This is a genomic window from Porphyromonas uenonis DSM 23387 = JCM 13868 (assembly GCF_000482365.1).
Lineage (GTDB): Bacteria > Bacteroidota > Bacteroidia > Bacteroidales > Porphyromonadaceae > Porphyromonas > Porphyromonas uenonis.
This window is the reverse complement of record NZ_KI535309.1, coordinates 159,945-217,615: the sequence shown is the minus strand read 5'-3', so window position 1 is coordinate 217,615 and position 57,671 is coordinate 159,945. Positions and strand designations below refer to the sequence as shown.

General features: G+C 51.8%; 39 protein-coding genes (1 of these 39 only partly in view). 17 read left to right on the top strand and 22 right to left on the bottom strand.

The window, feature by feature from the left end; genetic code table 11:
* On the bottom strand, positions 1 to 1,785 hold the 5' portion of the coding sequence (gene metG / locus L215_RS0108500; protein ID WP_027451644.1) for a methionine--tRNA ligase. It extends 267 nt beyond the left edge of the window; only the first 1,785 of its 2,052 coding nucleotides appear in the window; the start codon lies at positions 1,783 to 1,785; the stop codon falls past the left edge of the window.
* Positions 1,786 to 2,487: 702 nt separating this feature from the next.
* Here metG and greA point away from each other — a divergent pair.
* The 6 genes from greA (at position 2,488) to L215_RS0108470 (ending at position 7,045) form a co-directional block, all read left to right on the top strand.
* Positions 2,488 to 2,958 carry a transcription elongation factor GreA gene (gene greA / locus L215_RS0108495; protein WP_025883872.1) on the top strand — a complete coding sequence of 157 codons (471 nt, stop codon included), beginning with the start codon at positions 2,488 to 2,490 and terminating at the stop codon, positions 2,956 to 2,958.
* 47 nt (positions 2,959 to 3,005) lie between these two features.
* Positions 3,006 to 3,398 carry an HIT family protein gene (locus L215_RS0108490; protein ID WP_025883873.1) on the top strand — a complete coding sequence of 131 codons (393 nt, stop codon included), beginning with the start codon at positions 3,006 to 3,008 and terminating at the stop codon, positions 3,396 to 3,398.
* Positions 3,399 to 3,417: 19 nt separating this feature from the next.
* Positions 3,418 to 4,440, top strand: a complete 1,023-nt coding sequence (locus L215_RS0108485; protein ID WP_025883874.1) for a PhoH family protein — start codon at positions 3,418 to 3,420, stop codon at positions 4,438 to 4,440.
* 83 nt (positions 4,441 to 4,523) lie between these two features.
* Positions 4,524 to 5,468 carry a phosphoribosylaminoimidazolesuccinocarboxamide synthase gene (locus L215_RS0108480; protein WP_025883875.1) on the top strand — a complete coding sequence of 315 codons (945 nt, stop codon included), beginning with the start codon at positions 4,524 to 4,526 and terminating at the stop codon, positions 5,466 to 5,468.
* 87 nt (positions 5,469 to 5,555) lie between these two features.
* Positions 5,556 to 6,272 (top strand): bifunctional demethylmenaquinone methyltransferase/2-methoxy-6-polyprenyl-1,4-benzoquinol methylase UbiE, encoded by a 717-nt coding sequence (gene ubiE / locus L215_RS0108475; RefSeq protein WP_025883877.1) that lies wholly within the window; start codon positions 5,556 to 5,558, stop codon positions 6,270 to 6,272.
* Between the two features lie 20 nt (positions 6,273 to 6,292).
* On the top strand, positions 6,293 to 7,045 hold the full coding sequence (locus L215_RS0108470; protein WP_244869682.1) for a shikimate dehydrogenase family protein: 753 nt from the start codon (positions 6,293 to 6,295) through the stop codon (positions 7,043 to 7,045).
* 3 nt (positions 7,046 to 7,048) lie between these two features.
* Here L215_RS0108470 and L215_RS0108465 read toward each other — a convergent pair whose 3' ends face one another.
* The 7 genes from L215_RS0108465 to rsmH all read right to left on the bottom strand — a co-directional run bounded on the left by L215_RS0108465 (position 7,049) and on the right by rsmH (position 16,632).
* Positions 7,049 to 8,458, bottom strand: a complete 1,410-nt coding sequence (locus L215_RS0108465; protein ID WP_027451642.1) for an FtsW/RodA/SpoVE family cell cycle protein — start codon at positions 8,456 to 8,458, stop codon at positions 7,049 to 7,051.
* A 15-nt stretch (positions 8,459 to 8,473) separates the two neighbouring features.
* Positions 8,474 to 9,859 (bottom strand): UDP-N-acetylmuramoyl-L-alanine--D-glutamate ligase, encoded by a 1,386-nt coding sequence (murD, locus tag L215_RS0108460; protein WP_025883878.1) that lies wholly within the window; start codon positions 9,857 to 9,859, stop codon positions 8,474 to 8,476.
* Positions 9,860 to 9,887: 28 nt separating this feature from the next.
* Entirely contained in the window at positions 9,888 to 11,147 is a 1,260-nt protein-coding gene (gene mraY, locus L215_RS0108455; RefSeq protein WP_025883879.1) for a phospho-N-acetylmuramoyl-pentapeptide-transferase, read from the bottom strand.
* A gap of 64 nt (positions 11,148 to 11,211) precedes the next feature.
* Positions 11,212 to 12,711: a UDP-N-acetylmuramoyl-L-alanyl-D-glutamate--2,6-diaminopimelate ligase gene (locus L215_RS0108450; protein ID WP_025883880.1), complete on the bottom strand. Its 1,500-nt coding sequence runs from the start codon at positions 12,709 to 12,711 to the stop codon at positions 11,212 to 11,214.
* Positions 12,712 to 12,735: 24 nt separating this feature from the next.
* Positions 12,736 to 14,976, bottom strand: a complete 2,241-nt coding sequence (locus L215_RS0108445) for a penicillin-binding protein (RefSeq protein ID WP_027451640.1) — start codon at positions 14,974 to 14,976, stop codon at positions 12,736 to 12,738.
* 30 nt (positions 14,977 to 15,006) lie between these two features.
* A complete protein-coding gene (locus L215_RS0108440; protein ID WP_025883882.1) occupies positions 15,007 to 15,687 on the bottom strand; it encodes an FtsL-like putative cell division protein in 681 nt (226 codons plus the stop codon).
* Positions 15,688 to 15,699: 12 nt separating this feature from the next.
* Positions 15,700 to 16,632: a 16S rRNA (cytosine(1402)-N(4))-methyltransferase RsmH gene (gene rsmH, locus L215_RS0108435; protein WP_025883883.1), complete on the bottom strand. Its 933-nt coding sequence runs from the start codon at positions 16,630 to 16,632 to the stop codon at positions 15,700 to 15,702.
* Between the two features lie 1,013 nt (positions 16,633 to 17,645).
* Between rsmH and L215_RS0108430 the strand changes: the two genes are divergently transcribed.
* A complete protein-coding gene (locus L215_RS0108430; protein ID WP_027451639.1) occupies positions 17,646 to 20,729 on the top strand; it encodes a SusC/RagA family TonB-linked outer membrane protein in 3,084 nt (1,027 codons plus the stop codon).
* A 36-nt stretch (positions 20,730 to 20,765) separates the two neighbouring features.
* Positions 20,766 to 22,430 (top strand): RagB/SusD family nutrient uptake outer membrane protein, encoded by a 1,665-nt coding sequence (locus L215_RS0108425; protein WP_025883884.1) that lies wholly within the window; start codon positions 20,766 to 20,768, stop codon positions 22,428 to 22,430.
* 532 nt (positions 22,431 to 22,962) lie between these two features.
* Here L215_RS0108425 and L215_RS10375 read toward each other — a convergent pair.
* Positions 22,963 to 23,952: a TonB-dependent receptor domain-containing protein gene (locus tag L215_RS10375; protein ID WP_238296567.1), complete on the bottom strand. Its 990-nt coding sequence runs from the start codon at positions 23,950 to 23,952 to the stop codon at positions 22,963 to 22,965.
* A complete protein-coding gene (locus L215_RS09525) occupies positions 23,897 to 25,654 on the bottom strand; it encodes a TonB-dependent receptor (RefSeq protein WP_244869681.1) in 1,758 nt (585 codons plus the stop codon). The genes L215_RS10375 and L215_RS09525 overlap by 56 nt, the downstream gene beginning before the upstream one ends.
* 502 nt (positions 25,655 to 26,156) lie before the next feature.
* Here L215_RS09525 and L215_RS0108415 point away from each other — a divergent pair.
* Positions 26,157 to 28,022: an oxaloacetate decarboxylase gene (locus tag L215_RS0108415; RefSeq protein ID WP_027451638.1), complete on the top strand. Its 1,866-nt coding sequence runs from the start codon at positions 26,157 to 26,159 to the stop codon at positions 28,020 to 28,022.
* Positions 28,023 to 28,345: 323 nt separating this feature from the next.
* Here the strand turns inward: L215_RS0108415 and L215_RS0108410 are convergent, their stop codons facing one another.
* From L215_RS0108410 to L215_RS0108385, 6 genes are all read right to left on the bottom strand, one after another.
* Positions 28,346 to 28,879 carry an NUDIX domain-containing protein gene (locus L215_RS0108410; protein ID WP_025883612.1) on the bottom strand — a complete coding sequence of 178 codons (534 nt, stop codon included), beginning with the start codon at positions 28,877 to 28,879 and terminating at the stop codon, positions 28,346 to 28,348.
* Entirely contained in the window at positions 28,876 to 29,850 is a 975-nt protein-coding gene (locus tag L215_RS0108405) for an ROK family protein (protein ID WP_025883614.1), read from the bottom strand. Before L215_RS0108405 ends, L215_RS0108410 begins: the two co-directional genes overlap by 4 nt.
* Positions 29,851 to 29,969: 119 nt before the next feature.
* Complete coding sequence (locus tag L215_RS0108400) at positions 29,970 to 31,625, bottom strand: dipeptidase (protein ID WP_036871937.1); 1,656 nt, start codon at positions 31,623 to 31,625, stop codon at positions 29,970 to 29,972.
* A 409-nt stretch (positions 31,626 to 32,034) separates the two neighbouring features.
* Positions 32,035 to 32,352: a thioredoxin gene (gene trxA, locus L215_RS0108395; protein WP_025883617.1), complete on the bottom strand. Its 318-nt coding sequence runs from the start codon at positions 32,350 to 32,352 to the stop codon at positions 32,035 to 32,037.
* Positions 32,353 to 32,408: 56 nt separating this feature from the next.
* Positions 32,409 to 36,227 carry a DNA polymerase III subunit alpha gene (dnaE, locus tag L215_RS0108390; RefSeq protein WP_044111939.1) on the bottom strand — a complete coding sequence of 1,273 codons (3,819 nt, stop codon included), beginning with the start codon at positions 36,225 to 36,227 and terminating at the stop codon, positions 32,409 to 32,411.
* A gap of 341 nt (positions 36,228 to 36,568) precedes the next feature.
* Positions 36,569 to 38,014 (bottom strand): trigger factor, encoded by a 1,446-nt coding sequence (locus tag L215_RS0108385; RefSeq protein WP_025883618.1) that lies wholly within the window; start codon positions 38,012 to 38,014, stop codon positions 36,569 to 36,571.
* 203 nt (positions 38,015 to 38,217) lie between these two features.
* On the opposite strand from L215_RS0108385, the gene L215_RS0108380 reads away from it, so the two are divergent.
* Positions 38,218 to 41,103, top strand: coding sequence for a T9SS type A sorting domain-containing protein (locus L215_RS0108380; protein ID WP_051541058.1), 2,886 nt, complete (start codon positions 38,218 to 38,220; stop codon positions 41,101 to 41,103).
* Between the two features lie 229 nt (positions 41,104 to 41,332).
* Here L215_RS0108380 and fsa read toward each other — a convergent pair whose 3' ends face one another.
* The 4 genes from fsa to L215_RS0108360 are packed head-to-tail and all read right to left on the bottom strand — an operon-like array spanning position 41,333 to position 45,990.
* Positions 41,333 to 41,998 carry a fructose-6-phosphate aldolase gene (gene fsa / locus L215_RS0108375; protein WP_025883621.1) on the bottom strand — a complete coding sequence of 222 codons (666 nt, stop codon included), beginning with the start codon at positions 41,996 to 41,998 and terminating at the stop codon, positions 41,333 to 41,335.
* Positions 41,999 to 42,028: 30 nt separating this feature from the next.
* Positions 42,029 to 42,592 (bottom strand): gamma carbonic anhydrase family protein, encoded by a 564-nt coding sequence (locus tag L215_RS0108370; protein ID WP_025883622.1) that lies wholly within the window; start codon positions 42,590 to 42,592, stop codon positions 42,029 to 42,031.
* 5 nt (positions 42,593 to 42,597) lie between these two features.
* On the bottom strand, positions 42,598 to 44,388 hold the full coding sequence (locus tag L215_RS0108365) for an aminopeptidase P family protein (RefSeq protein ID WP_025883623.1): 1,791 nt from the start codon (positions 44,386 to 44,388) through the stop codon (positions 42,598 to 42,600).
* Between the two features lie 39 nt (positions 44,389 to 44,427).
* The gene (locus L215_RS0108360; protein WP_027451635.1) at positions 44,428 to 45,990 is read right to left on the bottom strand and encodes a DUF4301 family protein; all 1,563 of its coding nucleotides are present in this window, start codon (positions 45,988 to 45,990) and stop codon (positions 44,428 to 44,430) included.
* Between the two features lie 627 nt (positions 45,991 to 46,617).
* On the opposite strand from L215_RS0108360, the gene L215_RS0108355 reads away from it, so the two are divergent.
* From L215_RS0108355 to L215_RS0108330, 6 genes are all read left to right on the top strand, one after another.
* The gene (locus L215_RS0108355; RefSeq protein ID WP_027451634.1) at positions 46,618 to 47,847 is read left to right on the top strand and encodes a site-specific integrase; all 1,230 of its coding nucleotides are present in this window, start codon (positions 46,618 to 46,620) and stop codon (positions 47,845 to 47,847) included.
* A gap of 5 nt (positions 47,848 to 47,852) precedes the next feature.
* Complete coding sequence (locus L215_RS0108350; protein WP_027451633.1) at positions 47,853 to 49,031, top strand: site-specific integrase; 1,179 nt, start codon at positions 47,853 to 47,855, stop codon at positions 49,029 to 49,031.
* Positions 49,032 to 49,175: 144 nt separating this feature from the next.
* A complete protein-coding gene (locus L215_RS0108345; RefSeq protein WP_025883626.1) occupies positions 49,176 to 49,790 on the top strand; it encodes a TetR/AcrR family transcriptional regulator in 615 nt (204 codons plus the stop codon).
* The gene (locus L215_RS0108340) at positions 49,787 to 50,923 is read left to right on the top strand and encodes a beta-ketoacyl-ACP synthase III (protein WP_025883628.1); all 1,137 of its coding nucleotides are present in this window, start codon (positions 49,787 to 49,789) and stop codon (positions 50,921 to 50,923) included. Before L215_RS0108345 ends, L215_RS0108340 begins: the two co-directional genes overlap by 4 nt.
* A gap of 219 nt (positions 50,924 to 51,142) precedes the next feature.
* Entirely contained in the window at positions 51,143 to 54,292 is a 3,150-nt protein-coding gene (locus tag L215_RS0108335; RefSeq protein WP_025883629.1) for a C1 family peptidase, read from the top strand.
* A gap of 21 nt (positions 54,293 to 54,313) precedes the next feature.
* Entirely contained in the window at positions 54,314 to 55,360 is a 1,047-nt protein-coding gene (locus tag L215_RS0108330) for a hypothetical protein (protein ID WP_025883630.1), read from the top strand.
* Positions 55,361 to 55,869: 509 nt separating this feature from the next.
* On the opposite strand, the gene L215_RS0108325 is transcribed toward L215_RS0108330, so the two are convergent.
* On the bottom strand, positions 55,870 to 56,169 hold the full coding sequence (locus L215_RS0108325; RefSeq protein WP_025883632.1) for a helix-turn-helix domain-containing protein: 300 nt from the start codon (positions 56,167 to 56,169) through the stop codon (positions 55,870 to 55,872).
* 5 nt (positions 56,170 to 56,174) lie between these two features.
* Entirely contained in the window at positions 56,175 to 56,453 is a 279-nt protein-coding gene (locus L215_RS0108320) for a helix-turn-helix domain-containing protein (RefSeq protein WP_025883633.1), read from the bottom strand.
* A gap of 442 nt (positions 56,454 to 56,895) precedes the next feature.
* Here L215_RS0108320 and L215_RS0108310 point away from each other — a divergent pair.
* Positions 56,896 to 57,671 (top strand): VapE domain-containing protein (locus L215_RS0108310; protein ID WP_027451631.1); only part of this gene is annotated, 776 nt, incomplete at its 3' end.

Sequence of the window (57,671 nt, the reverse complement as noted above, 5' to 3'; positions counted from 1 at the left end):
GCAAGCTAGGATACGGCCTGCACGCATATCGCTCTTAGTAAATGTGTCAAACGGCACATCCTCCAGCAGAGCCTCGGGGTGACGGTTTTGCTCCTCGTTGAGCTTCTTGATCGCAGCGAGCTTGTCCAGTTGCACCTGGATCACATCGTCCTCAATCTTCTCAAAGAGCAGCTCGGGTGTACCCAGCTGATGCCCCTCGGGGAGTAGATCTGTAGCACCAAAGCGGGAGAAAGCAAAGCCTTCCTCCCCAACCTGTAGCATAGCGAGGAGTCGACGTGTGGAGAAAGGTGTGAAAGGCGCAAAAGCAATCGACAGATTGCCCACCAGCTGCAAAGCTAAGTGCAGGATCGTAGCGACACGGTCGGGGTCGCTCTTGATCACCTTCCAGGGTTCCGTGTCGGCGAGGTACTTATTGCCGATGCGGGCCAGCTGCATAGCAGTCTTGAGCGCCTCTCTAAAGTGGAAGTGCTCCAGCTGATCGTCCAGCTCTGCTGGTATGGCTGCCACCTCTCGGAGCATCTCCTCGTCGATCTCTGTGAGATGACCCAGCGGAGGTACCTTGCCGTCGAAGTATTTGTGCGTCAGCACCAAGGCGCGGTTCACAAAGTTGCCGTAGATAGCGACCAACTCATTATTATTACGCGCTTGGTAGTCACGCCATGTGAAGTCATTGTCCTTGGTCTCAGGCGCATTGGCTGTCAAGACATAGCGTAGCACGTCCTCCTTGCCAGGCATCTCGTCGAGGTACTCGTGGAGCCAGATAGCCCAGTTGCGACTGGTCGAGATCTTGTCACCCTCGAGGTTGAGGAACTCGTTCGCAGGTACATTGTCTGGCAGGTTAAAGGAACCCTCCGCCTTTAGCATGGCGGGGAAGATGATACAGTGGAAGACGATATTGTCCTTGCCGATGAAGTGGATCAGACGGGTCTCGGGGTCGCACCACCAGGTGCGCCAGCTGTCGGGGAGTAGCTCCTTCGTATTGGATATGTAGCCTATAGGTGCGTCAAACCATACGTAGAGCACCTTGCCCTCAGCCCCTTGGAGCGGTACGGGGATACCCCAGTCTAGGTCACGCGTCACGGCACGTGGCTGTAGTCCTAGGTCCAGCCAGCTCTTGCACTGCCCGTAGACGTTGGGCTTCCACTCCTTGTGTCCCTCGAGGATCCACTCGCGGAGGAAGCTCTCGTAGTCGCCCAGTGGAAGGTACCAGTGCTTCGTCTCGCGTAGCTCAGGCTTAGCTCCTGAGATAGCGCTATGAGGATCGATCAGATCGGTCGCTGAGAGCGATGTACCACACGCCTCGCATTGGTCGCCATAGGCGCGCTCGTTGTGGCAATGTGGACAGGTCCCCGTGATATAGCGGTCTGCGAGAAACTGCTTAGCCTCGGGGTCGTAGTACTGCTCCGAGGTCTGCTCGATCAGCTTGCCCGACTCGTAGAGCTTGGTAAAGAATGCGCTCGCCGTCTTCTCGTGCGTCTCGGAGGTGGTGCGCGAATAGATGTCGAAGTCGATGCCTAGGCGAGCGAACGACTCCTTAATCAAGGCGTGGTAGCGATCTACCACCTCTTGGGGGGAGACGCCCTCGGCTTTTGCCTTGATAGCGATAGGTACTCCGTGCTCATCGCTACCGCCGATGAAGAGGACCTCGTCGCCCTTCATACGCTTGTAGCGAACGTATATGTCGGCAGGAACGTAGACTCCTGCTAAGTGTCCGATATGTACAGGCCCATTAGCATAAGGTAGGGCCGTAGTGACTAAAGTGCGTTTGAATTGTTGCGTACTCATAAAGTTCTTATGATGATTAACGGCTTACTGCCGATGTCTACCGCAAAGGTAGCAAAAATGAGACTGTTACGAAGGTATCATCGTATCTGAATCTGCGCTGACGCATGATAAAAATGAGCTCGTTTCAATTCCTACCTAGAAATTGCCCAAATTCCTCCGTAGATATTTTTGATTTGCTACCTAGGAAATGGCAAATTCTTCGGACTTATTTTTTGATTCCTCCGAAGTTTCATTTGATTCCTCCGAAGAATTTTTTATTTCCTAGGTAGGGATTGGGGAAATTTCTAGGTAGCTATTTGGCAAATTCCTAGGTAGGAAATGAAATCGTCGGAGATGTCTGAGAGATCACAGCTTCTCAAATCGAATAATTCGATGGGACGAGTCACCACCCGTGCACCCCTCCAGCAGCCACTTGTGAGTGTTACATAGTCTATGCTTGCGTGGAAGGCGCATGGGGTGGAAAACATTTTTTTAGTACCTTTGCACTCAGTAAGAGAGGTGTGCAGACGGCGTAGCACACTCAATATATGACGAGGCTTCTCTGATGTGGCTCTTCTAGACGATAGGGGGTGCTGTGTGGGAGTAAGTCCTCATTTGTTTTGTATCTATGAGGTGCCTTCGCCAGCCGATAGATGGCTAGCGGGGTGTGGTTCATAGGATATGCACTAGACTGAATTAGACACCATTATCACCTAATCATCTATGGGATATTACTATATGACCCAAGAGGGATACGATGCCCTCAACAATACGATCAAGCAGCTGGAGGCTGAGGAGCGGCCCAAGGTCACACAGCAGATTGCTGAGGCGCGTGACAAGGGAGATCTATCTGAGAATGCTGAGTACGATGCTGCCAAGGAGGCGCAAGCTCACCTCGAGGACAAGATCGCTATGCTCAAGGCACAGCTGAGCAACGCCCGTGTGCTGGAGCCCTCGCAGATTAAGACCGATGAGGTGCAGATACTGAACCATGTGCGCCTGCTCAATAAGAAGAAGGGCGAGGAGAAGAGCTACTACATCGTCTCGGATGCTGAGGCAAACTTTAAGGAGAACAAGATCTCGGTCAATACCCCCATTGCCAAGGGACTCCTCGGCAAGAAGGTGGGCGATGTGGCGGAGATACAGGTGCCTGCGGGTAAGCTGGTCTTTGAGATCCTAGAGATCACTCGATAGGGTGACACTCTTCTTGAACAGTTCCTCCCAAAAACAACGAACGCTCTATGGCTTCAATCTTTAGTCGCATCATAGCAGGTGAGATCCCCTCCTACCGCATTGCGGAGGACGAGGAGCACTACGCCTTTCTAGATATCAATCCTTATCAGCTGGGGCATACACTGGTGGTCCCGAAGCGTGAGGTCGATTACTATTACGACCTAACGGACGAGGAGCTGGCTCGGCTGATGGCTTTTGCCAAGCGGGTGGCCCGCGCTATACAGGAGACGACACACTGCCGCAAGGTGGCTACGCTGGTCCTAGGACTAGAGGTGCCACACGCTCATGTCCACCTGATACCGATCAATAGTGAGGGTGACGTGGCTCACGGACCGCTTGCTACGAAGCCTACCGACGAGGAGATGGCTCGCATCGCCTCCGAGATAGCAGCTCATATATAATAAGGAGTAGCGAAGCCTAGTGACTGAGAGACTATATATCCTAGAGGAGATAGATCCAGCGGTGCTCTACGGCCCTAACCGTGAGTACCTGCTATTGCTGCGCAACCTCTATCCTAAGCTGCGGATTGTGGCTCATGATCGAATCATCAAGATACTGGGTGATACGACCGATATACAGCTCTTGACAGCGCTCCTCGATAAGCTGGTACAGCATGTCCTGCGGTACAATCTCCTGACGGAGCAGACCATACGCAAGCTGGCTACGGGAGAGGAGCTCCCTGAGGTCAAGGTGGCTCCGAATCATCTGCTCTATGGAGCGAGGGGGCGTAGCATAGGCTACCGAGGCGCTCACCAGCGTGAGATGGTGGAGGCCATAGCGGATCACGATATGCTCTTTGCGATCGGACCAGCTGGTACGGGCAAGACCTACATAGCGATAGCACTGGCGGTCAAAGCACTTAAGGAGAAGCAGGTACGACGTATCATACTCTCGCGTCCCGCTGTCGAGGCGGGCGAGAAGTTGGGCTTCCTACCCGGTGAGCTGAAGGACAAGCTCGACCCTTACCTCCAGCCGCTCTACGATGCGCTCGAGGAGATGATCCCGACGCAGCGCCTGCGCACCTATATGGAGAGTGACGTGATACAGATTGCTCCGCTAGCATACATGCGTGGTCGTACGCTCAACGATGCCGTCGTCATACTTGACGAGGCGCAGAATACGACCCATCATCAGATGAAGATGTTTCTCACTCGTCTCGGACGCAATAGTAAGATGATCATCACGGGCGACCTCTCGCAGGTCGACTTGCCGCGGGGTGTCACCTCGGGCTTGCGCATTGCTGAGCGGATCCTGGGCGATGTGGAGCAGATACCTTTCGTATACTTTGATGCGCAGGACATCGTGCGTCACCCGATCGTGCAGCTTGTCGTAGACGCTTACGATCGCAATGAGCATCAAGCACTGCAGGGCGGACGACCCGCACAAGAGACTCACCAAGATCAAGATATAGACCTAGATAAGGATCAAGGTAAAGACTCATAGACTCATAGAAACACGCTCTCTCTCGGCTAAGGCGGGAGGAGGGCAATCCCCTTTTTAGCAAATCAATTATTGATCATAATACAATGAATCAAGCTCTAACACACACCGACCTATCTCTCCCAGGTATCCAGTCTGTCTTTCATGGCAAGGTGAGAGATGTATACTTCCTTGAGGGCGATCTGATCGCAATGGTCGCTACGGATAGGATCTCAGCCTTTGATGTGGTACTCCCTGAGGGTATTCCCTACAAGGGTCAGGTGCTCAACCAAATAGCTGCTGAGCAGCTCGACGCTACGGCGCATCTCGTGCCCAACTGGAAGATAGCGACTCCCGATCCGATGGTTACGGTGGGACATCGCTGCGAGCCTTTTAAGGTAGAGATGATCGTTCGCGGCTACATAGCTGGTAGCGCATGGCGTGCTTACCAGGCTGGCGAGCGTACGATCTGTGGCATACAACTACCCGAGGGTCTGAAGGAGAATGAGCGCCTTCCACACCCGATCATCACGCCTACGACTAAGGCTGACGAGGGTCACGACGAGAACATCAGCCGTGAGGAGATCATCGCCTCTGGCCTGATCTCCGAGGAGGACTACAAGGTCATCGAGCAGTACACGCAGACGCTCTTTGAGGAGGGGACGCGCATCGCTCGTGAGCGGGGGCTGATCCTCGTGGATACGAAGTATGAGTTTGGCAAGAAAGATGGCAAGGTGATCCTGATCGACGAGATCCACACGCCTGACTCCTCTCGCTACTTCTACCTAGAGGGCTACGAGGAGCGCCAAGCTAAGGGTGAGCCTCAGCGACAGCTCTCGAAGGAGTTCGTTCGTCAGTGGCTCATCGAGCAGGGCTTCCAGGGTAAGGCTGGACAGAAGATGCCGACCATCACGCCTGAGTATGCAGCCTCTGTGAGCGAGCGCTACATAGAGCTCTACGAGCACATCACGGGCAAGACCTTCGTCAAGGAGCAAACCCAAGATGTGGCTAAGCGTATTGAGAACAATCTGCTAGCTTTCCTCAAGAAGTAGGAGGCTCCATAACTATATAAATGAACCAGCGACTGAGAGGGCTGTGTACAACCTCCCTAGTCGCTGGTTCTAATCTCTCTATTTACTATGCCTTCACCTCTCGATAGTAAGTCTCGCTACGTGCGACAGATGTTTGACCGCATAGCTGGACGCTATGACTCGATGAATCGCCTCATGACGGGCGGTATGGATCTGACCTGGCGCTGGCAGGTCATAGAGCATCTGGCGAACTATGCGCCTCGTCGTGTGGCTGACCTGGCCTGCGGTACGGGTGATATGATCCTGATGCTCTCTCGCTACTTGCCGTCGGTGCGTGAGATCGTCGGTGTGGACCTCTCGGAGGGTATGCTGGCGGTGGCTGCCGAACGTATCCAGAGGACTGTCCACTCGGCGCCCGTGGTGACGCTCTCTGCGGAGAACTGTCAGGAGCTCTCTCTAGCTTCGCACTCGGTCGATGCGGTGACCTGCACTCTGGGGATTCGCAACTTTTCGGATCCACTACAAGGCTTGCGAGAGATGCACCGCATTTTACGCCCAGGGGGGAGGCTCGCTATCCTGGAGCTAAGCGAACCTCGTGGGGGGCTACTGCTCCGGGGCTATAATATCTATGCTAAGCACTTGATCCCGTGGATCGGACAGTTGTGCGCTCACGATCGCTCTGCCTACAGCTACCTCCCAGCATCTATCAAGGCGATGCCACAGCGAGAGGCAATGACGGCGCTGATCTGTAGGGCAGGCTTTAGAGAGGTACAGTACAAAGAGATGCCTCTAGGGATCTGCGTCTTATATACCGCAGAAGCCTAAAGAGATAAATGAATAAGAGTATGCAACGCATTTACGCACTGATAGGTAAGCCCGTAGGGCATTCGCTCTCGGCAGACTACTTCAACGACCTTTTTGACTCCCAGGGGATCGATGCTCGCTATATACTACAGGAGCTGGATGATCTCTCGGCGCTGAGACCCTGGCTGGAGTCTAACCCCGCCATCGTGGGACTGAATGTGACGAGCCCCTACAAGGTGGAGGTGTGCAACTATCTAGATGAGATAGACACTGAGGCAAAGTATGTGGGAGCTGTCAATACGATCGTCGTGGACCACGCGGGCGGTCGGATGCGTCTCTTCGGCTACAACACGGATGTGCAGGGTGTCGTGGAGACTCTCCAGCCACTACTCACGCCCGAGCAGCAGCATGCCCTCGTCTTCGGAACGGGTGGCGCCGCGCAGGCGGTGGCACAGGCGCTCAAGCGTCTCGGTCGTGACTGTACGCTGGTCAGTAGAGATCCGCAAGCTCCACATATCCTATCCTATAGCGCGCTGACGCCCGAGCTGATAGCGGACAAGTGGATCATCATCAATGCGACCCCTGTCGGCATGGGGCCTCTCATTATGGAGCGCCCGCAGATCCCCTACGAGGCGATCACGCCACAGCATCTCTGCATGGATCTGATCTACAATCCCGAGGAGACGCGCTTCCTCAAGTCTTGTCGTGAGCAGGGTGCGACGACGATCAATGGGCTGAAGATGCTCCTCGTGCAGGCTCGCTACGCCTGGCACATTTGGAACCGTCAGGCGTAGAGACTACGCCATATCATCTGCCTCGTCGGAGGAGGTGAGTCGGGGGCTCTCTGCAACTGTAGAGGTCGTCTCCGTAACAGATTCGGGAGCTGTCACCTCTGCTTGCTCTTCTTTTTCTAGTGCACGCTTGTGCTCATCTTCGCGGATATGTCTTGTGATCGCTATGCAGGTTCCGATAGCCATCGAGGTAGCAAGGAGCGAAGAACCACCACGACTGATGAGTGGTAACGTCTGACCCGTATTAGGCGAGATACCCGTGACGACGCACATATGTATGATCGCCTGCGTGGTGTACATGATGCCGACACCAAGTAGGAAGATGCGCTGCCAGTCACGTTGCGAGCGGGTCGCCCAGCGAGAGAGCTTGAAGAAGAGCAGGATGTAGAGTAGTGGCACCCAGATCATACCGATGAAGCCTGTCTCCTCGATGATGATCGCATAGATAAAGTCGGAGTAAGCCTCGGGGAGGATGTCTCGCTCTACACTATTGCCAGGGAAGACGCCCGTACCATTGCTCCGTGCGATGGCGATGCGTGCATGCTGCTCCTGAAAGTTGTCCTCGTCAATGACAAACTTACTGGAGTCTGACTTAGCGGTGAAGTCTTCGATACGACCTTTCCAGCGTGCCGTACTACTGTTTTGCTTGATAATACTGTCGGGGAGTAACACGAGACAGGCTAGGAGTAGCGTGATGATCCCCAGCCCTATGCCACCGATCATGAGCAAGCTCTTGGAGAGTCCCGTCTGTACGAGTCCGATGCCGAGGATGAAGGCGACGAGGATGAGTCCCATGGAGAGACTCTCCTTGGCAACGAAGAGCAGCCCGATAGCGGTGATCCCACAAAAGATGTAGAAGCGCCGATTGAGACTGCCCAGCTGACGTATAGAGAGGACAGTGGAAGCGAGACAGATGACGCCAACTTTGTAGAACTCTGAGAATTGGAGTCCGAAGAGCGTACGCTTAGCCTCATTGGTCTCCGTACCTATGAAAGGGGTCGCAATGACGGCTAAGAGCATCAGAACGAAGAATGCCATCCCACCTAAGCGTATCCAAGAGTTGCTCAGCCGTGAGCAAAACCACGCTGCAAAGATTGACAGGATAATGTGCTTGAGGTGACCCGTGAAGGGAGCGTACAGACTCTCCCCACGGTAGGCGAGTGTGCTGGTAGCACTGTAGATGAAGAGTAGCGACGTGGCCAAGAACGCAAAGTAGAGAAACCACAACGAGCGGTCACCTGTGATGCGTGGCTTGCGTGGTGTCGGCTCTTCCTGGGAAGCTTCTTCCTGCGGGTGCTCTTCAGTTGGTCCTCCGCTCTCGTTATCAATCGGTGCTGTCTCCTCATGGGGAGAGAGGTCGAAGATGTTCGAGGGGGTGGTCTCTTGGCTCGTATTGTATTCGTCTTGTGGTATCATAGTGTGTCGGATAGGCTAGAGCGAACGGTCGGTATCTGGCTGTTGCTGAGCGATGGCGAGTACCTCCGCTCTGAACTGATCGCCACGATCCTCATAGCAGGTGAAGAGGTCAAAGCTAGCGCAGGCTGGCGACAGCAACACGGTGTCTCCCGCCTGGGCCATCTGGCGTGCGGCGGCGATAGCGTCACGCATTGAGGTAACCTCCTCGTGGCGTGGTATGACGCTGTCAAAGCTACGGTGGAGCTTGGCCGAGTCAGTTGTCATATAGATTAGTCCGACCACCTTTTCCTTGACTAGATCCATCAGATCGTTGTAGTCATTGCCCTTGTCGGTACCTCCTAGTATGAGAATCGTCGGCTTGCGCATACTCTCTAGTGCGTACCAAGTACTGTTGATGTTGGTCGCCTTGGAGTCGTTGATATAGTCTACGCCATCGATGCTGGCGATATACTCTAGGCGGTGGGGCACATTGGTAAAGGTCTCTAGGGAGGCTCGTATGACCTCAGGCTTGACGCCTAAGGCCTGCGCAGCGCAACCGACGGCTAGGGCGTTCTGCACGTTGTGCTTGCCCGATAGAGCTAGAGCATTCTCTGGCATCTCAACGACTGGCTCCTGGAGGGCAAAGCGTATCTTCCCATCGTGACTAGAAGCCACGACTGCTTCGTCTGAAGAGCCTTCGGTGGAGAAGAAGATCCGTCGTCCTGCTCCCATGCCTGGCTCCTTGAGTAGGCGCTGTGTCCAGTCGTCTTCGATCCACGAGATGAAGTAGTCGGTGGGCTGTTGGTTTTGTGTGATGCGCATCTTGGCCCGTGCGTATAGCTCCATCTTATGATCGTAGCGATCTAGATGGTCGGGCGTGATGTTGAGCAGGATCGCTATGTGCGCTCTGAACTGGTACATATGATCCAGCTGGAAGCTACTCAGCTCGATCACATAGTAAGCGTGCGGAGCGAGCGCCACCTGACGAGCTAGACTGGTACCCACATTGCCCGCCATGGAGACATCTAGTCCCGCATTGTGGAGCGTGTGGTAGAGCCAGTTGGTCGTAGTGGTCTTGCCGTTGCTCCCTGTGATGGCGATCATCATACTATCGCCAGCGTAGCGGTAGGCGAACTCGATCTCACTGATGATAGGTGTCTGCTGCTCTGCGAGCTGTCGTATGAGCGGTGCACTATCTGGGATGCCTGGGCTCTTGATCACCTCTTTGGCTGATAAGATACGATCGAAGGTGTGTCCACCCTCCTCGTAGGGGATGCTGTACTGCTCCAGCTCCGCTTTGTATTGTGGCTTGATCTGTCCCGAGTCGGAGACAAAGACGGGGAGCCCTTGCTTTTGAGCTAGGATGGCAGCTCCGACACCACTTTCTCCAGCTCCTAGGATGATATATTCGTTGCGTTGCATATCTGTGAGATCGTTGTAAGTCTATAAATTATCGCATCTTAAGCGTGATGACTGTTAGGACAGCCAGCAGGATAGCTATGAGCCAAAAGCGAACGGTGATCTTAGCCTCTCGGATAGGTGCGAGGGGCCGCTGGATCAAAGCATCGATACCGCTATTGCCCGCTTTCTGAAAGTGGTGGTGCAGTGGCGTCATCTTGAAGATCCGTCGGCCTGTCCCTGTGCGTCGCTTGGTAATCTTGAAGTATGCTTGCTGCATCAGCGAGGATAGACCCTCGATGATAAAGAGGAAGCAGAGGATCGGTAGGAGGAGCTCCTTGCGAATGAGGACGGCCATCACGGCGATGATGCTACCGATGGCGAGGCTGCCCGTGTCGCCCATGAAGACCTGCGCAGGATAAGCGTTGTACCAGAGGAAGCCAAAGGTCGCTCCCACGAAGGCTGCCCCAAAGATCACCAGCTCCTCAGCGCCTGGGATAAACATGATACTAAAGTACTGCGCCAGAGCTATGTGTGAGGATACATAGGCGAGCACCGCCAGGGCGACACCCGCGGGGGCGGCTGTTCCTGCAGCTAGTCCGTCTAGACCATCCGTCAGGTTGACACAGTTAGAGATAAAGGTGACAATCAGGATGATGATGATCGAGAAGACGATCCAGCCGACCAGTTCGCGATTTGGTGTAGAGGCTGGAATTAGCGAGAGGTAGTCGAAGTTGTTGTTCTTGACAAAGGGAATGGTCGTCTGGGTATTCTTAGCCTCTTGACTGGAGAAGGTAACCTGCTCGATGCGACCATTGTGGGTTACCTCTTGATTCTCCCGAATGATAATGTCTGGGCTCAAGTAGAAGGTGAGCGCCACGACAACGCCTAGGAGCACCTGTCCGATGATTTTGTAGCGCCCGTGGAGCCCCGCCTTGTTTTTCTTAAAGACCTTGATGTAATCATCGATAAAGCCCAAGGCGCCCATCGTAAGGGTTGTGAAGATCATCAGCTGTATGTAGACATTGTTGAGACGAGCGATGAGAAGCGTCGGGACGATGATCGCTATAATGATGATGATACCGCCCATCGTTGGGGTGCCTTTCTTCATCGCCTCGCCCTCTAGTCCTAGCGTGCGAACCACCTCGCCTATCTGCATACGATGCAGCCAGTGGATGATGCGCCGACCGATGATCGTGCTGATGATCAAAGCTAGGATAAAGCTGATCCCTGCTCGGAAGGTCACATACTGAGCTAGTCGCCAGCCAGGGACGTCGTGCGCCTGTAGCCAATCGTAGAGGTGATAAAGCATAGTGTGATGGGTAAGTTGATAAAGATTATAGGGAAAGAACTAAGTGAGAGACAAAGTGCGTTATCTAGGCAAGCTTCTCTTTTGCAAAGATCTCTTGCGCCACCTCCTTGTCGTCAAAGTGGTGCTTGACACCTTGGATCTCTTGATAGGTCTCATGTCCCTTGCCAGCGATGACCACTAGGTCGCCCCGCTGTGCAGCTGTGCAAGCGTCTGTGATCGCTTGGCGACGAGAGACGTTGGTGTAGACTTGTCCGCGCTCCGTCTGAGGAATGCCCTCGAGCATTTGATCAATGATTGTCTGCGGATCCTCGGAGCGTGGATTGTCTGAGGTGAGATAGAGGCGGTCGCACATGTTATAGGCGATGCTCCCCATCTCAGGACGCTTGCCCATGTCACGATCACCGCCTGCGCCGACCACGACGTAGACCTGTGAAGCGTTGAGCTCGGAGACAGTCTTCAGTAGATTCTCTAGAGCGTCAGGCGTGTGCGCATAGTCCACCACCACGTGGTAACCTCTCGGCGAGGCGAGTAGGTCAAAGCGACCGTTCACATGCTCCAGACTAGAGATGCCACGCAGGATCAAGCTCTTGTCCAGATCGGGTAGGAGGAGACGAGCCACACCGTAGACGGCCGTCACGTTGTAAGCGTTGTAGCTCCCGACGAGCTTGATCTCTACCTCCTCGTTGTCCAGCAGTAGGGTAGAGCCATCCACATACTGTCCTAAGAGCTGAGCCATATAGTCCGCCTGGCTACGTAGCGCATAGGTGTGTAGGTGGGCAGCGCAGTTTTGCACCATCACGCTGCCGTTGCGGTCGTCCGCATTGACTAGGGCGTAGGCATTTGGGGAGAGATTGTCAAAGAGCAACTTCTTTGCCGCAATGTAAGCCTGCATCGTGCCGTGGTAGTCCAGGTGGTCACGCGTTAGGTTGGTAAAGAGAGCGAGCGCAAAGGGCAAGCCGTAGACCCGCTGCTGTACCAAAGCGTGCGAAGAAACCTCCATAAAGAGGTAGCGACACCCCGCATCCACCATATCTCTCATCACTCGGTGCAGCTCGAGAGCGTCAGGCGTCGTGTGGGTAGCGGGATACTCCTCGTCGCCAATGCGTATGCAGACCGTACTAAAGAGCGCAGCCCGCATGCCGAGCCAGCTCCACAGCTGATAGCAAAGCGTGGCTGTAGTCGTCTTGCCATTCGTTCCGGTGACTCCTACGATCGTGAGCTCTCGCTCGGGACGGTCGTAGTAGACAGAGGCTAGGACCGCTATCGCCTTCGCTGTGTCGGTCACCGTGAGCCACACCACCTCGTCGGAGAGGCTCTCAGGTCGTGGGTGCTCGGTGACGATAATACGACAGCCCGCTGCGAGCGCCTTCGGGATGTAGTCCGCTCCGTCTACATGTACACCACGTAGCGCTACGAAGATACACCCCTCGGCGGCACGACGTGAGTCCTGCTCGATAGAGGTTACTTGACAAAGCTCCGTAGAGACGGCTTCTGTGTGTGCTTGGCTTAGTAGATGCTCCTTGGTGAGTGCTACTATATAATTATTGAGTGGTTTGAGATTCATATCTATCTTAGAGAGGATTCCGCTTTACTGTCTATGATTGTTGCCTAGATGGAGGATCACCTTCTGCCCTGGGTGGATCGGTGTGCCGACAGGGATGCTCTGCGCTATGACTCGACCGTAGCCGACCAGTTGCACCTCCAGCCCCTGCAAGCTAATCTGATAGATCGCTTCACTGGGCGCTAGTCCCACGAGACGAGGCATCACCCCTTTGGCGTAGCGAGCCAGAGGATGTAGCTCTAGTCCCTCACGTCCGTACTGAGGTATGACCAGTTGGTCAGAGGCTACCTTACCACCCCCTTCGGGTCGCACCTCGGGGATCTTGTAAGTCTTGACAAAGCTCTCGACACGCTTCTTCTCCCCACCAGCTATATCTAAGTTTCTCAATCGCTCGCTAGCCGGGTATGGTGTGATCGTGTCTAGGAGAATAGGGTTCGAGAGCGTGTAGATCTCCTCAGCGATACGCTTCACCCCGCTACCAGCCACGATACCCCCGGAGGCACGACCTACGCCGTGAGGATTGACCACAAAGATGAAGCAACTATACTTAGGATGATCTGAGGGGAAGTATCCGCAAAACGAAGTCATATAGGTCAAACTGCCAGTACGATAACCACCGCTACCATGGTTGCTCATCAGAGCCGTACCCGTCTTGCCACTGATGGAGATCAGATTAGAGCGTACTGGTCCTTTAGCAGTGCCTCGTATGACTACATTGTCCAGCATAGAGCGTATTGAGTCCAGCGTAGCAGGCTTGCAGATATTCTCGTGCAGCACTTGTGGCTGAAACTCTTGGATCACCTTACCCTCCGCATCCTCTACACGATCCACCAGATAGGGGCGCATGATACGCCCGCCGTTGGCGACACCGTTGTAGAAGTTGAGCGTATTGATCGCAGGCACCGATATACCATATCCACGGCTGATGCTAGGGATCGTCGAGTTACCGTAGCTCTTGTCCCCAGGTCGTATGATCGTTGGGGTGGCGACCCCCTCGAGCCCTACGTCTAGACGCTCCAGCATGCCGTAGTTACTCAAATGCTGATAAATCCTGTCGGGGTGCTCCACATACCCTTTGATCGCAATCTTTGCCATGACAACATTGCTCGAGTACCACAGTCCCTGCGCTACCGAGATACGTCCATAGCCTCCACGATTGGCATTGTGATCGCGGATGTTGTAGCCTCCATATTTGAAGACACCGTTGCCCGTGTCGATCGTGTCGTTAGGTGTGCAGACCCCATCATCTAGGGCAGCCATCATAAAGGGCGTCTTCATCGTAGAGCCAGGCTCGTTGAGCGCACTGACGGCGTAATTGACCCCTTCGTAGTAGCTCTCGCCACCCTTCGTAAGGTTGGCCAGTGCCAAGATACGCCCCGTCTCGACCTCCATCAGGATAGCTCCTCCGTAGTCCGCCTCAAACTGAGTCATCTGCTCATAGAGCGCACGATGCACGATCTGCTGCAGATTCATATCCAGGGTCGTGTACACATTGTAGCCAGCACGAGGCGGTTGTAGGGTATTCTGTCGTGTAGACCCCGCCAAGTACTGTCTCACAGCCAGACCTGGCTCGCCCCGTAGTAAGGTGTCAAAGCTTTGCTCCAGACCATATTCGCCCTGCGTCAGGTCGCCCTTGACCTCCTTGTAGACGCTCCCGATAGTACGTCTCGCCAGCTCACCATAAGGTCTGTCTCGTAGTGCACGCTCCTCGTGGGTTAACCCATTCCTAAGCGGACCACGGCGACGTACCAAGCGCCCCTTGCGCTCCACCGTCATCATCAGTGGGTAGGACTGCTTAAGTCGCTGATACTCCACGTGGCTCACCTCGTACGGGTATATAGATACGTAGCGATAGCCCGGCTGCTTATGCTGCGCCTTACGGTATCCCTCACGTAGTCGTTTACGTAACGCCTGATAGGTCGCCTGCTCTCCCTTGTTCCAGAGGCTCATCTGGTAGGCCAGCGAGTCTAGCTGTTTGTAGAGCGAGTCTGGCTCCGTCTGCTGAATAGCCTCTGCGCCGAAGTCTAGGTAGAGCTTGTACGCAGGCTTGCTAATAGCTACGATGTGCCCATCAGACGAAATGATATTGCCTCGTAGTGGCGAGATCGTTACCGTATCAGGCTGGTGAAAGCCCTGAGCGATCTTGCGCCATGTAGGACCATCCACGAAGATGATGCCCATCACCTTGATAAAGATCCATAGAGTCATCAAGATGGCTAGAAAGCCTAAGGCACGATAGCGAGCTATGATAGGACTATGCTTCGACATAGAGGAGTGGTGCGTTAAAGAGGCGAGAGATTATTTCTTAGTGTCACGATAGAGAATGATTGTCTGCTGCGAGGGTGCCTCAAGGTCTGACCCCATCGCTTGGAGCTGCTGCTCGAAGTTGCCCCCGATACTACGACGTGTTAGCTCGCTGACACTCTCCATATGTTTGTAGGTCAAGTCTTTGACCTGTGTCTCTAGCTTATCTATCTGGCGACGCTTGGCGATGACCTGATAGTTGCTCGTGACATGGATCAGTCCCATCAGGAGGATAGCGATAAAGGCGGGTATATACTTCCTAAAGGAAGGCTGCTCCAGCATATCTCCGCCTAGCCAGTACCACAGACCACGCGAAGAGCTTTTACGGGTAGACTCGTTAGACTCTTCGTCAGACTCTTCTGCCATCTCTTCCTCCTCTAGCTCTTCGGAGGGCTCCAGCTCTCCTGCAGCGTCCTGCTCATCGGGAGCCTCTAGCTCCGCTAGGGGAGCGGGCTCAGCTGTCACCTTATCGTCTGCAGGATCCATTGCAGCAGGAGCTGTGTCGCTCGGGGCATCCGCCTCGATAACTTCTGGCGAGTCCTCCTCGTCTAGGAGATCTCCCAGCAAAGGTCTCGACAGAGGCTCAGTCGCTGGCTCGTCAGTAGCCACGGATGTTGGCTTCTGTAGCTCCTCCTCTAGGTTGTTGTCAAAGTATGATTCGTCGATCTTAACCATAGCTCATCCCGCTCAAATATCTTCACGAAGCTCTGCCACACGTAGCTTAGCGCTACGAGCTCGATTATTGTCTGCTATCTCATCCGCAGAGGGTGTGATAGCTTTTTTTGTGATCACACGCAGGGGGGCTGGCTTTGACATGGGCATCCCAGCCAAAGCCTCATTCGGCTGTTCGAAGCTCCCCAGACGGAAGAATTCCTTGACCATACGATCCTCCAGCGAGTGATAAGAGATGATCGCTATGCGCCCCCCAGGCTTCAGGAGACGCACCGAGTCGCTCAGCAGTTGACGCAGAGCACCCAGCTCGTCATTCACCTCGATGCGCAGCGCCTGGAAGATACGGCTCAGCTTATTGCGTAGCTGAGGCCCTCCCTTAGGTAGGACAGGCGCCAGTACCTCCACGAGCGAGGCGATCGTCGGGTAACCCACGGCACGATGCGATACCAGTAGCGCAGCGATGCGACGAGCATCATGCAGCTCACCATAATAATATAGTATATCCGCCAGCTGCTCCTCGCTATAGCTCAGCAGTAGGTCACGAGCTGTAACGCCCGATCGGCTATTCATACGCATATCAGGCATCGCCTCCTCATAGCGAAAGCTAAAGCCCCGCTCCTCACTGTCGAAGTGGTGAGACGAAACTCCTAGGTCCGCCAAGATCCCATCCACCTCTCCTGTGAGCCCCCAGTAGTCGAGCCACTGCCCCAGGTAGCGAAAGTTCGTCGCCACAAAGTGGTAACGACTATCCTGAGGCGCATTAGCCATCGCATCGGGATCTTGATCAAGACCGATACAGCGGCCCTCGGGAGAGAGTCGCTCGAGGAGCGCACGCGAGTGCCCCCCGCCACCCATCGTGACATCTACATAGAGACCCGAGGGCGTCGTGACCAGCAAGTCAAGAGAATCCTCACAGAGGACAGGCGTATGATAGAGGTTAGTGGACAAAGGAGGTAAAGAGTGATAAACGTTTGACAGAGAGTTCAGTGCGCTTCCGACGAAAGCAGTCTGATCGCCATGCTCACAGAGTTACTGCAAAGGTAATCAAATTAGAGATTAGAAGTTAGGGCTGACGCATTATATATAGTTATTGCTGTCCAGTGAAAGCTTTTTGAGGGGGGCATCGAGTAGATCGTTCTGCAGAAATGAGCTAACTATCAGTACCACTTGGGTGAAACTAAAGTTCCATACGGGGTGAAACTGGAGTTTCCTAGGCATGAAACTAAAGTTTCCTAGGTATGAAACTAAAGTTTCCTAGGTATGAAACTAGAGTTTCCTAGGTAAGAAACTGGAGTTTCCTAGGTAAGAAACTAGAGTTTCCTACGAAGAAAACTGTAGATTGGTCGAAGTCGAGTAGTCGGACAGCAATAGTATATATAATGAACTCATCCAAGTCTCGCTTGTCGCTAACGTGTAGCTCCTAACGGAGCAATTATAATGCGTCAGTCCTGGATTAGAAGTTAGAGATTAGAAGTTAGAGGTCAGAGATTAGAGTTTAGGGGTAGCACCTAGGGACATGAGAGTCACTAGTGCCACTGGCATTTTTACTCACTAGCTTTGTGGCGATCTTCCCTTGCCTCGGTAGAGCTGCCTGAAGTCGTCTTGATTACACCAGCTTGTCTGCTCTATCCCTAGTAAATAACGAGATTAATGCAAACTGTAACGAGCGACTGAATCATATGCAGCGACGGGTCGTACGGGGCATGGTGGAGAGGGGTGTGATTTGCTTTCCCCGCATTTTTGTACTACCTTTGTTTCCGAAAGGTTAAGGTAGGATCCCTTCCACCGTACTAAAAGGGCTTGTATAGGGTGGTGCCTGTACAAACTATAGTGTGGGAAGAGACTCTATCGCTTGTTCTTAGGTTATGTCGGATACACACTGCCCAGTCGCTAGCGTGACGTGGCGTGTGACTATGACTATTCAAACTATCAATGTATAACTAACGCTAAAGAAGAGTTTTATGAAAAGATTGGCTCTATTCTTTCTGATGCTAACGGCCAGCATAGGATGGGCTGTAGCGCAGAATAGGACCATCACAGGTACTGTCACCTCGGGAGAGGGTAAGGAGCCAGTGATGTTTGCGAACGTGGTTGTCGAGGGCAACACCTCTATCGGTACCACGACAGACGTAGATGGTAAGTTTACACTTAGTGTACCTGCCTCTGCTAAGAAGCTGACCTTCTCCTACGTAGGTCTTAAGACAGTTACCCTACCTATCACTAAGGTGATGAATGTCGTCATGACGGCCGACTCACAGGTCCTAGACCAGGTGGTTGTCGTAGGTTACGGTTCAGGACAGAAGCTCAGCACGATCTCAGGATCTATGGCTCGCGTCTCTGGTGAGCAGATCGCTGAGAAGCCTGTAGCCAACGTGATGGACGCACTCCAGGGTAAAGTCGCTGGTATGAGTGTCTTGACCACCTCTGGTGATCCTAATGCTGTAGCTGACGTTCAGATTCACGGTACTGGATCTCTAACTGCTGGTAATGCTCCCCTCTACATCGTAGATGGTATGCAGACCGACCTTAACACCGTCATGGCTATGAACTCTAACGATATCGAGAGTATGAACGTCCTCATGGATGCTTCCTCTACCTCTATCTATGGTGCTCGTGCTGCTAACGGTGTCGTCGTCATCACGACCAAGAAGGGTAAGCGCTCTGAGGAGGGACTCGGACATATCACCGTCAATGCACAGTACGGTATCTCTGAGTTTGCAAACTATAAGCCTTACGAAGACTTCATGAGTGGCGATGAGCTACTAGAGCATCAGGCTAAGTATGAGTATCTCAAGCCTTACGACTTCACTGGTAAGTACACAAAGAATGACCTAATCAAGAAGCTCACAGAGAAGTCTCAGTATAAGCTCCCGAACAAGGCTTGGGGCTTTAACGCTCCTGCAGATATAGAGTTCTATGAGCCTGCAGACTACAACTTTGATTGGCTCCGCTTCTTCATGGGCAAGAAGGCGCCTACGTATCAGGCTGACCTCTCTATGAGTGGTGGTAGCAACCGTACGCAGTACTACATCTCTATGGGTACACTCTCTCAGGAGGGTATCACACGTGGTCGCAACGGCTTCAAGCGTTACAACGGTCGTGTCAGCGTAGACTCTCGCGTCAAGGACTGGCTCAAGGTAGGTGCAAATGTCTTCGGAGCATACACCGACCAGGTTTCAGCAGGTTTCGAGGGTGGTGCTTACGCAGATGCTGGTACCTTTGGTGCAGCCATCAAGCCTCGCTACATGTCTCCATATGATGCTGACGGTAATCTGAGAAAGTACTACGTATCTCTATTTGGTATGGAGATCTTCCCAGACTTTACAGAGAAGTATCAGCCACACAACTACAACACCTATCAGGCTAGCATAGCTTCTTATGCTGAGGTTACCCCAATCAAGGGCCTGATCCTCAAGACTCAGGCAGGTATCGACCTAACCTATGGTACAGAGTCTGTATTCTACAAGCCTGGTCGCTACTGGACTCTAGTTGATGATCGTGGTAGCCGTCTAGAGGGTCGCTCACTAGACAACAACTTCACTTGGACCAATACGGGCGAGTATCGCTTCTCTTTTGCTGACAAGCACAAGATGACCGTCCTCCTAGGACAGGAGTGGGTACAGTATCGCTACGATGGTATCTCTGCTGTAGCTACTGGTATCGAGGATCCTCAGCTAGGACTACTCTCTCAGGGTAGCACCAATGCTAGTGACCTAGTTCCTCCCTCTCAGTCTAAGGGTGGGTACTCCTACCTCTCATTCTTCGGACGTGTCAACTACTCATTTGATAACTATCTACACTTAGACCTATCTCTACGTAGTGATGCTTCCTCTCGCTTTGGTGCTAAGAACCGTCAGGGTCTCTTCTACTCAGTAGGTGCCACCTACGATATCTATCGTGCACACCTAGATCACGTTAAGTGGATCAACACACTACGTCTACGTGCTAGCTGGGGTACTACGGGTAACTCCTCTATCCCTGCACTCGCCTTTATGGCTCGCTACGGACAGACTAAGTACTCAGAGGGTCTAGGTATCTATACCTCAACGATCGGTAATCCAGACCTCGGATGGGAGACGCAGTCTAACCTCAACGTCGGTGTCGACTTTGACGCTTTTGACAATCGCCTGCACTCAGTCCTCAACATCTATCATCGTATCACAGATGACATGTTGATGTTCGTACCGAAGCCCTATGCTACTGGTTTCTCTGGCCGCTATGAGAATGTCGGCTCACTAGCCAATACGGGTGTCGACCTGACGCTCAGCTACGACATCGTTCGTACACGTGACTGGAACGTATATGCAGCTACAACGCTGAACTACAATGCTAACCGCGTTACTAAGCTCTTCTACGATCTGCCAGAGTACAAGATGCCGTCGAAGGCACTGATCTACAAGGTTGGTCAGCCTACTCAGTTCCTTATCGCAGAGTATGCAGGCGTCAATCCTGAGACTGGTAAGCAGCAGTGGTATGTACCCGATGCTAACGGCAACCTAACCTCTGAGGTAACTGAGTACTACGATGAGGCTAAGCTACTCCGCGCTAGTGGTAAGAACCTTCAGGCTCCATTTACTGGCGGTCTATCCTTTGGTGCTAGCTGGAAGGGACTCGCTCTCGATGTAGACTGGTCATTCAACGTTGGTAAGTATGTTATCAACAACGACCGCTACTTCTATGAGAATATGTCTAAGAACGATGTTTTCCTAGGCATGAACAAGAGCCGTAAGCTACTTAACGCTTGGACGGAGCCTGGTCAGAAGACAGACATTCCTAAGTTTGGTGAGGAGATGAAGTCCGATAGCCGTCTGCTAGAGAACGCTTCATTCCTACGTCTGAAGAACCTACGTCTCTCATACACCCTGCCTAGCGCATGGTTTGAGAAGATCGGCCTCATCTCTGGCGTACGTGTCTACGTGACGGGTCGTAACCTGCTGACCTTTACTCAATTCTCTGGGTATGATCCAGAGGCTGTGGGTAACATGAGTATGAACCAATATCCTAACACACGTCAGTATGTTGGTGGTCTACAGATTACTTTCTAATAGTGTCGAACCCTCTATACTTATAGCACAGAAATTATGAAAAGATATATCAAGACTATAGGACTACTCATCCTATCGTTAGTAGCATTCTCCGCTTGCCAGGTCGGCTTCGTACCCGAGGGCGTTAAGGAGCAGAAGCCTCTAAAGAGCTTCCAGGAGGTCAAGTGGCTCCGTGAGAGTCTCTACTCGACCCTTCGTGGGGCGGAGTCTCCAGGCAACCTCTTCCTAGGAGATATGCAGGCTGACCTATTCCACCTGACAGCGAAAGATGGTAATACTTACTTCCCGTTCTACTCGTGGAATAAGGAAAACCTCTCCAGCAACGACATGATCGCTGCTTACTTCGGATCCTTCGCTACAATTATCAAGGATGCCAACTACTTCATCATGAGAGCCAATGAGATGAAGGCAAACGAAGAGCTCATGAAGACTCTCAAGGACGATGAGCCTAAAAAGCTAGATATCTATATCGCTGAGGCTCGAGCACTCCGTGCACTGGCTAACTACCGCTTGATGTGCCGCTTCTCTAAGCGTTATAGCGACAATGATGGTCAGGAGCCTGGTATCGTCCTTATCAAGGAGTATGATCCTCTGCTTCAGAAGACCAATAAGAAGAGAGCTACCCAAAAGGAGGTCTACGAGTGGTGTCTAAACGAGCTGGAGGAGGCTTCTAAGGTTATCCCTGCCAAGGATAACTTTCTAGCAGATCCGGACGTCCTCGAGCAGGACGGCATCCCATGCTACCTGATCAAGGATTACTGCTATGCTGTACGCGCTCGTATCTTCCTAGAGATGCACCGCTATCAGGATGCTATCAAGGAGGTAGATCGCTTTATCACCCGCTATCCTCTTGGGGAGGCTACGACAGATGGCCTGAAGAAGCTCTGGATCACAGAGAACTCTTCTGAGATCATGATCAAGACCTACGCTACGCAAAAGGTTGGTCGTGTATACGGTATCCTACATGGTCTATGGATCTATGATAACGTCAATCCAAATACAGGTAAGAAGGTTCAGTACGAGTTCTCCTCTCCTACATGGTTCCCCAACCAGTACCTCATTGACCTCTATAAGAAATCCATGGATCCTGAAGATCCTGAAGACTCTAAGGAGGACCTTCGAGGTCAAGTTTGGCTAGAGGACACTGATGGGCGTAAAGGAACCAACGACTTCCCCGTATTCTATGGAGAGGTTGATGGTCAAGAGGTGATTACCTTTGTCTCCAAGTTTAGAGGTAATCCTCGCTTGGATACCGATGCTAAGCGTAATCGTATTTCTTATGCACACTCTACACACCTCTTTGATATAGCAGAGGCTTGGCTCATCAAGGCTGAGGCTCAGGCTTGGAGTGGTGACTGGACTGCTGCAAAGACTACTCTGGAGACCTTCCGCAAGAGCCGTGGTCTAGAAGTTGAGCTCAAGGCTAGCAACCAGAAGGAGATGATGGAGACGATCAAGAATGAGCGTACTCGTGAGCTAGTGGGTATGGGTACCCGCATGACTGACCTCAAGCGCTGGGGTGATCCTATAGATCGTACCAATAAGCCTCTTCAGGAGGGTCTTACCAAGGGTCAGTCTGCTACGACAGTAACGAAGTCTTACCTAGACCTCAAGAAGGACGCTTCGGATGTCATGTTCTACTGGGAGTTCCCACTTCAGGATCGCTTCGCAAATAAGGAGCTAGAGCACAACTGGAAGTAAGAGTCTATCCGTCACACCTAGGGCCTCAAGCTTTAGGAGTAGATAGATAGGGGACAAAAGGCCAAAATCTGGCCTCCCCATCGACTAAATAATATAGAGAGACGTGCATGCCACAAGGGCAGATGCACGTCTCTCTTGCTATTGTGTCCCCCAGCAACGTATGACGGTGCGATATACGATGTCCCTGGAGACTGTTGCATAAAGGCGAATCGCTGTGTTGCTTTCGGGATTCGGCTTTGGTTACATACGGAGGTGTGCTCCCTTCAGACCTCACCCTCAGCGCCTTGCGCTTCATCCTTTCTGCAAAGTCAGGACAATCTTGCTTGCAAGATTGTGAGACTGTTGACTTTTGCAACAGTCTCTCCTGACGAGTAACGACTCCCAGGAACGCGCCGTGCGACCCCTACAAAGGGCTACTCGTGAGAGTCGCGAAGCCTGTGAGGTACTCCGCAAGTAAGATGAGACGGCTATCCCTGTGAGGTACTCCGCAAGTGAGATGAGAGAGCTATCCCTTGTGGGGCAGTCGACTTGTCTAGAGACGGAAGCGGTAGATGAAGTGGAGCATGGCGTAGCGCCCGAGACTGTTGGACCAGGTGTCGCTGATCTCCGTAGCGGAGACCTGACGCGTGATGCTCTGCTGCTGGTTAAGCAGGTCGTACACCTTGATGCGTAGGGTCGCTGCTTGATCCTTCAGGAAGGAGTAAGAGAGCCCCGCGCTCCATAGTACGGAGGCGACATTGTACGGCTCTTGGTAACCTACCCCCTGCGTGTAGAGCGCCTCACTCTCCACCTTGAAGCCCAGCGGGAGCGTCACCGACGCGTCGCCTCCGGCGTTCCAGTCGTAAGTGTGTGGCGAGGTGGCGATCGGTAAGCTTTGGCTTCCGTAGTGGTATCTGACCCCACCCTTAGCGCGTAGGTAGAGCCAGCTGTTTGAGTAAGCCAGGGAGAGATCTGGTGAGAACGTCCATGAGTGCGACCCATTGGTCACCCCGTTGATGCGCCCTAAGCGGTAGTTGTAGGCAGAGCCCAGCGTGACCGCCAGCGATAGCGACTTGGTAAAGAAAGGTGTGGTAAAGGAGCCATTGCCATGAAGCATATATTCCCCTCCATCGGCATTGATATAGGAGATCCGCCTGCGCTGCGTCTTGGCATCGACCGTCTGATCGCTGATCACAGCGTGGTGGGTATAAGCGCCAAAGAGACGTAGATTGATCGCTTGGCTGGTGCTGGGGAGGAACGTGCGAAACATACCAAACAGCTGATGCTGGTAGCTGGGGCGTAGGTCCGGATTACCTATGATCGACTCCCGCAGATTGGTCGCATCGGGGATCGTGTACATCTGCCCTGCAGAAGGCATCTCCGAGCGTCCCCAATAGCCTAGGCGAAGCATCGTCTGCTTATTAGGTGTATAGCGAAAGCTTAGCGAGGGAGCCCATATTGTCTCACGACGTACGTGAGGCTTTTCGCTAATTAGTTGCGACTGCTCCGTACTCATCCAGGTAGGGCGGAGACGTAGTCCCACAGTCAGGTCGATCAGTTTGTTGGCCACCTTGAGATCCACCCCCTCCGCTCAGAGAGTTCAGACGAGTACTCATGCTGGTCTCCTTAGTTGCGTCGGCCATCTTGTAGTCCCGCTCGCTGCTACGTATGCGGTCGCTCCACTCCAGCTGTGCCTGTAGCGAGAGCAGCTCCGTGAGAGGCTCTACATAGCCAGTGCGTATGCGGTAGCTAAAGGTCTGACTGCGATCCTCCATGAGCACCTGCTGAGACTGATCCCCCTCAGCCGAGTGAAGCGTCGAGTGGCTCTCGGTATTGGCGTTGTCTCCATGGAAGCCCCCATTGAGCTGTAGGCTGAGGGTTCGCCCCTCATCGTTGAGCTTATGCCCTAAGAGGAGCATGTTAAATAGGCGTAGCCCGCCATACTCCCGTAGGCTCTCCTGGCTGCCACGATGTAGCTCGCTCTCGGCACTGTCTGTGGTGCGGTAGTTGCGCTGCTCCTGCGCCATGCCCCAGCTGTAGTGTACCGCCGGACGGTAGATCAGCTCCGTGCGGTCTGTCGCTTGCCACTTGACAAAAGCATCTCCACCCAGATTGTGCCCACGGCTGAGCGACTCGGTCGTTTCATTGGTAAAGGTGCTGGGGCTGTCGGGTAGGAGGTTTTCCGTCTCGGTACGTGCGGAAAGATCGTTTTGGCTATATCCATAGCGCGCATTCGCATTGACCTCCAGCCGATCGCTAGGCGTGTAGGTCTCATTGGCAGCAATCTGTGCAGAGGTGGTGATGCCTTGTGGTCTGAAGCCTCCTCCGCCACGGCCCCATCTGCCACGGCCTCCTCCTCGAGAGCCATCGTCTAGATTTAGGTCAGAGAGCCCCTGCCCGTTGGTATTGTTACTACCGGCTATGAGCGTCGTCTGGTGTTGCTTGGAGAAGTAGTTGAGCATCCCGCTGAGCTCATAGCGCTGGCCCAAGCCATAGCCCGCCAAGGCGTGTCCGAAAGTACCTTGTCGCATGTCAGGCTTCGTGCGTATATTCAGGACCGTCTCCTCCTCATCATCGTCAAAGCCAGTGACACGCGCCTCATCGCTCTGCTGGCTGAGCACCTCTAGTTGATTCACTATGGTAGCGGGTAGATTGCGCATAGCCACCTTCGTATCCCCGCTAAAGAACTCCTTGCCGTCGAGCATGATCTTCGCCACCTGCTGTCCGCCGATGGTGAGCTGTCCATTCTCATCGATCTCCGCTCCTGGGAGGCGCTTGACCAGCTCTTCGAGCATAGCGCCTTGGGGCACCTTGTAGGCGTCAGCATTGAAGGCGATCGTATCCCCTCGCACCGTCATATCGGTCGCCTTGCCTTGTACGACGACCACCTCTAGCAGGTGGGCATCCTCTTGGAGCTGTATGACCCCGAGGTTGAGCCCCGCAGCGACCGTTAGGTCGTCTTGGTAGCTCTGGTAGCCTATGTAGGAGACCTCTAGGGATAGTTGCCCTAGAGGCACTTGAGTTATAGAGAAGTGTCCCTGGCTATCGCTCGTACCCCCCGCCACGAGCAGTCGCTCGCCAGAGGGCATGTGCCGATAGAATGCCACGTTGGCTCCTACGAGAGGCGACTCAGCGCTGTCCCGTACGACTCCTCGTACGGTCGTCATCACTTGTGCGGGTAATGTAAAGGATAAGGCGTGCAGTATGAGGAGTAGGCAGAGACTCCGTAGCGGTATCTGTCGCATAGTGTGTCGTGTGTGTCAAAAGTGTGTCAACGTTTTAGACGGGCTCAACGCCCAAAAGCTTAAAAAAAGTCCCTCCACGGGACGGTCTGTCCGCACATTTCAATTCCTACCTAGGAATTTGCCAAATAGCTACCTAGGAATTGGTCCAATTCCTACCTAGGAAATAAAAAATTCTTCGGAGGAATCAAATGAAACTTCGGAGGAATCAAAAAATAAGTCCGAAGAATTTGCCATTTCCTAGGTAGCAAATCAAAAATATCCACGGAGGAATTTGCTCATTCCCTAGGTAGGAATCGAGAATTAGCGATTAGAGGTTAGAAATTAGAGGTTAGAATCATCAGATCCATCAGTGGTGATCTCTAACTTCTAGCCTCTAACGTCTAACCTCAAATTTCTAAGATGCGTCAGCAGTCCCTATATGTGCGTAAAATATGTATCTTTGTGGGTGAGGTTCGGTGGTGACACATCAAGCCTTGTAGGTAACACAACAGATACACTAGATATGGCAACAAAGAAAAAGATTCAGTTTAGCCTCGTATACAGAGATATGTGGCAATCCTCGGGCAAGTTTCAACCACGCGCTGAGCAACTAGCATCGATCGCACCGCTCATCATCGAGATGGGTTGCTTCGCTCGTGTCGAGACGAACGGAGGTGCCTTCGAGCAGGTCAAGCTACTCGCTGGCGAAAATCCTAATGACGCTGTACGCGCCTTCACCAAGCCTCTCAACAAGGCGGGTATCAAGACCCACATGCTGGATCGTGGTCTCAACGGACTGCGTATGTACCCCGTACCAGCAGATGTGCGCAAGATGATGTATCGTGTCAAGCATGCGCAGGGGGTAGACATCACACGTATCTTCGACGGTCTCAATGACCCGCGCAACATCATCCCCTCCATACACTACGCCAAGGAGGCTGGCATGACCGCTCAGGCGACACTCTGTATCACCTACTCACCGATACATACGATCGAGTATTACTCGACACTAGCAGACAAGCTCATCGAGGCTGGCGCTGACGAGATCTGTCTCAAAGATATGGCTGGCATCGGTCGTCCTCACTTCCTCGGACAGCTGGTTAAGTCGATCAAGTCTAAGCACCCCGATACGATCATTCAGTATCACGGACACTCGGGCCCTGGCTTCTCCGTAGCCTCTATGCTGGAGGTGTGCGAAAACGGCGCCGACATCATAGACGTTGCTATGGAGCCGATCTCTTGGGGTAAGATCCACCCCGACGTGATCACCATCCGTGAGATGCTCTACGATGCGGGCTTCGACGTACCTGAGATCAATATGGACGCTTATATGCGTGCTCGTTCGATGACCCAGAGCTTTATCGATGACTTCCTCGGATACTTTATGGGCTCGACCAATAAGGAGACCTCTTCGCTACTAGTCGGGTGCGGTCTGCCTGGCGGTATGATGGGCTCTATGATGGCCGACCTCAAGGGCGTCCACTCAGGTATCAACATGTACCTGCGTAATCACAACGAGCCTGAGCTATCGATTGATGACCTACTGGTCAAGCTCTTTAACGAGGTCGCTTACGTATGGCCACGTGTCGGATATCCCCCACTAGTGACCCCATTCAGCCAGTATGTCAAGAACATCGCTCTGATGAACGTCTACAACATGACGCAGGGCAAGGGTCGCTGGCTCGCCATAGACCAAAACATGTGGAACATGATCCTCGGCAAGGCTGGCCGTATCCCTGGCAAGATAGATCCCGAGCTCGTGGCACTCGCTAAGGAGAAGGGGCTAGAGTTTTCCGACGCCGACCCACAGCAGTTCTACCCCGATGCGCTGGATGAGTTCCGCAAGGAGATGAAGGAGAACGGCTGGGAGTTTGGTCCTGACGATGAGGAGCTCTTCGAGCTGGCTATGCACCCCGAGCAGTACAGACGCTACAAGAGTGGCGACCTGCGTCGTGAGTTTGAGGCTTCGCTTGCTAAGGCCAAGGCTGACGCACTGGCTAAGAAGGGCTTCGACGAGAGCGACATCAAGAAGGCGATGCGTGCTGGCACGCAGATGATCCCCGCACCGACGACGGGTACCGTACTCTGGGAGGTCGATCCGACAGAGGGTTCGATGGCTCCAGCCACTGGCACGGAGTATGTCACTGGTCAACCTTTCTGCTACATCGAGACCCCATTTGGTCAGATAGAGCGTGTCAATACGAACTTCACGGGCAAGCTCATCGAGGTCTGTGTAGGTCAAGGTCAGACCGTCCGCAAGGGCGACGAGCTAGCCTACATCAAGCCCGCCGAAAAGGAGGAGCACTACCCCGATTATCAGCCCCCGATCAAGCGCATTGAGGAGGAGACCACGACACGTCAGCGTGAGCGCCGTCCTCTAGGACGCTAAGCACAAGGTACACACCGACGCACAATCGCAATATGTCGTCTTGCGGACGCACCACTTGGTGCCCGCAAGGCGACATATTACGTATTATAGCTGTCCGATAAATCTCTACCTCTCCCCCCTCTCAATCTCCCACTAGGAAGTAAAAACGGCTTAAAAATAAAACGAGTAGCCCTACAAGAGGCTACTCGTTAGACTGCAACGAGCCTGGCTCGTCTTCTGTGGTGAACTTATCGGGCGGAGACGAGACGCTGGTTCTGCTGAGCGGTCTTGATCCACTGTGGGAGGAAGGGTTTGGCACAGTGTTAGGTTAATGGTGTGAGAAATCAGTTGCCGAGGGAGGATAGGTAGCGCGCGATGCCTCGGCGGATGGATATCAGTCCGAAGCGTGACGGATCTATCTCTGCGGGTGCGAGCCAGTGGAGCTGCGCCACGTCGTCCATAGCTTGTACGGTAGGCTTCTCGCTCGGTAGTTGAACCATGTAGAAGAGATCCAGTGTCGGTACGAGGAAGTCGCTGTAGAGGTAGCTATTGGGCAGAGAGAAGGCGTAGACAAACTGCTCCGTCGGGAGTCGCAGACCACTCTCCTCATATAGCTCTCGCTGTGCGGCCTCTTCGCCGGTCTCGCCTTTGTCCACAAAGCCTCCGGGGAGATCCAGCGTCCCCTTGGCGGGCTCTTTGCCTCGCGTCGCCACCAGCAGTCGACCCTGTAGATCGCGCACGAGCAGTGCCACGGCAGCGCTCGGGTTGTGGTAGTAGGTGAAGCCACAGCTCTGACAGTGCTGCGCCTTGATGCCATGCGCCTCTAGGCGATCAGCGCCACAGCGTGGACAATAGTCGAAGGTCTCGCGTTGGCTCATACTTGTAGGTCTCGTTCGCGTGCTAGCGAAGCGGCACCCAGCACGGCCGCTTGCCCCTTAGGCAGTGAACTGAGGAGGATCTCTATGGAGCCTCGATAAATGTGAAGTAGCGTCTGGTCAAAAGCTTTGCGTACGGGCTTGAGCAGTAGGTCGCCACACTGCGCCACCCCTCCGAAGAGGACGAACGCTTGGGGTGCTGAGAAGCAGGCAAACTGTGCTAAGGCACGACCCAGTATCTCGCCTGTCTCCTCAAAGACCTGACGAGCTAAGGAGTCGCCTGTCGCTAGCGCCACCTCGGCTACCACTTTGCTGGTTAGCTGTTCATCAGGTATGTCGCAGAGCTCGCTCCACATACCTTGCTCTAGGCATAGCTTCTTAAGACTCACGGCACGTCGTGCTACGGCGGGTGCAGCTACAGAGGCCTCAAGACATCCGTCCCGTCCACAGCCACAGCGTTGATGCGGTTCACCTACAGCGATATGTCCCAGCTCGCCCGCCTTGCCTTGGTAGCCACGTATGAGACGCCCGTCGGCATAGATGCCACTTCCCACGCCTGTACCGAGCGTTATCTCGACAAAGTGATCCAGCCCACGCGCAGCTCCGTAGCTATGCTCGCCGAGTGCACTTGCATTAGCGTCATTGTCTAGGACGACGGGTAGTCCCGTCTGTGCTGAGAGCTCAGCAACGATAGGACTGGAGCCAGTCCAGGGGAGATTGACCGCCTGTTCGATACAGCCTGAGAAGTAGTTCGCATTAGGAGCTCCGATGCCTATGCCGACCACTTTGCCTGACAAGGCGGGATCAGCGACCATTTGGTTTATCTGCTGGCTCAGCGCGACGATGTATCCAGCGAAGGAGTCCCCGTGCTGCTTCGTCGAGAGCGTCTGTGAGGAGACTATTTGTCCCGCTTCATCAACGATACCCAGCTCTGTGTTGGTACCTCCTATATCGATGCCTAAGTATAGAGACATTGCTTATCAGATATAAGAATCGTGGGCAACGCTCAGTAACGGACCTGCTCCACAGGGGAGTTGTCTCGCTTACTTAGCATTGCCCACGATCATATTACATAGTCGTTTGCTAGTAGGACTTACTCATCGATCTTGAGCAGATCGCCTGTAGTCTCAGCGATGCGCTTGTAGTAGTCCTGGTCGTAGCCGGGGAAGTCTGGCATCGCACTCAGACCATAGCCGTTGGTCTTGAACTGCCCGTTCTCCTCCTTCTTCATGTTGCCGTCCATATACTTGACGAGCAGGTACTCGCCGAGCTTCTTCCAGCGATAGGTCGCATAGTCAGCGGTCTCGCAGGTGAAGGTGGTGAGCACTTCGCGCGCCTTCATCGGATCCTTCTTGTAGAGCGCCAGTGCCTTCTGATCGATCTCTGGCACGAGCTTGTCAAAGCTTTGCTCCAGCTCCTGCTGTACAGGACGAATGTCCTTAATCATAGGAGCATAGCGGGCGTAAGCCATATTGGCTACCCAGTTGTGGATCCAGAAAGCACTCGTCCAGGAGAAGTGCATCATATCACCATTGCCTACGCGGTAGCACTCAGGTGTGCGGAGCGAAGAGCAGTAGACAGGCGTAAAGACAGCCGTATTCGCATCATCCACACCAAACCACAAGATGCTGAAAGCGTCTGGCAGGTTAGGTCTGAGCTGAGCCACCAGCACGAAGCCGGTCTGCTGCGTAGCGATAGCACGCTCGTTGACATAGGTCTGACCATCTACCTCGAAGGTCATCGGACGCCAGCGGTAAGGCACAGCGTAAGGACCAGCACCTACATCCTTCGTCATATCCATCGGGGTACCCTCGTAGTGGTCGCGCATCATATCTCGTACGTCACTGACAGAGAGCTTGCGATTGGGCACGACGTAGAGAGGCATCGGCTTAGAAGCCTTCTCATCCCCCATGACGAAGCGCTCGTACTGCTTCACATTGTCGCTAAACTTATTGAAGAAAGACCACACACGCGCCTCGCAGCCACGTAGACCACCTGGAGTGTATGGGTTGTAAGCCTTTTGGAAGCTAAAGTCCTTGTCTGAGCCCTTGTAGTATCCTCTCTCTCGAGCGAAGTCGATTACATCGGGAGCGTAGAGACAGTTGTTGGGATCGTTGAACTTGATCTGCTGGATACGTGACTGGTTAGCATGTGCAGAGATTGCGTTGTCAGGGATGCGCATAGCGACCCATACAGCGCCCTTGCCATACTTACCCTTGCTGACTAGCTCGAGGACCCACGCCTCGTTCTTGTCAGCTATGGAGATGCTTTCACCAGAGCTAGCGTAGCCATACTCCTTGACCAGAGTAGTCATCACCTCGATCGCCTCACGAGCCGTCTTGGCGCGCTGCAGCGTCACGTAGATGAGGCTACCATAGTCCATCAGACCATTAGGATCTGTCAGCTCCTCACGGCCGCCCCAGGTAGACTCGGTGATAGCTAGTGCGTGCTCATTCATATTGCCGATGACGGCGTAGGTGTGAGCTACCTCAGGGATCTGTCCGAGAGGCTGGCCTGAGTCCCACTCCGTGATCTGACGCATAGAGCCTGGAGCGTGATCGGCGGCTGGCCAGTAGTATAGCTCACCGTAGAGCGTGTGTGAGTCAGCACTATAGGAGATCATGACCGATCCATCGGCCGATGCTCCCTTGCCAACGAGCAGCCCCGTACAGGCGTAGCTCTGGCTTGTGCCTAGGAGTAGAAGTGTAGTGAATAGGGCTAAGAGCCTAGTCAGTGCATTCTGTGTCATAGTTCTTGATTACTATATTGTTAGGATTGATATATGCGGTATATAAAAGAAAGAACCATCAACCGGTCACACTGTCGTGGCGGTTGGTGGTTCCAAAGATACGAAAAAAAGAAAGAAGGCACAGGGGAACAACCATATCGATAAAAACATTTGTGCCTTCTTTCTGGTGCCCGTAGTGCCTTCGTAAAAAGCTTAAATCCAAAGGCGGACACAGTGCGTGTCACCACGCGATAGTTCTATATCACTTACGAGTCGCCCACTTCGTACGGGCTACTCAGTTTCTTTAGAGCATACACCTTTGGGAAGGTTTAATCGCTCCGCAAAATGATACGTGTAACGACCTTGACGTGTAACGGTTGTAGGGACGCACGTCACCCTCCGATGCCTCCGTCCCTTCCGATCGTGACGACTAGTCGAGTAGCTTCTGAGCCTCCTCTTGTAGCTTAGCCTTGCTCTGAGCTCCGACGAGCTTGTTCACCAGCTCACCTCCCTTGAAGAAGAGGATCGTCGGGATGTTGCGTATGCCGTACTGGCTGGGCAGGTCGCTGTTTTCGTCTACGTTGACCTTGCCAACGATGATCTTGCCGTTGAACTCCTCGGCGAGCTCGTCAATCATCGGACCGACCATCTGACAGGGACCACACCAAGTAGCCCAGAAGTCGAGAATCATCGGCTTGCCCTCAGCCATGAGGCCTGCTATATTTGCATCTGTTATTTCCATTGCCATAGTTCTTGTGTATTTTAGGTTAGTATGAAATGTCTTCTATATAATAAGTAGGACTATCACTTAGTCTGCTGCACGGTACACTGGATCTGGTACTTCTTGACGATCTCTAGGAGCCACTTGCCAGGCTCTATGCTAGGCGCATACATCGTCGTCGTGTAGGGGACCATGGAGGAGCAGAAAGTAATCTCCAGCTCCGTCTTACCAGGGTGATCCTTGATAGCGTTGCCCAGCTCGATGGCACCCTCGAGGGTGTTGGGGCGATCCAGTATCTCCTCCTCCCCGTCAGCACCCTCCTCGTATGAGTCACTCGGGGTCGTATCCTCGCCTTGACTCAGGTCGATCGTCAGCTGAATGCTCCTGAAGGCATCCTCCGTGATGTCCGAGAGAAGCTGCATGCTCTGCACCGTGCGGTAGAGGCGATTGGGATCAAATCGGCTCGGCGTGACGCTCATCTTCACTAAGATGGCTAGTCCTTCTTGTGCAAAGTTACCGAAATTCACGTAATCCTTGCCAAAGAGCGGTATCTCGCCAGAGCCCGAGGTGTCTTCGATCTGAATGATAGCGTAAGGCTCGTTTTTCTTGCTAATGCCTTGACGCACCTTCGTAACCAGACCAGCGCAAGTCAGCTGCGTGAGTCCTAGCTCGGCATACTGGGCTAGATCGGAGGCGGGACAGTTGCAGAGATACTCGAGGACGAAGGCGTAGGGGTCTAGCGGGTGGGCACTCAGGTACATCCCTATATAGGTCTGCTCCTTGGTCAGTCGCTCCAGATGGCTCCACGGCTCCACATCCTTGGGGGGTATGGGCTTGGGAAGCTCGACACTGGGGTCGCTATCGCCAAAGAGCGATGCCTGCACCTGCGTACGCTCACTCTCGAGGATCTTGCCATACTGCATGAGCGCCGTCAGGAAGGTCTCGTCCTTGCCATAGGAGAGGCTGCTAGCGCCACTTTTAGCAATCGGGGCGAAGTAAACCTCCCGATCGATGCCAAAGCTGTCGAAAGCTCCCGACAAGATGAGCGCCTCGAGGGCTCGTCGTGAGCAGTTGGTCAGGTCGGTGCGCTGGAAGAAGTCGTACACATCTTGATAGGGTCCATGCTCCTTGCGCTCCTCGATGATAGCCTCAGCGACCGACAGCCCCACATGGGAGATACCGCCGAGACCAAAGCGTATGACCCCCTCCTTATTGGCCGAGAAGGCGGTAAAGCTCTCGTTGACGTCTGGCCCCTTGACCTCCAGCCCCATGTGCTGCACCTCCTCGAGGTACTTAGTGAGCTTGTCCGACTTGTTTTGGTTGCAGGTCAGCAGCGCCGCCATAAACTGTGCGGGGTAGTGCGCCTTCAGGTAAGCGGTCTGGTAGGCCACCCAAGCGTAGCAGACGGAGTGACTCTTGTTGAAAGCGTAGCTGGCAAACTTCTGCCACCCGTCGTAGATACGCTCTAGCGTATCACGTGGATGACCCTTGGCGACACCGTTTTCGACAAACTTGATGCGGTACTTCGCCATCTCTTTTTCCTTCTTCTTACCCATTGCCTTACGCAGGCTATCGCTGTCGCCTCGTGTGAAGTCGCCTAGCACACGAGAGAGGATCATCACCTGCTCCTGATAGACGGTGATGCCGTAAGTATCCTTGAGGTAAGGCTCCATCTCGGGCAGGTCGTAGGTGATCTCCTGACGACCATGCTTGCGCTCGATAAAGGTCGGGATATTGTCCATAGGTCCGGGACGGTAGAGCGCATTCATAGCCACTAGATCCTTAAACTCGGTTGGCTCTAGCTGCTGTAGGTACTTGCGCATGCCAGTACTCTCAAACTGGAAGGTGCCGACCGTATCGCCCCGTGAGTAGAGCTCGAAGGTCTTGGGGTCGTCGATGGGGATCGTGTCAATGTCTAGGTCGATGCCGTAGGACACCTTGATGTTTTCCAGCGCATCGTTGATGATGCTGAGGGTCTGCAGACCGAGGAAGTCCATCTTGATCAGTCCTGTGGGCTCGATCACCTTGCCCTCATACTGCGCCACCAGCTTGCGCTCGTTGGTATCTGGGTCGATGGCGGTCGAGAGCGGCACGACATCGCTGACGGGCGGTCCACTGATGATGACGCCACAGGCATGCACACCCGTCGTACTGGCGGTACCCTCCAGTTGGCGGGCATAGCGGATCGTATTGGCGAGCTGCTCGTCCTGACTGACAGACGCTTCGCGAAACTCTTGATTGTTCTGCACCATCCACTCGAGGTTCAGGTGCTTAACCCCTTCGGGGGGTCTGTCGGGGATCAGCTTGCAGAGCCTGTTAGCTTGGTCTAGCGGCAGCTCCTCGACACGTGCCACCCCTTTGATCGCACCCTTGGTCGCCATCGTCGTGAGCGTGATGATGTTGGAGACGTGATCACGGCCATACTTATTGGTCACCCAATCGAGGACACGCCAGCGGTTCTTATCGTCGAAGTCAATGTCGATATCTGGCATCGATATACGGTCGGGATTGAGGAATCGCTCGAAGAGCAAGCCATGCTTAATCGGCTCGATCTGTGTGATCGATAGGCAGTAAGCGACTGCTGAGCCTGCGGCCGAGCCACGTCCAGGGCCTACGCGCACACCCAGCTGTCGGGCCGCTGCGATGAAGTCCTGCACGACGAGGAAGTAACCCGGGAAGCCCATGTTCTGTATCACCCCCAGCTCCATATCGATGCGCTCTTGCACCTCTGGTGGAACGGGGTCGCCGTAGCGCTTCTTGGCACCCTCGTAAGTGAGGTGACGCAGATAGTCATCTTCACTGGCAAAGCCCTCGGGTAGCTCAAAGTGAGGCATCAGCGGAGCGTGGTCGATGCTGTAGTACTCCACCTTGTTGCACACCTCTAGCGTGTTCTCCAGCACATCGGGGTAGTCGGCAAAGAGTGCCGTCATCTCCTCGGGCGACTTGAGCCACTCTTGCTTGGTGTAGCGCATGCGGTTCGGGTCGGAGATCGGCGAATTGGTCGTCATACAGATCAGGTGGTCGTGCGCCTCGGCATCCTCCTCGTTGAGGAAGTGGGTATCATTCGTAGCGATCACCTTAATGCCCAGCTCCTGACCTATCTTGAGTACCTCCTGAGCCACTAGCTGTTGCTTCTGATAGGTCTCTTGACCACCCATAGGGTCGCTGTTCGGGTGGAGCATGATCTCTAGATAGTAGTCCTCACCGAAGGTCTCCTGATACCATCGAGCCGTCTCGCGCGCCTCCTCCAGACGACCGTGCAGGATATGCTGCGCTATCTCCCCGCCGAGGCAAGCACTCGAGGCGATGATCCCCTCGTGATGCTCAGCTAGAAGCTTCTTGTCAATACGTGGTTTGTAGTACTCGCCATGCTCCCACGCTATGGAGACCATCTTAATAAGGTTGCGGTAGCCCTTGAGGTTCTTAGCTAGGAGGATCAGGTGGTAGCCACTGCGGTCAATGCTGCGGGTCGGATTGTCAGGATCCTTAGCATCCTTGTCCTTCAGCTCCAGCGAGCGGCGCGCCACGTAGACCTCGCACCCGATGATCGCCTTGAAGAGGCTCCGCTTGATCGTCTGGACCTCCTCCTGAAGACGAGCCACCTCCTCACCGTTGGCCGCATCAGCTTCCAGCTCTTTGATCTGCTTGCCGAGCGACTTGATCTGGGCGAGCTTATCGCCGTTGATCTTATCGTTCGCATAGTTGGTAAAGTTCTTAATGCCATACATAGCACCATGATCTGTGAGCGCAATGCCAGGCATACCGCAGGCGACCGCCTTGTCGACAAGCTTCTCGACAGGCGCCATGCCATCGAGTATCGAGTAGTGCGAGTGGACGTGCAGTGGCACATACATACGTGTCCCTGCCGAGGGACTATGAGGAGTGTCGGGTGTGTGATTCATGAGACTGAGCGTAAGCTGTACAGGGGGCAAGAGCAAGCTATGTCTCGCCACCCTCGGGCTCCACGGTACGACCGCGGATCTTCTCCACAAAGATACATTATTCGGCGCAAATGCTCGGTGGCCTCGGCTGACGAGTCATGGAGGTTAGAAATTAGAAGTTAGAGATCAGCTCCGATAGTTCCGATGGCTTCTGATTACTCCGCTTACTCCAATCTCTAATTTCTAACCTCTATAAAGCGGTCCAAACTCCGACACCTTATATAATATAAAAGAGTAGCGGGATCATCTCACCGATGCGTGAGGTGATCCCGCTACTCTGTATGTTTGGTAGAGGTACTTGTCTAAGCCTCTTCCTGTGCTACTTCCTCCTCTACAGATTCATAATCCTGCAGACCGAGTAGCGTGTTGATCTCTTTTTGCAGCTTAGCGTGTACCTCGTAGAGCTCTTTGACAGGAAGTGGCTCCTGCTCATCGAGCGTAACCAGCTCCTGGACCTTTGCTGCAAAAGCTTGCTCCTTGGCCTGCTCCTTAGCGGCAAAGAGCTGCTGATCGTTCTTCTCAATCGTGCTGCTGACGACGCTCTCGATCAAGTCATCGTTCGAGAGTAGCTGCCCGAGCCCTGCAGACTGTATCTGTCTCATCACACCCTCTCTGACGATCTTACGAACCAGCTCGTCAGAGACCTCAACGCCTAGCTGCTTATTGAGCGATGAGAGCATAGACTGGTAGCGTACGTATGGTAGGAGCTGGTTGACGCGCTCGTCGTATGCCTTCTGTGTCTCCTCTTCCGTCTTTTCGTTTAGTAGGAGTGCTAGGTGCTTGTCTGGGAAGTGCAGGCCCTGTATCTTCTCGACGAGATACTTAGAGGCGACGGTGGTGAAGATGTCGCTGGCCATGGCATCGTTGCGCTCGCCTTGTAGCCTCTTGAGCTCAGCTCTGAGCTCCTCCTCGTTGGTCACCTTGGTCGTGGGGCCGAGCATTAGCTTAAAGAGCTTCTCGTCGATGGGGCTTGGGTTGTTGCGCAGGATACGATTGATCTTGATCTCAAATGGGTTCTTGTGCTCCTGGACCTCTTCCTGCTTGATCTGTAGGAATGAAGCGATCTCGACGTCGTTGCCGTCATACGCCTTGTGGAGGTCTATGGTGAGCGTATCGCCCTTGTGCGCCTTGAGGATCTCTGTGCGGATCTCCTCATTGGTCACGTACAGAGGCATGATGTAGCTCTCCTCCAGAGTGATGCCCTCTGTGGCGTGCTCCCCCTTGTCGTCTAGCTCCTGTACGGAGACGTAGAGCACGTCTTTGTCCTGAACGTCCTCGACCTCTGTGCGCTCGCCTGCATTCTCGCGAGCGTTTTGGATCATTTGGTCGATCTCCTCATCGTTAGCCTGGACGGTGTAGTGAGGTAGCGTGACGCTGCTGTCGATGGTCTCGGGAAAGTCTGGCATTAGTCCCGCAGATACTTGAAGCTTATAGTCCGTCTGCTCAGGTGTATAGGTGTTGTCATCTTGCTCCATGATCAGTCCTCCGACGGTATGGATACCTTGCTCCTTGAGGTAGTTGCGGATCTCGTCAGAGGTCATCTGGTTGATCACTCTAAAGCGCACTGCCTGACCGTACTTCTTCTCAATGATAGATGCCGGTGTCTTGCCAGGGCGAAATCCGGGCATTTCGGCGGTCTTGCGCAGATGCTTCAGCTGGTCAGCGACCTGCTCTTTGATATCGTCACTGGAGAGCGTGATGTTTAGGAGGACGACATTATCGTCTCTAAGCTCGTGTGATATGTTCATAGGACTAATATGCTATATGCGTGTATACTTGTAAGGTGCAAAGGTAATAAAATTATGCAGCCTGACCAAAGCCCACAATTTCGCAAATCTCACGAGTTGCGGTTTACTCGTCTCTTTTGTCAGGTGCGGACTTTTTTGTAACTTGCGCCAGATATCGGGTTATCCTAACTACTAATCATCTAATAAATCCCAAGATAAGATATATGACATCAAAATTGAATGCCTTTACTAGACTCCTCCTCCTAGTTGGGACTGTTGTGGCTTTAGTTCCGCTTGCGGCCAATGCCCAGCAGTCATTTGGAGGAGCTCCTCTAGCTATTGATGCTGAGACCTCTCTACGCTCTTCGGACCTAGAGAAGCATATGGTATCTATAGACTTTAACCCCGCTGACTTAGAGCAACGGGATGCTTGGTCGTCTCCACGTGATGGCCGCCCCCTGTCTGTGGGTCAGCTCGTACCCTATCAGGTTGACTTCGCTCAGGAGGCTGAGCTGGTGCACTCTGAGGCTGGTACACAGGTCTATCGCCTGACCATCCAGCTAGAAGGCACGCCTGTAGGGATAGGTCTCTACTATGACGACTTTTATATCCCTGTGGGTGGACGACTCTTCATCTATACACCTGGTGGGCATCAAGTCCTAGGCGCCTATACAAATGAGACACATAGTGAGCATGGAAGCTTTGCGACTGAGCCTCTAGCGGGTCGTGAGCTAATCCTAGACTATGAGGCACCAGAGGGTGTCGAGCTCCCTTCTCTTCAGATCCGTAGTGTGGGATACTTCTACCGTCCAGTGCTACGCGCTGCTTACGGACAGGAGAATATAAAATACTTCCAAGGAAATGAGGACAGTTCGGACCCTGGCTTAAGAAGATTCTGCCAGATCAATGCTAACTGCCCTGAGGGTGACAACTACCAGAACCAGAAAGCTAGCTCTGTAGCTATCCTAATCTCTACAGCTGCAAAAGGTGTTGTGGGCATGTGCTCAGGTAACCTAATCAATAACGTAGAGGGTGACTTCACTCCCTTTATCATCTCTGCAGCACACTGTGCATCTCTAACGAGTAAGTTTGAGCCGACTAAGTCCGATCTAAACACTTGGATCTTTGGGTTCCACTATGAGAAGCCTCGCTGCTCTAGTGGAGACTATGCGACACCTATGCTACGCTCTATGGTAGGTGCCAGTAAGAAGGCCTTCCTGCCGATAGTTGGCTACTCGGATGGACTACTCTTGCAGCTCAACAAGCCGATCCCTGCAGACTATCGCGTCTTTTACTCAGGATGGGATGCGGCCGATAACGCTTGGCAGAAAGGCGCTGGCCTCCACCACCCCGCAGGTGATGCACTCAAGGTCTCTGTCTTCGATGGTGGAGTAGCTATTGGTGACTGGAATGGAAAAAAGCCTGGTGGCGAGAGGGATCACCTGAACTTCAAATTTCAAAAAGGAAACACCGAGGGTGGCTCATCGGGCTCGCCTCTCTTTAATGAGGCTGGTAGACAGATCGGTACGCTCTCTGGTGGCCTCGGAGGAATCTGTCCCCAGGATGGAAGTTATGGTCGCTTCTACTCACACTTTGCTAAGTATGAAAGTAAAGGAGATGGCTTCAACATGAAGCGTTGGCTCGATCCTAACAAGACCGGTAAGACGCAAGTAGACGGTATCTGGAATGATAACTACCAGCCACTACGAGTCGTTAAGGCGCTTAGTGGCTCTGTCGTGCCAGATGATCGCAACAAGGTGGCTCTCTCATGGGACGCTGTACCTGCTCATCCACAGGGCTACAAGATCTCCTACAATCTCTATCGAAACGACAAGCTGATCAAGACGCTTACGGAGACGAAGTATGAGGACACGATCGATGCCTCTCTGACAGAGCCTGGACGGATCAACTATAAGGTAGAGGCTTGCTATGAGATAGACGGTAAGCAAGTGACGACTCCTGCTGCATTCCGCTCGGTATACACGGGCGAGCTGGTGAGCCAAGTCTATGCGGATGTCAAAGCTGCAACTGCCGGCATGGAGATCAAATGGTCTATGCCTTACAATACTCAGATTGTATCAAAGATCTCTAATCGTGATAATATCGAGAAGAGGCTCCTAAGGGCTGGTAATGAATACAGCTTCAATGATGTGATTAGGAATGTCTACCTATACGATGTTTATCGCCTGGGACGCTCTCCTTTTGCAGGGCAGAAGCTATATATCCATCAGATCAATGTGATCCCAGCTTATGATACCCCTCTCACAGCATCTGGTGCGCCTGACTATAGCAAGGCGATACGCTTCTTCGCTCGTCAGCGTGTTTATGGAGACAATAATAGGATGCAGACGACCACGATGATAATACCTCAGGGTACAGCGGCTAAGAAAGAGTGGTTCCCCGTGAGACTCCTTAAGCCGATTGAGATAAACGATGAGTACAATCTAGAGGTAGGCTTTTACTGGTCTAAAGATAATAGTGGTGCGAAAATCTATATTGATCCAGACTCTAGAGATGAGCACATCGGACAGGATGGTTGCCTGCTAGGCCTTGAGTCCACGGATAATCCCTCTCGTATTTTCGAGCCCTACGGACACTATAGTGAGAAGCGCATGGGCTACCAAGCTATTGAGCTAGTGATCTCCAATAATCCAAACAAGCAGGACGGGACGACCAGTAGAGCCTTTACGAGAGGCAAGCTACCCGTAGCCTTCCCCGAGGTCAAGAAGTATGTTATCTACCGAGATGATGTCAAGGTACATGAGACGGCTGATGCCAATACCTATACCTGGACAGATGCTCAGGGTAAGAGCGACAGCAAGTATCGCATAGAGGTCATCTACGACTATCCGAACGAGCTGCGTCCTGTCGAGCAGATCACGCAGGTGGCTCCTGAGCTTTACCCAGTACACTTTGCTGAGACGCTACAGCTCTCCAATCCTGATGAGGTGCTACGTGTACAGCTCTTCAACCTGCAGGGTGTAGCTGTTGCTGAGTTTAGCGGAGCTGAGCTAGCTGGTATGCTAGACGTCTCTCGCCTCCCAGCCGGCGCTTACGTAGCTGTCGTCACGACGGCCGAGGGTACAACGACCCAGAAGCTGGTCAAGTAAAGACGACCCCAAAACACCAAACTCCCGAGGGACTGTGCGACGTCACAATCCCTCGGGAGTTTGGTTTTAGCTAGAGACTAGTGCCTCTAGTGCTCCTAGTGAAACTAGTGGAGTCCCCTCTAATCTCTAACTTCTAACCTCTAGCCTCTAAACACGCGAGCCACCTTCTCTAGCTAGAGAGGGTGGCTCGTGTGTTTGTTCGTGTGATTATGCGAAGCTTGGAGTAGCTCTACTTGCCTTGCTTAGCGACGCGCTCTTGGTCAGCGATGAAGGCTGCGAGACCGCTATCGGTGAGCGGGTGCTTGAGCAGCCCGAGGATAGCCTTGAGCGGGCAGGTGGCTACGTCAGCACCGACGCGCATACAGTCGATGATGTGCTGGGTGTGACGGATGCTAGCGGCGAGCACTTGCGTGTTAAAGCCATAGGTCTCGAAGGTCTCTACGATGTCGGCGATGAGCGAGACACCGTCCGAACTGATGTCGTCGAGACGACCCACAAAGGGAGAGACATAGGTAGCCCCCGCCTTAGCAGCTAGGACAGCCTGACCAAGGTTGAAGATGAGCGTACAGTTCGTCCGTATACCCTCCTTGGTGAGCTGGCAGATAGTCTTGATGCCGTCTTCGGTGCAGGGCACCTTGACCACAATGTTCTTGTGGAGGGCAGCTAGCTCGCGAGCCTCGGGGAGCATCTTCTCGTAGGTTGTGCTGAGCACCTCAGCGCTCACGTCGCCGTCTACGATATTGCAGATCTTGAGGTAGTGCTCACGGCAAGCCGCATCGCCAGCGATGCCTTCCTTAGCCATGAGTGAGGGGTTGGTCGTGACGCCATCGAGGACACCGAGCGCTTCGGCCGTGCGGATATCTTCGAGATTGGCTGTATCAATAAAAAACTTCATAATATGAGGTATAGGTTGAGATATAAAATGCTATTCATGCGAACCCTCAGAGTACTTCTCAGGATTCATAAACCAGTCAGCGTACATGCCGTAGTCGTGTGCCGTGCGCTTGTTGAGCGACTGGCTCTGCTCGGGAGGCACGTCCTTGATATACTTAGCGGGCGTGCCAGCGTACATCGTGTAGGGCGGAATGATTGTATTGGCCAGGACGACAGCCCCAGCTGCTACGATAGCGCCCTCACCGACCACTGCATTGTCCATGACGACGGCACCCATGCCGATGAGCGCATAGGCGCCCACCTTGGCACCGTGCAGGATCACGTTGTGACCCAGTGAAGCGTAGTCACCCACGTCGCATACGGAGCGTCCGTGGAGCGTGTGGAGCGTACAGCCGTCCTGGATGTTGACATGCTTGCCAATGTGGATGCTGTTGACATCGCCACGTACGACGGCGTTGAACCATACGCTACTGCCCTCGCCAATGACTACATCACCGATGATGCGAGCTCCCTCGGCGACGAAGATGCCTTCCCCGAGCTGAGGCGTAAAGCCCCGCACGGGGATGATGCTTCCTGCTGGATATTCGTAAGCCATACCGATTAGAGAGGTAAGGTCTTATTGCGTAGCCACTGAGCCTCCTCAGGGGTGAGTAGGGGAGAGAGCTCCTGGTAGACATGCTCCTGATAGTCGTTGTACCAAGCGATCTCCTTGTCGGTCAGGAGTGACTTCTCTACAAGCGCATTGTCTAGGAAGCAGAGCGTCATAGTCTCAAAGCCGTAGAAGGTGCCGAACTCGGTCTGCTCCTTCTCGACCGTCAGGATCAAGTTCTCGATGCGGATACCATACTGGTCTGCACGATAGAGACCAGGCTCATTGCTGGTGAAAGTGTGCAGGTGCATCGGCGTTGGGTTGTTGTCCGTGCGAATGTTTTGCGGGCCTTCGTGTACATTTAGGAAGACACCGACACCGTGGCCCGTGCCGTGACCATAGGAAAGACCTCTATCCCAGAGCGCCTTGCGGGCTAGTATGTCTAGCTGGTTGCCGCGGGTACCCTTCGGGAATCGAGCCGTAGCGATCGCTATGTGTCCCTTGAGGACTAATGTGAAGTCTGTCCGCTGCTGGTCGGTGACGGGACCAAGAGCGATCGTGCGGGTGATATCTGTCGTACCATCGATGTACTGCCCCCCACTGTCCAGTAGGAGCATGCCTTTGGGCTCTAGCTTGTAGGCACTCTCGGGCGTGGCGGAGTAGTGTACGATAGCTCCATGGGCTTGGTAACCACAGATGACGCCAAAGCTGTCGCTGACGTAAAACTCTTGCTTCGCACGGAACTGCTGGAGCGTCTCGCCTGCCGTGTACTCGTCGACGTGCTCGCCATTCTTGAGAGCTTGCTCGAGCCAAATGAAGAAGCGGGTCAGAGCGATACCATCACGGTGCATAGCACGGTGGATGCCAGCTATCTCTGTCTCGTTCTTGATCGACTTGAGGTGCGATATGACTGAGTCGCCTGTGATGACTGGACGCTCGCCCAGCTCCTCACGGACACGCTGTGAGGTGCGCTTGGGGTCGACCATTACCTTGAGGTCCTGTGGCAGTTTGCTCAGGAAGTCGTAGAAGGTGTCGTAGTCGCGAACCTCTACGCCCTCACCATTGAGGATCTGACGTAACTCGGGGACCGTCTTCTCAGGCAATGCAAAGAGATAAGCGTGCTCATTGTCGATAAAGCCAAAGGCGATGCCCACAGGATTGTAAGAGACGTCGTTGCCTCTGATGTTAAAGCTCCAGCAGAGCTCATCGACCATCGTGATAGCGACCGCCTCGGCACCATAGCTCTGGTAAGCCTTGCGGATACGCTGCAGACGGTCACGAGTGCGCTCGCCTGAGAACTTGACATCCTGTAGGTAGAACGTATTGGTCGGCACGCCAGGTCTGTCGCTCCACACCTCCTCGATGAGGTCATACTGTGAGACCAGCTTGATGCCGTGGTTCGCTAGTGACTGAGCAAGCGGTGCGTACTCAGCCATGGAGTAGCAAGCACCGTCCACCCCGACGACAGCACCCTCGCTCAGATGCGCAGAGAGATACTGCTCGATGGTAGGCGTGTCGGGATCGTCGCCACGCTGTAGTGTCATCTCGCTACCTTGTAGCTCGTTCGTCGCCTGCAGATAGTAGCGTGAGTCGGTCCACATGAAGGATTTGTCCAGCGTCACAAGCGCTGTGCCGGCAGAGCCGGTGAAGCCACTGATCCAAGTGCGCGACTTCCACCGCTCGGGGGTGTACTCGCTCAGATGAGCGTCGCCACTAGGTATGATGTAAGCATCTATATGATGCGTGCGCATCGCTTGGCGGAGCGCCTCGATACGCTGATTGATAGGACTGTTTGTTGGCATATATATGATTGTTTGTTCTTTGTTCTAATAGGTCTGGGTCTAGTCGGCAAGCGGTTGGTGCTCAGGACGGAGCAGGTCTAGAACCGTCTTGACCGGGGTAAAGGTATCGCTCGGCACCTCAACGAAGATCGTATTCCAGTCGTGCATCGCTCCATTCCAAAGGCCGGGGTGCTCTAGCGCTTTGAGCGGGCGCCCCTCGACGCTCTTCTCACTGATGAAAGCTGTCTGCGGATTGACATACTTGTGCAGGTCAAAGGGGTTCCCCTCGTAGTCTCGTATATAGCAGCAAAGGTCGACCGGGTTGAAGTGGGTCCCCTCGCGCATCATCTCAAGAGCCTCAGGATTATTCTTGTCCACCTGCACGCTCTCTAGGATCTGCAGCGAGGTCGTGCCGTCCGCTTCGCGTACTAGGTAGGGACCACCGCCAGGCTCGCCCTCGTTGCGTACCATACCGCAGACACGTATCGGGCGGTCCAGCTTAGCTACCAGCTTAGGTATCAGCTCCTCCTCGCTCAGTAGCTCGGCGTGCGGGATCTGTATGCAGAGCGTCTCATCGAGGAAGGTCAAAACCTCCTCCATCAGCGCCTTGCTCACCTTCGAACGCTTGAGCTGCTGTAGATAGCCGAAGATGCGGTCGCGTACCGCTAGGAGGATACCGCCGAGGAGCTTTTTGTAGAGGACTGTATTGCTCTTCAGGTGGTCGGGCGTGACGTTGTCAATGTTTTTGATGAAAACGACTGAAGCGTCCAGCCGACCGAGATTGCCAATGAGCGTACCGTGCCCACCGGGGCGAAGGAGTAGCGTACCGTCAGCACGGCGGAAAGGCGTGCCACGCTCTAGGTCTAGAGCAATCGTGTCGGTGCTGCGCTCCTGAATACTATAGGTCACATGATAGCGACAGCCGAACAGATCCTCGAAGCTCTGGATGCGTCGATCAACTAGAGAGCGAAAGGCCTCTAGATGCTCAGGCGATACGGTGAAGTGCAACCGCACATCTCCGTGAATGTCTTGTGTATAGAGCGCCCCCTCGACCATATGCTCCTCAATAGGGGTGCGCTTGGTGCCGTTGGGGTAATCGTGGAAGAGGAGCATCCCCTTCGGCAACGACCCGTAGCCCATGCCGTGCGGGTCGAGGAGGTTGTCGATGATGGTGCCGTACTGCTCACTCTCCATCAGCTTGCTCATGGTGCGCCAATTGTTGCGCAGGCAGGTCTCGCTCAGCTTCTCGTAGAAGGCAAACGACTCCAGATGATCCACAAACGTCTGTTGGTCGGGTGTCAACTCATCGTGCGAGATCTGCTGCTCCTTGGGTAGTCCATAGAGCGACTTAAACATGCGACTCGCGGCTCCCGAGGCGGGGACAAACTTGATGACATCGGCTCCAGGCTTCTGCAGGTAGTCGTGCCATAAGTCTAGGTAGTAGGGCATCTCGTCAGTCGCTAGGCGCATGATGCCCCGCTCGAGCTTTGCCGAGTCGACGATGACTAGATAAGGTGTCCCATCGATAAGTAGCTTGAGCTGTCGCTCCGCTTCGTCAGCAGAGATGCCCCGCTCAGCGAGGTAGCTGAGGTCTTCGGAGGTAAATGTGGTAGAGTCGTCCATACGATGTGAGGTGTCAGAATAATAGGCACCTCAAAGATACGAAAAAGTAGTTAGAGGTTAGTAGTTAGAGGTTAGAGGGCTAGAGTCACTAGTGACTCTAGTAGTTCTAGCCAACAGCCAAGAAACAACGGATGCGCTCCCGCTGAATACTATCCGTGCGTCCTTACGAGTAGCCGTCTCCTGTGCGTCCCTGCGGGGGTGACGTCTGTGCTGCTTGTATCGTGCTGAACGCGTTATACATACGAGTTCCAAAAACAGTTCCTCTCTTGGAACTTTTTAGTTCCAAGGGAGGAACTCTTTAGTTCCAGCGGAGGAACTATTAGGGGGAAGGGCATTAGGGAGAGGATTGCGGATAAGTAGATGGAAATGAGAGGGATTTGCACGATATCTCTGTGGTTTGCACTGCGAGGTAAAGTGCAGAAAGCGTGGATTTGAGCAGAAGTTCCGTTACCAAATCGTTAGCCCATTCTCCGAATGGTAACGAAGAGGTAGGAGCAGGTAACTGACGGAAGAGTATTCGGTAAGTGAACTCTCTGCGATTTCGTTGCTGTTGCTCTGATATACAACGCTTTGCATAGCTGAGAACGCTTCGGTAACGGGTAACTTTGCCCATAAAAACAGAAGCGTATGCAAACAGACAAAATGAAGGTGTTGCTCTACCTCAAAAAGAGCGGATTGGATAGGTCGGGACTAGCTCCGATTATGGGGCGGATAACCTATGGGCGAACGATCGCTCAGTTCAGTTGCAAGCTGTCGTGCGCCCCCAAGCTGTGGAATGCTCGTGAGAGCAGGCTGAACGGCAAGAGCCGTGAAGCTGTGGCAACGAATGGCAAGTTGGAACGCTTGCTTCTCTCGGCGCAGTCGGCTTATCAAACCCTTTGTGAGCGAGGGGTTGTCTTTACAGCGACTGACATCAAGGAGTTGCTGCAAGGTAGTATGCAAAGTCAAATCACTTTTTTGGAGCGGTACGATCGAATGCTCGAAGAGATGAAGCAAAAGGTGGGTGTCGAGATAAAGGCAACAGCTCTGAATAGTTACTTTACTATTCGAAAGCATCTGCGAGCCTTTATCGAGGAGAAGTTCCACACTTCAGATATTGCTTTCAGTCAGATTGAAGAAGACTTCTTGGATTGCCTACAACGCTACTCTGTCGGAGAGCTGGGGCATTCGCAAGGTCATTATCGTAAGATGGCATTAGCGGTGAAGAAGGTCTGCCGTTTGGCGTATCGTGAAGGTTTGATAACGCGACAACTGTTTGCTCACGTAACGATCGAACGAGGGGAGAACAAACAACCTCGTGCATTGGATAGGGCATCGTTGGATAAGTTGCAGAGCCTGACCTTTGAGCCGTATGAGGTGGAGTTGGAAACTGCTCGAGACCTCTTTCTCTTCGCCTGTTATACGGGTGTTGCCTACTGCGATATGGTCACTCTTAGTCGGGAGCATCTCTTTACTGATGATGAGGGGGCATTATGGCTTAAGTTCCGCAGACAGAAGACCAATACGCTTTGTCGTGTAAAGCTCTTATCTGAAGCGGTCCGTCTGATGGAGCGACATCAATCGAAAGAACGAACTACGCTCTTTGTTCCCATTGCTTATCCGGTTTACCTCGCCCAACTCAAAGCTCTACAACTTCGAGCTGGTATCTCTATTCCCCTTTCGGCACACGTTGGTCGCCACACCTTTGCGACCTTGATTACGTTGGAGCGAGGAGTGCCGATCGAAACGGTGAGCCGCATGTTGGGGCATAGCAATATCCAAACGACCGAGCGATATGCTCATGTGACTCCGAAGAAACTTTTCGATGAGTTTGAGCAATTCCTCTCTTTCACTGAAGACTTAACCTTAACCTTGTAAGAGCTATGCGTAGTACATTCAGAATACTATTCTACATCAATAAGAGCAAGACCAAAGCAGACGGCACAACGGCAATCCTTTGCCGTATTACCATAGACGGAGAGAGCGTAGTTATAACCACAGGCGAAAGCACTATCCCCCACGATTGGAGCGTGAAGCGAAGGGCGGCAAAGGAGAAGAAGACCAACCAACGCTTGCAAACCTTTCGGGAGAATGTCGAACAAGGCTACAACACCTTGCTTTACAAGTATGGAGCAGTAAGTGCCGAGTTGCTGAAGAACTACTTGCAGGGGGTCGGGAAAACTCCAACGACCCTGCTCGCTCTTAGTGCGGAAGAACTCAAAGCCCAGCGAGAATGCAGTAGTGCGGGGACGTATAGAAACAATCGGTACGCCGATAGGCTGCTTAACTCTTTTATGTGCAGTCGCAGTGAGCGGGATGTTCCCTTGTCGGCTCTTACGATTGAGTTCTTTGAGGATTATCGCTTCTATCTGAAGAGGGAGGGCTATGCGCCTGCAACGATAAATAGCCATCTCTGTTGGTTGAGTCGATTGATGTACCGAGCCGTCAGTCAGGGGACAATACGCTTCAATCCGTTTGAAGAGGTGAAGTATGAAGTCGTGGAGCGCAAACCTCGTTTTCTGAGTAAGGGCGATGTGTCAAAGCTCTTGGCATTCCCGTTGCAGGATGAAGGGGCAGAGCTAAGCCGAAGAATGTTCCTTTTCTCCGTCTTTACAGGCTTGGCATTTGTTGATTTACAAGGGCTACGAGCTTCGCAAATCGAGACGAACAGCGAGGGGAAGCGGTATATCCGCAAGGCAAGACAGAAAACGGAGGTGGAAAGCTTGATACCCTTGCATCCGATAGCGGAGCAGATACTCGCTCTTTACACGAAAGAGAAGAGCAAGGGGGATTACAAGATATTTCCCGATACAATGAGCGACTGGAAGCTACTCAGTCGTCTCAAAGCCGTAGGGTTGGCATGTGGCATCCGTACTCCGTTGACTTGGCACAGTGCAAGACACACGTTTGGGACGCTAACGCTAGAGGCTGGTGTGCCTATTGAGAGCATCGCTAAGATGATGGGGCATTCGTCTATTGCCAGCACGCAAATCTACGCCCAAGTCACCGACCAAAAGATTGCAAGGGATATGGATAAGTTGATCAAGAGAAAAACGAACTAGAGCCTACATGAAGAGTCCTTTTACACGAATATTAGGGTGGGGGTGGAAAGTGCGGAAAAAGAAAATTCGCCCAAAATTTGGTGGTTTGATTTTTTATGTCTAACTTGGCACTCAGAAAGAACATTATTACGGTAGTACTAAGCTATGATAAGTAAGAGTGAAGAACGTAGGAATCAAATACTCGTAGGGGCATTCAAACTCTTTTTGGTGAAGGAGTATGCGGATGTCACTACGGCGGATTTGGAAGAAATAATCGGATTGTCTAGAGGAGCTATATACTATAAGGTAAAGAACAAAGAAGGATTATACAGAGCGGTCATTGACAAGTTCGTCTTTGAACTTCTATCTAACTCCTTAAAGAGAGAGGAGCTTGCATCAAATGAGAAGCCATTCCTTAGCTTCATTATGAACGAATTAAATCTCACGAAAGAGCGGATGAATTCTGTAAGGAACACCCTTATAGATGCGAACTCCACGGAGTATATCAACCTACTATCCTCTGCCAAATTTCATTACGAAGGTTTTAATGATAGATGCAAAGCTTTGGATCAAGAAATAACACAATTGTGGCTAACATATTACGAGAAAGGTCTCTCTGCTAGGGAGCTGAATCAAAGCATTGACCCGCTTCTGGTCGTATCTATGTTTCGATCTTTATATTATGGAGATTCGTTTATCCACTCCATAACAGGGAATGAGTTGGATATTGACGAGTTGAAAAAGAAATACTTACTGCTATATAATTCTATACGCTTATGAGGAATGTATACATCAATAAGGTTGCGGTCTTTTTGCCTAATAAGCCTGTATCCAACGAGGAGATAGAGGATTATATCGGTCTCATTGGTGGAAAACCGTCGAGGGTTCGGTCTATTGTCCTCAAACAAAATGGTATAAAGACTCGCTATTACGGATTAGACAAAGAGCATAAGATCACTCATTCTAATGCTCAACTTGCAAAAGAAGCGGTATTGGGACTGTTTGAAGAAAATGCTGTCCCGAGTGACATCACTCTCTTAGCTTGTGGCACAAGTACTCCAGATCAGTTGCTCCCATCGCACGCCTCTATGGTACATGGTGAGTTGGATAACTTCCCGATGGAGATATTCTCTTCTGCTGGTGTATGTCTGACCTCATTACAAGCTCTGAAGATTTGCTATAGCAATATCCTCGCAAGGTTGCACGACAATGCTGTTTGTGTAGCTTCCGAACTGACCTCACCTGCTTTGGTCTCCAAGTTTTACGATCCCGAGTATGAGGCGACACATGACAATCCAGACAAAGACCCTTATATGGCATTCGAGAAAGACTTTATGAGGTTTATGCTTTCAGATGGTGCTGGGGCTGTATTGTTACAAGACCATCCAGAAGGAGATTGTCCTCTTAAAGTGGAGTGGGTGGAAATGACATCTTATGCCAATGAGTTGCCGACCTGTATGTTTATGGCGTCCGAGCTGGAACCAAATGGACGGCTAAAAAGTTGGAAAGAATTCTCTCCAGAGGAAATCAAGGATCGTGGTGTTCTTGTAGGGAAGCAGGATATTCGTCAGCTAAAAAAGCATGCCATCAAGTATTGGGTGGATCATATCGAAACTGTTCTCGCTAAACACAACTTGAATCCAGAAGAGGTTGATTACGTGTTACCACATCTTTCCTCAATGCTCTTTTACGACCAAGTGAATGATGAACTCATAGCTCGTGGTATTGCATTGACGAAAGAGAAGTGGTTTGTCAACCTCCCATCTGTCGGGAACGTTGGCTCTGCTGCCATTTACGTGGCGTTGGAAGAGCTGATGCGAACGAAAGGGATAAAGCATGGGCAAAAGATACTCCTTCTTGTCCCTGAAAGTGGCAGGTTCTCCTATGGAACAGTGCTACTAACCGCTCAATAACAACGAAATATCATAGTGCACGATGATATATAGAGTGCAGCCATAGCTCGAAAATGGAAGAACGTGTTCTTCAAACTAGGTCATACGTTGTTCTCAACACAGACCGCAAGGAGTCGGATCGTCCTTGATGACAAAAACGATTCTCAGACCAACTGGCTAACAGGAGGGGGATCCGAAAACCTATCAGAGTAGGAAGCAACCGCATAAATACATAGTATTATGAAACAACCCTTAATCCTATCGCTTGTCATAACGCTACTCAGTGGCATATATGGCTACCATATCAATGCGCAAGAGAGTATCAATCCTCTAGTCCTATGCGCAGAGACTGTCACACTCAAGGCATCTCCTACGAGAGATCTTCGATCTGGTTCGACTAGTCCAAAGGAAATAGAAGGAGCTGAGTTCTCCTTCTCTAGTGAGGAACAAACGCATCCAATCTACGCTCTAGCAGTAGATCTCTCAGTAACCTTTACTAGTAAGGAGGGTTACTTTAGCATCCTCTTTGAGGATCAAGCAGGCAAACAATATCTTGTATACCGGGATATTGCTATCTTCAACCAATTGAATAAACCAATCTCGCTTTCAAACAAGGCTTTTGAAACGGCTCTCTTTGCTTTTGGAGTACATCCTAAGAAACTTATGCTCAGAACTAGTGGGTGTGTCGTAAACCTAGATAAGGTACATACGGCTACCTCCCACAATAACAACATCAGCAAGATATATCAACTTCGTAGATTTTATACTCTGAAACAGGATGCCATCCAATCTCAAATTGATCGTATCAACGCTTATAACAAGGAGCATAATATCCTTTGGGTAGCCAAGCAGACATCTCTGTCTCTACGCTCCTATGCAGAAAACCGTCAAAACTTATCGTTTTTGAACGAAGTTGATGCATATGGCTTGGAGCATTATGGCGGTGGCATTTATACTCCGATGGCCACCCCTTTTGATGAAATGGAGTTTTTAGATACAACAACTTATCCATACGTAGATTACTTCGACTGGAGTGATCGTCACGGAATCAATTGGAACACCCCTTGTCGCAGGCAACAAGGAACAGAGTCTTGTTGGGCGCAAGCAGCTGCATCGGCTATGGAAAGCTATATCAAACGTTATTACGGAGAAAACGTAGATAGACAGGTTTCAGTATTGCAAATCATAGCTTGTTCGGGAGCCTTGGAAGAGGGTTGTACAGACCCTACAGAACTTCAAAAGAGAAAAGATAAGTGTGGACCCATTTGGTCAATAGCTATGCCTCTAGTTGCAGAGTATCTAAAACAGCCCATTGTTACAGAAGACGAGTTCCCCTTTGACAAAAAGTATCAACCTTGTGAAAATAAGCCCGAGAATCCTGATGTAACTTATCAAGTAGAGGATGTTTTACAACTCGCTCGATTTGATGCCAAAGAGGTGATGCATACACTGATTAATCAAGGTCCGCTTATTGCAAGTATACCAGGACACGAAATGCTACTGTCCGGCTATGGAGTAATAAAGCCTGGACTATTACTTAACTATTGGCCTACAGATACGGATCCTATTCCTGCAGACCATCCCCTCTGTGGCAAAGTTTACTGGAGCTTTAAAAATAGCTTTGGAGACAACTTTGGAAATGGTGGCTATAGTTACTTTGTAAGAGTGAAGCATCGGAATGCAAGTGACCCTCGTATTTGTGTCCCTTCAATCAATGATCTTTACTATCTATCAGGGAAGCTTACTGAAAGTCATCGTCCTGGTCATTTTTATAAGCACACTGCAATTGAAGCTTATGACGAGGATGGTGATGGCTACTATCGTTGGGGATTAGTAGGTAGACCTTTCTATGATATATTCATTCCCAAAGAACAAGATGGAAATGATTCAAACCCACTACTAGGACCGATGAATGAATACGGCATTTGCGATACACTTCGTATGACAGACCTATACATTCGAGATGTCAAACAAGACAAAGGTGTCGAACCATACTTCATTGATGCCCCACAATGGGAGAGTCCTGACATTTGGGTACGCCAAAATAATGATAAGGTAGAAGAGCATCAAAACCCGAACTTTAGCAAGGGTAATCGTTGCTATGTATATCTACGCATACATAACAAAGGAGTTCAACCCTCTATCTCTCGAGCTATGGTGAGACTTTATTGGTCATATTCTAGTCCAACGCAGTGGTGGGATTCCTTCCACGGGAAAGAGAAGACAACCATTTCCAATGGAAAGAAGGTCGTCTCAGGTGGTGAGATCGAATCAATCGCTATTCCCTCTATCCCTGCAGGAGGGTCTACCATTATAGAGATTCCTTGGACTCTGCCAGCTGAACTAATCCTTGACCAAACTTCTAAAGAGATGCACGCTTGTTTGCTTGCAGAGATTACTGAGATCCAAGATCCCTACTATCTGGTAGATCACAGAGAATTTCGCAAGTATGTCCAAGCCAACAACAATGTTGCACAAAAGAATGTCCACATTATTAATGTATCCGACAACGGATTGGGAGGAATAGATCTTAACGACATTATTGTCATCAACCACGGAGATAAGATTAAGGATATCAACCTTCATATAAACTATGATGATGGAATTCAAAAGTATCAAACGGTAAAGGATCAACTCGAGCTATCATACCGCTACGATCAATCATATCGGACTAAAAAGGGACTTCCTTCGTTACCGACAGAGTTTATTCGAGTAGACTCGGTCGCACATATAGACGGCATACGCCTAGCACCTAAGGAACAATTGAATCTTCAGCTTAAAGCTAACTTCTTGGTACAAAAGCAAACAGACCAAAAGGAGTTTACAGTAAGAGTGCAAGCTTTAGATGCTAAGACTGGCGACTGTATCGGAGGAAACACTTACATACTTCGTAAGGATATTAGACCTATGTTCAGTGCGGAGGCGACCATTGTTGATGGAGATTCTAAACTCATAGCACATGACATTGGTGAACCCGCTAAATACATTTGGTCAACATCTGACGGCAAAGAAATTGCAACGGGCAAAGAACTAGAGCTATCCTCAAGATCTAGCCTAAAAGATATAACTCTATCGGTAGAAGCTACCAAAGACGGCTTCTTAGATCGCAAGATAGTATCACTACCACAAAAAACTACTATTGAGGCATCGCCGATGAAGCTTTATCCTAACCCCACCGATGGAATACTCTCTATAGAGCTTACAGACGCTCGTCAAGACGGTGTAATTAAAATCACCTCAGCAGAAAGTGGCAAGACATATTACACCATATCTACACAAGGAGAGAAAATACTGACGGCAGACCTTACTGGACTACCTAGCGGGGAATACCTCCTCCACTACTACGATGGAACAGCTCTCATCGCTACACAAAAGATTCATAGGCTATAAACAAATCAAGACAGTACAACTATGAAACTCTTCAATATAATCACAGCTACACTAGTCTTCCTCCTTACTAGCTTTGGGGGCGTATCGGCTCAAGAGACACAGCCAGTCTCCAAAACAGAGCCAACCATCCCGACCATACAGGCGGGAGCCAAGTGGCATTTGTTGAGAAGGGATCTGCACATTGTTGATTTGCCCAATGATACATCGACCGCCTTGGAGAGGCATGCAACTTTTAATTCTTCGACAGAAACGTTCGAACTAGACAAAATCAAAGAGGTTGATGGGAAAAGCTACTTTGATATAGGGAAATCCCAATTTCGTGAGAATCTATATGTTCGAGAAGATCTAGACAAAGGGAAGATCTATCTACGTTGCAATTTCCGAGATCCTAATAAGGTTGATGGGCAGCCTGCGGAAGTAGTCCTCTTTGACTATAATTATAAGGTCGGTGACACTGTGAGGGTCTACTCGGGATATGATAATGATGAACGACTCTCCTTGGACTATGAACAGGGAGCTTTGGGATGGAAGCAACCCTTTCTCCTACGAGTGATCGATATTAGTACAAGAGATATGCTGGGAGCTAACCGCATAGTATACACTCTTGAGAGAGTGCTTGTAAAGAGTGATAAGCCACGTTCCTCTCTAGAAGTTTACCAATGGATTGAGGGTATCGGATACTCCTTTGGTTTTTTGTTTAACAAAGAGGAACTAGGAGTGGTGCCAGGCTTTACCTACCGTGACTACACCCCTCTATGCTACACCTCTCCAACTGGGGATGTATATACGTTTCACCCATCAGGACTATGCGACATCAAGCAAACGAGAGGAACTACAGCGCCTTTGACTAGAGAATCGCTTGACGTGCAGATAGAGCGAGACCAATTAGGACTGACCATTCGTGTAAATGATGACAAGCATCACGACCTGACCGTTTATCGATCTGATGGCACAACTCTTGTGGGTACTACATCCTTCTACGAGAGTTACGCTTTGGCTAAGTTCGGCTATGAGGGCGAGAAGATCTTTGTTGTGGTTGATGACGAGACTATTCCTTACATCCTATAAGGACTAGCAGTCATATATTGTGTAAATGAGGAGGGGGGCTGAGAGCTTCTCTCCTCTTTTCTCTGAATAGGTAAAACTACCTCCATATAGGGTACAGAAAAATCCGCATGACGTGCGAGTATCGGGAGTAAAATAAATGTGGTTCATCCGAGATTCTGTGTGATGACTTAACTTTGGGCTAAGAAAGAAGCTGGCTCTATCTTTAGTACCTTTGAAAAAGTTAACCATTACCATTTCGGTACTATTATGACAGAAACCAGCTTCCTATATCACAGTTTTGAAGTCCACTAAGACTCGTGTGGGGGCAGATCTGTATCCGCCCCTACGTAACTTAATTCGGTTATCTTCTGGAAGTAAATATTCAACATCTCCTTTTCACCTCACGACATTAAGGAGCTTTTCCTGATACACCCACTTTTGCTTTGTATGACGGATACGTCATACCGAAAGTAGGTCAGAAAACTTTCGTTTCCCGACCTACTCGATTAAATATAAAAGAATCGTAGCGATTACAAGTTAACACGCTTCCTATAGTTCTCACTCAGTATTTTGTTTATGTCTGAGAGGCGATAGAGGATTTTCCCTGCGATTTGGGTGTAGGGGATAATATTTTTATCCCGATAGTCTTGCAGGGTTCGAGGGGAAAGGAACAGTCTCTCGCAAACCTCCCGTCCTGTGAGGTAGATTTCACCTTCAAAAAGAGGACGATGAGTTTGAGCGATACTTCTCACTCGATTCGTCAATCCTTTAATGCCCGAGATGAGTTGCTTCATCTCTGGTGTTTCTTTATTGATCGTTTCGTACTCCATAGTCGTTAACCTTTACGAGTGTTAGAGTTAGCGAGGAGAGCTTCCACATCCTCACGCTTGTAATAGCATTTATGTCCGATTTGGATAAAGGGCAGCACGGACGAGTCCCGATAGTGCTGCAATGTTCGCTTGCTGATGTTCAGTATTCGGCATACATCCCCATTGTGTAGTAAGTCAGGGAATTGAGCTGGAGGTGCAAAATGTTCATTGAAACTCTTTGTCAGCTCCTCGATGCACTCTTTCAGTTCCTCCCAAGCGGAAGTGTCAATGGCTGTAAATCTCATTTTGTTGTTGTGTTATTTGCGTTGTTATTACTTTCTGACGCAAAAGTAAGCAGGCTCTTCCATTATTCCTCCAAGCGCAGAGACAGCGGGATATACGAGGAAATATTAGGAAGAGTGGCTCTTGCACACTCTCTAATTGTCCATACTTTATTCCATTGCGTCACTAGTTCAAGTAATCTCTTCAATCCATCGAAGTAAAACAACGCGATCCATAGCAAACGACACACTTTTCGTTAGTGCTGTTTGCACACTCATAGAGCCTCTTTTCCTCCATTTGGATTGCGAAAAGGGGCTTTTCGTTGTGTCGTGTCTGAGAAAAGCGATGCACTCAGAAGCAAGAAAACCGTCCTTGTGCTTCTGGCGAAAAAACTCTTCTAACTTGGCTTTAGCTCTCGAAAAGGAGCTAATCATCAAAACAATGTAATACAAAGCAATCCGCACAATGAAAATAGAAGAAAAGGATAGTCTCTCCAAAAACGACCAAATAGAAGCGTATCTTTCCGCTCAGTACCAGTTTCGGTACAACACTGTGTTGCACCGAGCCGAGTATCGTCTACGAGGCGAGGGCGATTACACCTCCGTAGACCGCTATCGTATCAACACCCTCAAGCGAGCCTTGGACAAGGAGGCCAACATACAGACCTCAACAGATAATCTGTACAGCATTATTGAAAGCGATTTCTCCCCACGTATCAATCCCGTGCAAGACTATTTCCGATCCTTACCGCTGACGAATGGTTATGCGGATGCTATCACAGCTCTTTCCGACTGCGTGCGTGTAAACAATTCTGAGAAGTGGAAGGAATACCTTATCAAGTGGCTCGTGGCTGTAGTAGCCAATGCTATGGACGACAAGCTGTGTCGCAATCACACCTGCCTTGTTCTGACAGGAGAGCAAGGCAAGTTCAAAACGACCTTTCTAGACCTGCTCTGCCCTCCAGCTCTATCCGACTATCGCTATACAGGCAAGATATATCCGCAGGAGAAAGATGTGCTGAGCCTTATCGGGCAAAACCTCATCATCAACATTGACGACCAGCTCAAAGCCCTCAACAAGCGAGATGAGAACGAACTGAAGAACCTTATTACCTGTCCGCAGGTGAAGTACCGTATGCCTTACGAGAAGCACATTGAGGAGCGCCCCCACTTGGCAAGCTTCGTGGCATCGGTCAATGGCAACGACTTCCTCACAGACCCTACAGGGAGCAGGCGTTTCCT

Bases quoted from the DNA above. Each gene is read 5' to 3' on its own strand.
- greA (WP_025883872.1), top strand. From the start codon at position 2,488: ATGGGATATTACTATATGACCCAAGAGGGATACGATGCCCTCAACAAT.
- L215_RS0108490 (WP_025883873.1), top strand. From the start codon at position 3,006: ATGGCTTCAATCTTTAGTCGCATCATAGCAGGTGAGATCCCCTCCTAC.
- L215_RS0108480 (WP_025883875.1), top strand. From the start codon at position 4,524: ATGAATCAAGCTCTAACACACACCGACCTATCTCTCCCAGGTATCCAG.
- ubiE (WP_025883877.1), top strand. From the start codon at position 5,556: ATGCCTTCACCTCTCGATAGTAAGTCTCGCTACGTGCGACAGATGTTT.
- L215_RS0108470 (WP_244869682.1), top strand. From the start codon at position 6,293: ATGCAACGCATTTACGCACTGATAGGTAAGCCCGTAGGGCATTCGCTC.
- L215_RS0108465 (WP_027451642.1), bottom strand. From the start codon at position 8,458: ATGATACCACAAGACGAATACAATACGAGCCAAGAGACCACCCCCTCG.
- murD (WP_025883878.1), bottom strand. From the start codon at position 9,859: ATGCAACGCAACGAATATATCATCCTAGGAGCTGGAGAAAGTGGTGTC.
- mraY (WP_025883879.1), bottom strand. From the start codon at position 11,147: ATGCTTTATCACCTCTACGATTGGCTACAGGCGCACGACGTCCCTGGC.
- L215_RS0108450 (WP_025883880.1), bottom strand. From the start codon at position 12,711: ATGAATCTCAAACCACTCAATAATTATATAGTAGCACTCACCAAGGAG.
- L215_RS0108445 (WP_027451640.1), bottom strand. From the start codon at position 14,976: ATGTCGAAGCATAGTCCTATCATAGCTCGCTATCGTGCCTTAGGCTTT.
- L215_RS0108440 (WP_025883882.1), bottom strand. From the start codon at position 15,687: ATGGTTAAGATCGACGAATCATACTTTGACAACAACCTAGAGGAGGAG.
- L215_RS0108430 (WP_027451639.1), top strand. From the start codon at position 17,646: ATGAAAAGATTGGCTCTATTCTTTCTGATGCTAACGGCCAGCATAGGA.
- L215_RS0108425 (WP_025883884.1), top strand. From the start codon at position 20,766: ATGAAAAGATATATCAAGACTATAGGACTACTCATCCTATCGTTAGTA.
- L215_RS09525 (WP_244869681.1), bottom strand. From the start codon at position 25,654: ATGCGACAGATACCGCTACGGAGTCTCTGCCTACTCCTCATACTGCAC.
- L215_RS0108415 (WP_027451638.1), top strand. From the start codon at position 26,157: ATGGCAACAAAGAAAAAGATTCAGTTTAGCCTCGTATACAGAGATATG.
- L215_RS0108410 (WP_025883612.1), bottom strand. From the start codon at position 28,879: ATGAGCCAACGCGAGACCTTCGACTATTGTCCACGCTGTGGCGCTGAT.
- L215_RS0108405 (WP_025883614.1), bottom strand. From the start codon at position 29,850: ATGTCTCTATACTTAGGCATCGATATAGGAGGTACCAACACAGAGCTG.
- L215_RS0108400 (WP_036871937.1), bottom strand. From the start codon at position 31,625: ATGACACAGAATGCACTGACTAGGCTCTTAGCCCTATTCACTACACTT.
- trxA (WP_025883617.1), bottom strand. From the start codon at position 32,352: ATGGCAATGGAAATAACAGATGCAAATATAGCAGGCCTCATGGCTGAG.
- dnaE (WP_044111939.1), bottom strand. From the start codon at position 36,227: ATGAATCACACACCCGACACTCCTCATAGTCCCTCGGCAGGGACACGT.
- L215_RS0108385 (WP_025883618.1), bottom strand. From the start codon at position 38,014: ATGAACATATCACACGAGCTTAGAGACGATAATGTCGTCCTCCTAAAC.
- L215_RS0108380 (WP_051541058.1), top strand. From the start codon at position 38,218: ATGACATCAAAATTGAATGCCTTTACTAGACTCCTCCTCCTAGTTGGG.
- fsa (WP_025883621.1), bottom strand. From the start codon at position 41,998: ATGAAGTTTTTTATTGATACAGCCAATCTCGAAGATATCCGCACGGCC.
- L215_RS0108370 (WP_025883622.1), bottom strand. From the start codon at position 42,592: ATGGCTTACGAATATCCAGCAGGAAGCATCATCCCCGTGCGGGGCTTT.
- L215_RS0108365 (WP_025883623.1), bottom strand. From the start codon at position 44,388: ATGCCAACAAACAGTCCTATCAATCAGCGTATCGAGGCGCTCCGCCAA.
- L215_RS0108360 (WP_027451635.1), bottom strand. From the start codon at position 45,990: ATGGACGACTCTACCACATTTACCTCCGAAGACCTCAGCTACCTCGCT.
- L215_RS0108355 (WP_027451634.1), top strand. From the start codon at position 46,618: ATGCAAACAGACAAAATGAAGGTGTTGCTCTACCTCAAAAAGAGCGGA.
- L215_RS0108350 (WP_027451633.1), top strand. From the start codon at position 47,853: ATGCGTAGTACATTCAGAATACTATTCTACATCAATAAGAGCAAGACC.
- L215_RS0108345 (WP_025883626.1), top strand. From the start codon at position 49,176: ATGATAAGTAAGAGTGAAGAACGTAGGAATCAAATACTCGTAGGGGCA.
- L215_RS0108340 (WP_025883628.1), top strand. From the start codon at position 49,787: ATGAGGAATGTATACATCAATAAGGTTGCGGTCTTTTTGCCTAATAAG.
- L215_RS0108335 (WP_025883629.1), top strand. From the start codon at position 51,143: ATGAAACAACCCTTAATCCTATCGCTTGTCATAACGCTACTCAGTGGC.
- L215_RS0108330 (WP_025883630.1), top strand. From the start codon at position 54,314: ATGAAACTCTTCAATATAATCACAGCTACACTAGTCTTCCTCCTTACT.
- L215_RS0108325 (WP_025883632.1), bottom strand. From the start codon at position 56,169: ATGGAGTACGAAACGATCAATAAAGAAACACCAGAGATGAAGCAACTC.
- L215_RS0108320 (WP_025883633.1), bottom strand. From the start codon at position 56,453: ATGAGATTTACAGCCATTGACACTTCCGCTTGGGAGGAACTGAAAGAG.